This window comes from Paenibacillus sp. 1_12 (assembly GCF_900114475.1).
Lineage (GTDB): Bacteria > Bacillota > Bacilli > Paenibacillales > NBRC-103111 > Paenibacillus_S.
Genome location: NZ_FOTE01000024.1, coordinates 22245 through 71732 on the forward strand (window position 1 = coordinate 22245; position 49488 = coordinate 71732).

At 44.0% G+C, this 49488-nt stretch carries 32 protein-coding genes and 2 pseudogenes; 2 read left to right on the forward strand and 32 right to left on the reverse strand.

Features of this window, described 5'->3' with window-relative positions:
* Positions 1–185, forward strand: a pseudogene (locus tag BM210_RS35100) (hypothetical protein); the annotation flags it as partial.
* A gap of 1 nt (position 186) precedes the next feature.
* The gene (locus BM210_RS29680) at positions 187–417 is read left to right on the forward strand and encodes an alpha-helical endospore appendage domain-containing protein (protein WP_256224141.1); all 231 of its coding nucleotides are present in this window, start codon (positions 187–189) and stop codon (positions 415–417) included.
* Positions 418–657: 240 nt separating this feature from the next.
* On the opposite strand, the gene BM210_RS36340 is transcribed toward BM210_RS29680, so the two are convergent.
* From BM210_RS36340 to BM210_RS29830, 32 genes and pseudogenes are all read right to left on the reverse strand, one after another.
* Positions 658–780, reverse strand: coding sequence for a hypothetical protein (locus BM210_RS36340; protein ID WP_177238079.1), 123 nt, complete (start codon positions 778–780; stop codon positions 658–660).
* Positions 781–846: 66 nt separating this feature from the next.
* Complete coding sequence (locus BM210_RS29685) at positions 847–2160, reverse strand: MFS transporter (RefSeq protein ID WP_091176148.1); 1314 nt, start codon at positions 2158–2160, stop codon at positions 847–849.
* A gap of 226 nt (positions 2161–2386) precedes the next feature.
* Entirely contained in the window at positions 2387–3067 is a 681-nt protein-coding gene (locus BM210_RS29690; protein WP_091176150.1) for an ArsR/SmtB family transcription factor, read from the reverse strand.
* A 314-nt stretch (positions 3068–3381) separates the two neighbouring features.
* The gene (locus BM210_RS29695) at positions 3382–4464 is read right to left on the reverse strand and encodes a sialidase family protein (protein WP_091176152.1); all 1083 of its coding nucleotides are present in this window, start codon (positions 4462–4464) and stop codon (positions 3382–3384) included.
* A gap of 34 nt (positions 4465–4498) precedes the next feature.
* A complete protein-coding gene (locus BM210_RS29700) occupies positions 4499–6010 on the reverse strand; it encodes an extracellular solute-binding protein (RefSeq protein ID WP_091176153.1) in 1512 nt (503 codons plus the stop codon).
* 56 nt (positions 6011–6066) lie between these two features.
* Complete coding sequence (locus BM210_RS29705; protein WP_177238080.1) at positions 6067–8238, reverse strand: MGH1-like glycoside hydrolase domain-containing protein; 2172 nt, start codon at positions 8236–8238, stop codon at positions 6067–6069.
* A gap of 52 nt (positions 8239–8290) precedes the next feature.
* Positions 8291–9373, reverse strand: a complete 1083-nt coding sequence (locus BM210_RS29710; RefSeq protein ID WP_218184991.1) for a sialidase family protein — start codon at positions 9371–9373, stop codon at positions 8291–8293.
* 42 nt (positions 9374–9415) lie between these two features.
* A complete protein-coding gene (locus tag BM210_RS29715) occupies positions 9416–10573 on the reverse strand; it encodes an iron-containing alcohol dehydrogenase (protein ID WP_091176155.1) in 1158 nt (385 codons plus the stop codon).
* Positions 10574–10633: 60 nt separating this feature from the next.
* Complete coding sequence (locus BM210_RS29720) at positions 10634–11509, reverse strand: carbohydrate ABC transporter permease (RefSeq protein ID WP_091176157.1); 876 nt, start codon at positions 11507–11509, stop codon at positions 10634–10636.
* A gap of 12 nt (positions 11510–11521) precedes the next feature.
* Complete coding sequence (locus tag BM210_RS29725; protein WP_091176159.1) at positions 11522–12475, reverse strand: ABC transporter permease; 954 nt, start codon at positions 12473–12475, stop codon at positions 11522–11524.
* A gap of 75 nt (positions 12476–12550) precedes the next feature.
* The gene (locus BM210_RS29730; RefSeq protein WP_091176160.1) at positions 12551–14146 is read right to left on the reverse strand and encodes a type 2 periplasmic-binding domain-containing protein; all 1596 of its coding nucleotides are present in this window, start codon (positions 14144–14146) and stop codon (positions 12551–12553) included.
* 78 nt (positions 14147–14224) lie between these two features.
* Positions 14225–15379, reverse strand: coding sequence for a sialidase family protein (locus BM210_RS29735; RefSeq protein ID WP_091176161.1), 1155 nt, complete (start codon positions 15377–15379; stop codon positions 14225–14227).
* Entirely contained in the window at positions 15376–16296 is a 921-nt protein-coding gene (gene dapA / locus BM210_RS29740) for a 4-hydroxy-tetrahydrodipicolinate synthase (protein ID WP_091176163.1), read from the reverse strand. The genes BM210_RS29735 and dapA overlap by 4 nt, the downstream gene beginning before the upstream one ends.
* A 287-nt stretch (positions 16297–16583) precedes the next feature.
* Entirely contained in the window at positions 16584–17270 is a 687-nt protein-coding gene (locus BM210_RS29745; protein ID WP_177238081.1) for a GntR family transcriptional regulator, read from the reverse strand.
* Between the two features lie 132 nt (positions 17271–17402).
* Positions 17403–18506: a GerAB/ArcD/ProY family transporter gene (locus BM210_RS29750; RefSeq protein WP_091176166.1), complete on the reverse strand. Its 1104-nt coding sequence runs from the start codon at positions 18504–18506 to the stop codon at positions 17403–17405.
* Positions 18507–18539: 33 nt separating this feature from the next.
* Positions 18540–19667 (reverse strand): Ger(x)C family spore germination protein, encoded by a 1128-nt coding sequence (locus BM210_RS29755; protein ID WP_091176167.1) that lies wholly within the window; start codon positions 19665–19667, stop codon positions 18540–18542.
* 32 nt (positions 19668–19699) lie between these two features.
* Complete coding sequence (locus BM210_RS29760; protein WP_091176168.1) at positions 19700–20815, reverse strand: Ger(x)C family spore germination protein; 1116 nt, start codon at positions 20813–20815, stop codon at positions 19700–19702.
* The gene (locus tag BM210_RS29765) at positions 20812–21912 is read right to left on the reverse strand and encodes a GerAB/ArcD/ProY family transporter (protein ID WP_091176170.1); all 1101 of its coding nucleotides are present in this window, start codon (positions 21910–21912) and stop codon (positions 20812–20814) included. The genes BM210_RS29760 and BM210_RS29765 overlap by 4 nt, the downstream gene beginning before the upstream one ends.
* Entirely contained in the window at positions 21909–23450 is a 1542-nt protein-coding gene (locus tag BM210_RS29770) for a spore germination protein (protein WP_091176171.1), read from the reverse strand. The genes BM210_RS29765 and BM210_RS29770 overlap by 4 nt, the downstream gene beginning before the upstream one ends.
* Positions 23451–23767: 317 nt before the next feature.
* On the reverse strand, positions 23768–24157 hold the full coding sequence (locus tag BM210_RS29775) for a hypothetical protein (RefSeq protein ID WP_091176173.1): 390 nt from the start codon (positions 24155–24157) through the stop codon (positions 23768–23770).
* A 191-nt stretch (positions 24158–24348) separates the two neighbouring features.
* Entirely contained in the window at positions 24349–25176 is an 828-nt protein-coding gene (locus BM210_RS29780) for a hypothetical protein (protein WP_091176174.1), read from the reverse strand.
* On the reverse strand, positions 25177–26700 hold the full coding sequence (locus BM210_RS29785; protein WP_091176176.1) for a hypothetical protein: 1524 nt from the start codon (positions 26698–26700) through the stop codon (positions 25177–25179). It lies immediately after the preceding gene.
* Between the two features lie 388 nt (positions 26701–27088).
* The gene (locus BM210_RS29790) at positions 27089–27286 is read right to left on the reverse strand and encodes a hypothetical protein (RefSeq protein ID WP_091176177.1); all 198 of its coding nucleotides are present in this window, start codon (positions 27284–27286) and stop codon (positions 27089–27091) included.
* 94 nt (positions 27287–27380) lie between these two features.
* The gene (locus tag BM210_RS29795) at positions 27381–34970 is read right to left on the reverse strand and encodes an NHL domain-containing protein (RefSeq protein ID WP_177238082.1); all 7590 of its coding nucleotides are present in this window, start codon (positions 34968–34970) and stop codon (positions 27381–27383) included.
* Positions 34971–35311: 341 nt separating this feature from the next.
* Positions 35312–36424 (reverse strand): response regulator, encoded by a 1113-nt coding sequence (locus BM210_RS29800; protein WP_256224145.1) that lies wholly within the window; start codon positions 36422–36424, stop codon positions 35312–35314.
* Entirely contained in the window at positions 36421–39519 is a 3099-nt protein-coding gene (locus BM210_RS29805; protein ID WP_143101124.1) for an ATP-binding protein, read from the reverse strand. Before BM210_RS29805 ends, BM210_RS29800 begins: the two co-directional genes overlap by 4 nt.
* A 424-nt stretch (positions 39520–39943) precedes the next feature.
* On the reverse strand, positions 39944–41056 hold the full coding sequence (locus BM210_RS29810) for a response regulator (protein WP_091176182.1): 1113 nt from the start codon (positions 41054–41056) through the stop codon (positions 39944–39946).
* Positions 41056–42786, reverse strand: coding sequence for a sensor histidine kinase (locus BM210_RS29815; RefSeq protein ID WP_091176184.1), 1731 nt, complete (start codon positions 42784–42786; stop codon positions 41056–41058). Before BM210_RS29815 ends, BM210_RS29810 begins: the two co-directional genes overlap by 1 nt.
* Positions 42787–43460: 674 nt before the next feature.
* Positions 43461–43547: pseudogene (locus BM210_RS35460) on the reverse strand (polar amino acid ABC transporter ATP-binding protein); the annotation flags it as partial.
* 8 nt (positions 43548–43555) lie between these two features.
* Positions 43556–45892, reverse strand: a complete 2337-nt coding sequence (locus BM210_RS29820) for an S-layer homology domain-containing protein (protein ID WP_091176186.1) — start codon at positions 45890–45892, stop codon at positions 43556–43558.
* Positions 45893–47587: 1695 nt separating this feature from the next.
* On the reverse strand, positions 47588–48838 hold the full coding sequence (fliD, locus tag BM210_RS29825; RefSeq protein ID WP_091176187.1) for a flagellar filament capping protein FliD: 1251 nt from the start codon (positions 48836–48838) through the stop codon (positions 47588–47590).
* 77 nt (positions 48839–48915) lie between these two features.
* Positions 48916–49344: a hypothetical protein gene (locus tag BM210_RS29830; protein WP_091176189.1), complete on the reverse strand. Its 429-nt coding sequence runs from the start codon at positions 49342–49344 to the stop codon at positions 48916–48918.
* Between the last annotated feature and the right edge of the window lie 144 nt (positions 49345–49488).

Genomic DNA, 49488 nt, shown 5'->3' on the forward strand with positions numbered 1-49488 from the left:
TCCACGAGTACTACCAGCACTTCGACAAGTACGACGAGTACGTCCACGAGTACTACCAGCACCTCAACGAGTACTACGGAAACAACGACGAGTACTACGAGCACCTCAACGACGACTTCAATCACAACTACAAGTACTACAAGTACAGCGTCTACAACAACTACGGACCGACAAGGCGTAATTAATTTGCTTCTTGCTTCTATTGCGGCTGAAGAAACAGCCTTGGCTCTAATTCTGACTGCAGAAGGCGAGAAAATTCAATCAATCATTGGGACACTGCCTGGGCAAACGCTTAACAATCCTACCTTAACTGAATTGTTGGAAATAAACGCTAGTGTCAATAAAACAATTAACAATGTTATAAAAAAAGAAATGCTTCTTCTTTTTAAGCTGTGTGATGTCATTAAGATTATTTGATTATCATTTGTGGGAGAGGCTCGTGTCTTCTCCCCTTTAGAGGAGAAGTAGTGACTCTTACGTTAATAGGTTACGTTCGTTCAGACGGTTGTGGAAAACTAAGTGGGAATCTGGCACGAATTCTGATAGGCATTGTTCGTCAAGAACAAACTTACATTCTTGAGAAAGTTGTTACTGCTGCATCCGTAACTTGAGCAAAATATGCTTAATCAATAACGAAAATTAGCTTGTTAGCAGGATTTAGGACAAAGAAAGCACCTGAGTACTGAATTTCATTCCATCTTGTAGAACAAGAACTTGATCGGACTCACCCTGATGCCAGATAATCCCTTTTAGTGTTCTCGTTTTTATAGCTTCCTTCATTCTGGCCTTGCTACCTCATATAAACCTGTTCCGGCTCCCTTTTGCCACTTCTTCATTCAGGAATGTTTAGTTCAATGAGATACCGTCTGATGCCACTACCTTTTGTTTTTTATGGGACCATATAACTACTGGTATAAGTAAAAGTGCGAGACCACCGCCAGCAAATGAGAGCGTTGTGTAACTGGAATGAGCTACAACCATGCCTGAAAGCGCTCCACCCGATGCTCCAGCTAAAGCAATTAACACATCAATCTTTCCTTGAGTTTTTGCTCGGGTCGCTGGTTCAGTCGCATCTACGATAAGAGCAGTCCCACTTATTAAGCCAAAGTTCCAGCCAAGACCCAACAATGCGAGAGCAATTATTAGAACCAACATGGAATCTGAAGGCGCCAAAGCTGCAACAATAGCAGCAGTCAGTAGAACTCCCCCAGAAGCAATCGACATAGCTGTGCGACCGATCTTGTCAATCAGTACACCTGTTATGAGGGAAGGGAAGTACATCGAGCCTACATGTATACCTATTACTAATCCTACATCACCCAAACTATATCCGTGGTGCATCATATGAATGGGTGTCATTGTCATAATTGCGATCATCACGATTTGAGTTAAAATCATAATTGTAGTGCCAACAATTAAACCCCTGTTGTTAATTTTTTGTAGATTCGTTGGCATGTCTTTTAGGGTGCTCTGACGTAATTGCACTTGGGTAATAGCTTTTGAGACAACGAGTGGGTCAGGGCGGAGGAAAATCAAAAATACCAACCCTGCAAGGATGAAAGCCACAGCTGATAATATGAAGGGTCCTGCTAGCGCCGGGACACCGAGTGACATAGCAAATCGGCCCATAACATCTACCAAATTAGGAACAGCAACAGCACCGAAAGTAGTCGAAACCATTGCAATACTTACTGCTGTTGCCCTCTGTGTAGGCTTTGCTAAATCTGTCCCTGCATAACGTGCTTGTAAGTTAGTAGCTGTGCCTGCACCGTAGATAAAGAGAGATACAAACAGAAGTACTATACTATGACTTACTGCCGCCAATACTACCCCTATTGCACCGATGCCTCCTGCCAAGAATCCCGATGCAAGCCCCAATCGGCGCCCGGAACGCTGTGAAAGACTACCAACGAGCAGCGCCGCCATAGCAGATCCAAGAGTGAATAACGCGGCAGGAACACCCGCAAAACTTTCCGTTCCCAACATATCCTGAGCAAGGAGTGCTCCGACTGTGACGCCTGCAGCAAGTCCTGCACCACCAAAAATTTGTGATATAACTACAATGAGTAAGGAACGCTTATACAACTTTCTCTGCATATCAGGGGATTCGACGTATCCTTGGATAAGACTGTCTGTTTTACTATGGGGTTCATGCGTCATCGCTTAGAACCACCTTTCTGTTTGTATATAATGACTCCTTTAAAAAGTCAGCACTTTGTCGCTCTTCATACACATTAAACTTTTGATCACGTATTCTTTCGCATTCTACGGCATCTCCAATTAGGAATAATTTTACAGAGTGCTGCCGTTTTAGCGAAGTATTGGCGAAACAACAGGCATTCCATGCTTTTTCAGGTTTGTTTTTAAAATGATACCAATTTTCATACTAAGCATCTCCTTGAAGTGGAAAATTAGAATGTTCTACATAATGTTTCCATTCATGTACACCTTCTTCCAAACGAGAGGCTTTTATGCCTTTGCTTTTCATAATTTCAACCGCTTGTGCAGACATTAGACAATATGGACCTCGGCAATATGCCACAATTTCCTTATTGACCGGTAAAGACGCTAGATGGTTCTCTAGTTCCTCAATTGGTATAGAAATAGCACCTGGGATATGGCCCATTTCATATTCATCCTCTGGTCGCACATCTAACAACAAAACTTCTCCTTTTTCCATCCGCTCCATAAGCTCATCCAAAGCTATGGGTTCCATACTCACGTGATGTTGCAAAATTTCTGACTTAAGCCGCTGAATCTCCACTAATTGCTTTTCACTAAGACGATGTAAGGACACCATAAAATCAGCGACACATAATTCAGCAATTTCATAAATCACATAGTTACCCTTTTTAGTGAATCGAACCAATCGTGATTCATGCAAAGTTTGTAAATGCTGCGATACGTTTGCAACACTCATTCCGGTAATTTTAGCAAGTTGATCCACAGATTTGGGGCCTTGAGCAAGTAAGTCAATTAGCTCCAAACGTTTAGGACTAGACAAGCACTTACCAATGCGAGCAAACTCCTGATAAAGTTGATTCTTCCATTTTCGCTCTAAGTTCACAAGAAAACACCTCAACTATTCAATTTATTTCTTGAATAGATATAGAATAAACTTACCAATGCTTAGTGTCAAGGAAGATCATTCAAATTCCCTTATGGATTTCAATGACCTACAATTTATTTACAAAAAAAAAGCCATCGAGAATTTCTCGACAGCATTGGCATCATTGACCACATCACATCTTGAAATTGACTGGCACATTTTCATTAGCACTTGCTTCCAGTCCAGATTGGTGAAGAAGGACTACGTACCGAGTATAGTTGTTCTATCTCTGAGGGGTCTGTTTTCGCAGCGCCTCTTTGCTGTCATGATGTTTAGTTCATCTTATCTAATGAATTCTTACTATTCTCGCGAACCCAGTCCTCGTCCACACGCACATACCGCAAGCCTTTACGCAAATAAGTATAGGTCACATGGAGCTTACCGTCGCGGGTTTGAATGATGGATGGATATGAATAGCCGATTTCGTTCTCCTTATATTCGTCGTCAGCTTCCTGGATATTCACGGTATAAGGCCATGTCTTCCCTTCGTCCTCTGAAATGGATAAGGTCAGCGGCGTCCGTAAGGCTTTGCGGTTTACTTGGCCATTTTTGTTTACCATACGATACTGGCCTCTTTCAAGACTGGCATCATTGTAAATCAAAGCAAGGTGACCGTTCTCCAGCTTGACGAACTGAGTAGAGGAGTTGTTGTTCGGAAGCTCGCTCGGCTGCGGCTCCATCCAGGTGCGGCCCTGGTCAGTCGAGACGCTCGTATAAATCCGATCCGCAAGTCGGCTGCGGAACATGGCTAACAAGCTGCCGTCGCTCAGCTCGACAACGTTCATTTGTACCCCTTTATCACTGGCGGGAACGGCATGATCAGTCCAAGTAAGACCTTCATCGTCGGACAATTTGACTGCGCTGTGTTCCCCGTTGTCCTTACAGTAATATACCGGAAGCACCCAGATACCCGCGCTTGTTATCACGATAGGATGCCTAAAGAATATACCTTTTTCGTCAAACCAGATTTCCGGCTCCCCCCAGGTGATTCCCCTATCCTCGGAAATGCGGCGCACCGCTCGTGAGGTTTGTTGATTATGCGGCTCGTTCGATGTATGCATCAGCCACACCTGACCGTTGGGGGCCTGGAACAAAACCGGATTTTGCTCTGATCGTTCCGGATCATGGGACAACTCGATCGGTATGCTCCACTCCGAGCCACCAAGCGGCAGCCTCGACATAACAATATTGGTGTCCGGATTTCCTTCCCCGCTGCCGGAGAACCACACGCACAGCAGGTCTCCGTTATCGAGCTCCAGCAAATTAGCAGCGTGGCTCGTTTCGTAAAGATTAGGAAGATAGGCATCCTTCCTACCAGGTGCTGTAGTCTCAATCTTGCCGTTAAAGCGTTCCATATCGGTCACCTCATCTTCTATAAGTTTGGACTCTTTATTTTTGCCCTGCCTTGGCGTATGCCGCTTTATATTCTTCCATCATTTTGTCGCCGCCGTTCTTTTTCCACTTTTCCACTTCCGCTTGCCATCCCGCTTCATCTATTTTGCCCATAATGAATTTGGTCTGAGCATCCATAATTTGAATCTCCAGTTCTTTTCCTCGTTCCGTGTAAGTAGAAGACAATAAAGTCAGTGCTGGGTTAGCCACCACATATTTTTCGTTTTCCTTGGACACCTGCTGATTTTTGACACTTAAAGGCTCATCCTTTGTAGGCTTCACATTATATCCTTCACGATACGGTAGGTTATCCCGGTATGGCTTAACTTCCTTCTGGTTCGCTTCGCGGTCCAAAGGCTCCGTATATTCCCCTTTATCTACAAAATGCCGCCCTTCGATTCCACGCATCAAAAGTGTCGCCATAGGCGGGTCCATCAGCTTATCGACAAAGGAAAGCACCTGCTTCAGTTCGGCTTCGGTTTTGATTGATGTTTTGGAAAAAGCCAGAAATCCATTATTTCCGCTTTCCCCCGGAACATGTATCCCGTTTGGCCCTTGTAATGGAGCGGCATCGACTACGGCGGTCGGCACACTTTTCACAAGCAGGTCCTGCCAGTTTTGGGCGTTCCCTCCTGAAAATTTAATCCCCGCGCGTCCGGCGTTATAGATCTTCTCTGTTTCGGTCGGGTCCAGCACCGTAAAGTCCTGATTGATCAGCTTATCCGCGTACATCCGCTTCACCATCTTCATTGCGTCCATAAATTGAGGGGTCATAAATTCGGGCGTGAAGCTGCCATTCTCGACTTTCCATTTGTTCGGTCCGCCGATGCTGACAGAAAACCGAGTGAGCATGGATTCCGCGCCTTCATTATATTTTTTATCGAAAATCATGCCGTAGGTGTCGTCTTTGCCGTTTTTGTCTGGATCTTTGGTCGTGAACGCCTTGGCGAGATTATACCAATCATCCATGGTTTTGGGAAGCGGCAGCCCGAGCGCATCCGTCCAGTCTTTACGGTAGTGAATGACAGCACGACCCAAATCGCGGAACAGCGGAATCCCGTAGACTTTGCCTTCGACAGCAATATTATCGTAATGCTGCTTATTTTGAGCCGATAAGTTTTTGTAATCTTTCAAGTACGGTCCAATCTCCCAAAAAATGCCCGATTGGATCGTACTAATAATCGTAGGCACATATTTTACCCTGACGATCTTAGGCAGTTCGCCAGCCGCCAGCATGACATTGATTTTGTCGTCATAGGCGGAGCCTGGAATCCATTGAATCATCACATTGGAATTGGTGTACTTCTCAATGGCGGTTATGATATCGTTGCCTTTGGCTGGAACCTCCCCCACCTGAGAAAGAACGATCGAAATATCGGCAGGATTGCCCGTGTTCGCACTGCTATCGGAGGCAGCGGGCTGTTTGGCAGCCTCTCCCCCGCATCCGGCTAATGCTCCAGTTAGCACGACCACTGCGCTAAATGAAGTCAATGCTTTTAGTTTATTCATCTGCGTTATCCTCCTAAATTTATTTTTACTATGATATAAGTCGAATTATTGATCAACTATAACTGTGGGTGGTTCAAGTAGTAAACCATTCTTGACAGACGTTCGCTTTCCAAAGCAAGCTGTCCATCGACATAAAGACGATATCCAACCGCAATATCTGTATTCGCGCCATCTCCCCGGTTATAAGTGATAGTCAATTCATATCCAGCTGCATAAATACGGTCCAAGCGGAAATAGGACAATCCAATATCAATGGGGTCCAGCACAAACTGGTTTTCCTCGACGTTCAGACCGGCAATATGCTTGATCGTCAGATCGATATAATACGAATGGTTGTAGTCGACTTCGTCGCTCAGCGGCTCTCCGCTTTGGCTGCTATAATGCTCCACTAAATAAGGATCTGTTACATCACGATTTCTGAAATGCAGCAGGGAATACTCGCGGAACAGAAGGCCGAAATCACTATCCCACCTATGTTCGTTCTTTTTGCTCTCCAAAGCCATGGCATCCAGCACGATACTGTTCGTGTAAGGCCATGTCGGCCCGTCCCAGACACAGCCGTTTCGTCCTTTAAAAAAATTGCCCTGCCAGCTGCCCTCCGACTGGTATACAGGGCAATCGGCGGATACGGATGGAAACGGACTCGGCGTCCTAAACTCCTTTTCATTAAGCGCATGAAGTACCCCTTCGGTATGGCCTTCATCCGTCAACTGGGCCCAGTAAGGATAAAATCCCACCACATTTTTTACCCATGCTTTATCGTCTGTCAGATGATGAAGATCATAGAAAAACTGTGTTTCCTTATCCCACATTTTGTCGAGAATATCCTGTTGAATCTGCTCTGCCTGCTTTTTCAAACCTTCCGCATCCGGATCTCCCACCATTTGACACAGTCGTGCCACGCCAACGCAGTTCAAATAATGATAAACGGAACGATCCACTCTTTTCAGAGGGGTGAACGTCGTCGGGTCTTTGCAGTTCTTTGGAAAATCATGAAAATACCAATAGCTCGGCTGATATTCCTTGCCCGTTCGGTTATGCGTATATTCGATCAGTAAGGCGTCGGTCGGACTACCTAACTTGGCAGATTCACCCCTAATTTGCTCCTTAAGAGAAGGCAGCATCTCCTTAAGCATTTCTGCATCGCGATGAACCAAATAATCCTGATAAGCTGCCCACCCCATAAAATTAGCGTAAGAATGAAGCGTACTGTTAACAAACAGGCACTTGTAAAAGCCCTCCTCATCCTGGCTCGCTTTCATGCTGCGCATCGCACCCCGGGAATAAACGGGATCCCTGTACCAGCGGGCTTCAAGCATATGCATGGGAACGGTTAGCGGGATCATTTTGCTGAATTCCCAGCCTTTTGGATCGAGTGGAGTTTTGCTCATTTTATGGGATCGACCTTCATAGAAAAGCGGATGCTGCAGATGGCCGTATTTGGGTTCGGCCAATGTATGGCGCATGATAAACCAGCGGTACAACCAAGTGTTATCGAGCAGAGGTTCGCTGCTCACAAAGGTCGGAGCATGATCGAACCAGCCTTGGTAGGTCTTCACCTGCGCGGTAAGCAGCTCTTCGCCGCTCATGGCCGGGTTGATCACTTTCTCAAGCCGCTGCTCCAGGACAGCGGGTTCTTCCGTCTCGAGCAGGCCGAGCGCCACCGCGGTAATCAGTTCAGCTGATTCACCCGGCTTCAGCGCCAGTCCTGTGAACAGCTCGGGTCGGTTGGTGCGAAGCGCAGCCTGCAGCGTGAACTCGTATCGCGGTACTTTATAGTGTCCAACCAGACCCGCATGCTGCGGCTTGCCTTGAAACAACAGCGGCTCCGCAACGAGCCGCAGCACGATGTCCTTGTCGCCTGTATTCGTCCAGGTCTGGAATGAAACGGCGCAGTCCTCCCATGTTATGTATTTCATTTCTTTGAGCCCTACTGTCCCGTTGGTATGCTGCATGGATAAATGGCTTGGAAACCAATCGATCTTAGACGGCTCATAGCTTGTTACGGCATCGCATTCAACCGTAAACAAAGAGGGAATGTTCAGTTTATGAATAAAATCAATGGCTCCGGCAAAGCCGGGCTGTGGCCAGAGAAAGTCGGCCCACAGCCGGGCCCCCGTAGGGCCAAGCAAGCATGATTTCGGCAGCGTCCGCAGGCTGCGTTTGCCGCCTCCCAGCGCTTGATCGATTTCTGTTTGCGCTATTGGGCTACTCATGATTTGCCTCATCAGGTCAAGCCTCCCTTATAAGTTGCAGATTCGCCATGCGATGATATGCAGATCAAAGCTTCAAGATCGTGCCCGCAATATGACGGACCCCGCCGCCATTCATTTGAATCGGATCATCCTTGCTGTTGAAGTAGTAGGTGGCCAAAACCTCACCTTTACGAACTTCCGTGGCTCGAGGATAACCGAGATCCCGGCATCCGCCATCATCCCGCAGCACCAACTCGGGTCCCCACGTACGGCCACCGTCCTCACTGATTTTGGCGCGGATGCCATAGGCTGGTATACGATAGCCGTAGACAGCGAATATGCGGCCATCCTCCAGCAGCGTCAGATGCACGGTGTCGCCATGCTCATTGATCCGTGAGCGCAGCTGCCACGTAAGCCCACCATCTTCGGAAGCGTATACTTCGCCCCAAGCCGCTTCCATCGAGGATTTGCAACGAACGCCAACGACAATCGTGCCGTCCTTCAGTATGACCGGGGAAGGACAAATAACGCGATACTCCTGGCTATCCGGCATGTAAGACAGCAATGTCCAATGGGCGCCACCATCGTACGAGCCGTATACGACTGGCCGATCATAATTGTTATGCAGAGGCTTAGCTGTCAAGAAAAGCAGAATCACCCCATCAGGACGAACCACGTAAGAGGATCTTCCCTGGAATCGTGGAATGTTGCAGAAAGGCAGCAGTACGGCAGGGCCCCAGCTTCGTCCGGCATCGTTCGATAGCTTTACCCAAGCCTTGGCATCGGGAGCGCCGGAGTTCGGCGTCGTCCAGCAGCAGAGCAGCGTATTGGGGTCGGTAAAATCATAGGATTCGATATGGGGTACCGTACCGAACTGCAGTTCTTCATTAACCTGCAAGTTATCGGCCACAGTTTCCGCGGCCCCCCAGGTGCGGCCTCCGTCGATCGAGCGGACTGCGGCAATCCTTCCAAAAAACTCTATACGACGATGCGTCAAATGCTTGGGATTCGTATAATCACAAGGCATATTCATAAATCCGACAAGGATATTGTTATCTGAGATTTTCCACATTCCCGCATTAAATGGCCAGGAGCTGAACTCGTTATCATTTTTATACAGTACGACATGTTCCATATCCTTGGGTGTTACTTGACTTTGTCTGCTCATGGGTCTCTCTCCTTATTTTGTGCATATTGACTTACCGAATTCTTAAACAAGCAGTTTACGGTATATATGTTGGATATCTTCAAGCCCCAAAGGCTTCGGATTATTGTTCAACAAACGCGTTACCTTGGAGGCAGCAACTGCCAGCGATTCGATATCTTTCTCTTCGACCCCATAAGTCCCCAAATTCTGAGGGATTTGCAGATTACGCGTCCACGTGGTGATTCGGTTTATAACAGCTTCCCCCGCACGTGCCGTACCGGCTTCAGGAAGCTGCATTGCCACCGCCACATTGGACAGCCGGTCAGAAATGGCATCGAAATTGTATTCCATCACATGCGCAAGCAGCATTGAATTTGCGACCCCATGGGAAATATGGTATTTCCCGCCCAGCGGATAGGCCAAAGCGTGCACGGCCGCAGTTCCCGAGCTGGATAGCGCCATCCCGCCGTACATGGAGCCCAGGAGCATTCGCTCTCTAGCTTCAATGACCCCGCCGTTATGATAGACCTCTTCCAAGCTACCGGAAATAAGCCGGATAGCTTCCAAAGCAAACATGTCGCTGATTGGATTCGCTTTGTTGGATATGTAGGATTCCAGTGCATGGGTGTACGCATCCATCCCGGTCGCTGCCGTGATCGCCGGTGGCAAGCTCAAGGTCAGGATAGGGTCCAGAATAACAAGTTGTGGAACTAAATACGGACTAACTACCGCCAGCTTCAGCTCCTCATCGGGCAGTGTAACAATCGCGTTGGGCGTTACCTCCGAGCCTGTACCCGAGGTTGTCGGGATCAGAAGCGTTGGGATGCCAGGCTTAGCCACCAGTCCTGTTCCAAGCATATCCCTGATGCTGGCTTTATTCGTTGCCATCACCGCCAGCAGCTTCACGGCATCCAGTACGCTGCCCCCGCCGATACCTATCATCACATCAAAGGTATCTCCAGCGATAAGCTTATGCAGCTCAGTCAGTTGGGACTCAGTCGGCTCGGGCTGAATCTCGGTGATGACTCGACAGCGGATGCCTACTCTTTGTAGCTCCCCGGATAGACGATCCAGAAACCCCGACCTTTGAATCGAAGGCTGTGACACGATAAGCGCGAAACGTACAGGCCCCAGAACGGAACGAAGATGCTCCGTCGTATTCTCTGCTTCATAACGGCCCATGATGATATGTTCAGCCGTCTTAAATTGAAACGATGTCATGTTGTTGATCCAATCCTTCCCTATTGCTGAATGTAAATTCCCTGTCGTTCCCCAACTTATCTATCCTTTCAATGAGCCAAGGAGCATTCCTTTGGTAAAATATTTTTGTGCAAACGGATAGACGAACAAAATCGGAAAGATAGCCAAAAAAATCGTCGCCGCTTCAATATTGTTAGGCAAAATCTGGTGGCCGTTAACCGTTAAATTTTCGAAGGAGGTACCTCCATCCGGCTTGATAATCAATCTGTACAAAATCAATTGAATGGGATGGAGCGTGCGGTCCTGCAAATAAATTAGCGGTACCATAAAAGCGTTCCATATGTGGACTGCATAGAAAACACCGATAGTCGCCAGCACCGGCGTAGACAGTGGAAAGAAAACTCGTGACAGCATCTGAAGCTCGTTAGCCCCGTCGATAAAGGCCGATTCCTCCAATTCGGCAGGAATGGCATCCAGAAATGAACGGGTAATAATTAATAAAAATGTGCTGATGGCCCCAGGCAAAATCATAATCCAACGCGAGTTAACCAAGCCAAGCGCGTTATTGAAAAAATAATTCGGAATCAAACCCGCCTCGAAAATCCAAGTAAACAAAAAAAGCAGCATAATAAAATAGCGACCCTTCATCCTTTTGCGCGATAACGCATACGCGGTAACAAACGTCAGCAGTACCGCCACCAGCGTTCCTGATACCGTATAAAAGATCGAATTGAACAGCCCCAGCGAAATCCCCAACCGGGAGTTGCCGAGAACATACTTATAGGTCTCTATATTGAATCCGACTGGCCAAAAATAAACTTTACCTGTAATGACCGCCAATCCGTCGCTTACCGATACCGACAATATGTTTAGGAAGGGATACACGCAAACGATAGCCAACAAAATCAGCAAAGTGTTATTCGCTGCTTCAAACATGTCAATTTTTTGTTTCCGCATGTTGTACCCCTCCTAAAACAATCTGGATTCGGAATATTTTTTAGAAATTCTATTCGCGCTAACAACGAGCAGCATCGCCACTATCGATTGAAAAAGTCCAACTGCCGCTCCGAAGCTATAATTCGGAAAGCCCTGCGATGCGAACGCTTGACGGTATACGAAGCTTTGAATTACATCAGCTGTTTCATACACGCTCGGATTGTACATCAGCAGCACCTTGTCTAGATCGACCGACAAGAAGGAGCCGATATTGAGAATAAACATGGTTACGATGATATTGGACAACGACGGAAGCGTGATATACAACATTTTTTTCCACCTGCTGGCCCCATCTATCTCTGCCGCTTCGTATTGATGGGGATCAATGCCTGCTATAGCCGCCAAATAAATTATGGAGCCGTAGCCGAAGGAATGCCATACGTTCAAGCTAACATACAAGCTGCGAAACCACCCCGGCTCAGCCATAAAAAACACAGACTCTAACCCGATCCAATCCAGCAAGCGGTTCACCAAGCCGGTTTGCGGAGACAAGAACGTATACACAATACTGATCGTAACCGCTGAGGAAATAAAATAAGGAAAGAAGCTGAGCGACTGCGTGAACCGTTTGACCAACACGCTGCGCACTTCGTTTAAAAACAAAGCGAAAATAATAGGTACGGGAAACCCGAAAACCAGGTTGTAGATGGCAAGCAGCAATGTGTTTTTCAGCAGCACCAAAAAATAGCGATCCTGGACAAAGAGCTTAAAATTTTCAAATCCAACCCATGAGCTTCCCATAATTCCCTGAAACGTATTGTAGTCCTGGAATGCAATAACCAGCCCAAACAGCGGTGCCAGCTTGAAAATAAGCAGATGCAGCAAGCCTGGCAGCAGCAGCAGATAAAGTAATTTAGTATTCCACAGCTGCCTTAGCTGGCGTTGGCGAGCTGTATAAACAACGGTTTGGGATTGTTTGATTTCCATAGAATTTTCCCCTGTTTATTTTGATTTCGGAGTGATTTATCTTGATTAGAATGTTTCCATAGCCAAATGAGCCTGCTATTTTTTCATCATAGCGTCATAGGCTTTTTGATCAATTTCTACAACTTTTGAATAGCCAAGGGCATCCATTTCTTTCAGGAACGCATCCCATTCGGTGATCGGCCGTTTTCCGGTTACAAACTTAACCAGATTGGCTTTTAACGCTTCATTCACTTTGGCAACCAGATTGCTTCTTTCCTTCAATTCGTCAGTGGAGTACTTAATGATCGGGAAGGTTTCGGCATATTTACTGAAGTATTCGTTGGCATAGGATCTAGTGAGGCTGTGATTAAATTCGTAAAATGCTTCATTATTTACTGGAATCGGGAACGTCAGGCGATCCTGGAAGAAAGTCCATGCCGGAGTGCCAAGCGGTTTGGTCGATTCTTCGTCGAACTTGATCGTAAATTCGTTTTTTCCGTTCGAATTTTTCTTGAATGTCGTCCCTTCGACACCCCATCCTACCAGCGTCTGTCCTTTGTCGGAGTACAGGTAATCAAGGAATTTGATAATGGCTGGGGCCTTATCGGCAGACTTGGCATTAATGACGAAGGCACGATCTACACGATACTCAGGAACGGTAGGGAATTTCGACTGCTTTCCAGCCTCGTTGAGAAACGCTGGCATCACTTTCATCGAGAAGTTCGTATCTGTTTTGGTCCCGCCATTGATCAAAAACCAAGATGGACGGGTATAAAAATCGTGGCCAACCGCTACATTGCCATTGAGCACCTTCGTTTGCCATGCTTCCTCCGTTGACAAACCGCTCACCCATTCCGGGTCAATTAGCTTGTCATTGTATAGACCGATATACCACTCTATCAATTTCCTAAACCCGGCTGCCTTAATATCGTAGCTCTGCCCGCTATTGTAAATACCGTGAATTTTGCCTTGAGCATCGATCAAATCGTTTGCACTGAAGGCGGATTGAAATTTCACGAAGTCTTCTCGGCCGCCAAAGGGATAAAAATTTTTATTGTCTTTATAGGTGTCTTTCAGCTTGCGAAGAACCTCGGTAAATTCTTGGATCGTTTTCGGTTCGGTGGTAATCCCCGCTTTTTTGAACATATCATCACGATAAAAGGTAGCATTCGAAATTTTGGGATACTGGGGTATGAGAGAGTAGACTTTCCCATTGCTGCTTGTCAACAGCTTTACAAAATCAGGGTGGGCATCCATATACTTTTTGATGTTGGGACCGTACTGGTTGATCACCGGAAGCAGGTCTACAAATGCGCCTTTGGAGCCGTATACCTCGGCTTGGCTGAGCTGTACAATACCTGCATCGGAGAAATCGCCGGAGCCGACCTTGAGGTCGATATTTTTATAATAAGGGTCCCCATCACCTCCATTGACAAAATCAATCGTGGCCCCCGTTTCCTTCAACAGCACTGGAATCCAGTTCATATCCTTCATCCAATTCACAAATTTCCCTGGAAGCGTGTAAGTAAACTTAGCCTGTGCCACTTGATCTGCTGCTGTTTGATCAACAGCTTTGCTTTCTCCCGGCTTATTCTCCGCCGAGCTGCATGCGGTAGCACTGAGCATAGCTCCAGCTATGGCTACATACATCATTTTTCTTGAACCGCTTTTCCAATTCGTATTTGAACGCATTTGTTTATCCTCCTCAGTTTTCTTATAGGAACCAACCTGTCTCAGGAAGCGTTTTCATTTACTTTCCGAAAAATGTTCTTATGAGGTTCCTTTAACCCATGCTTCTGTAAATACCACATGCTTTATGCCTTCACGTCCACCGTAAGCGAATGAAGCGTGCAGCAACCCCTCCTTGGTCTCTGTAATCCATGGATACTCGTACCGTCGATTCAATGGTTCGTTCAGTTCCCCAGTGAATCCATCTCCCATCTCTATGATTCGGCGGTAGGGCCATGTCTTGCCGTCATCCTCGGAAAGTGCAACCGTCACAGGATATCTGACTTTAGGCCAGACAGTGAGTTGGGGATCATCAGAAGCGCTTGCATGATTATATATAACAGCTAACCGTTTGCTTTGAAGACGAATAGCTCGAATAGATGCATTATTATTCGGTAATACCGTGCGTTCCGGCTCAGTCCATGTGCAGCCAAAATCAGAAGAGCGGCTTATGTAAATCCGATCGGCCGACCGACTTCGGAATATGGCCAACATGTCGGCCCCTTTCCCGGAGATCAGCGATGCGTGAACACGGCCTCTGCTGTTAGGGATCGGAATTTCCTGCCAAGTCTCTCCTTGATCCATAGAGCGCTGAATGACACTGTAATCACTGCCATATTCGGTTTTACCGTCTTCCCTGCTGTACCACATAGGAAACAGCCAGCTTCCATCTTCAGCAATATGAATGGGTGCCCTGCAAAATGAACCCGAAGTTTCAAACATCGTTCGCGCCGGCCCCCAGGTCCAGCCTCCATCAAACGATTCACGGCAGCGGATGACAGCCGTTTCCTGACGGGTGAACGTCCTGTCCGGGTACAGCTGCTTAAACTCATCGCGGCTCATTGCAACAGCTTCCTGAGCGGTGTACATGAGAAGCAGCCGACCATCTGGCGCCAAAAACAGCACCGGATTTTGCTCCGATTTGGTATCATCATCGGATACTTTTACCGGCTCGCTCCATTGAATATCCCCTGCCTTCAACCGAGACATGACGATTTCTATGTCGCTTCGGCCTTCCTCCGTATGCCCGGCAAACCATACCGCAAGCAGATCCCCATTACCAAGCTCCGTCATACTGGGCGCATGATTGACACGGTATGCAGTAGGAATATATGCTTCAGCCCCGCCATTATATCGGGGACGAAGCGTACCGTCTTTGTCCACCCCTTGATTCACGAGCTCCCCTCTCAATGTCACACGTTTTCCTCCTCATATGTAGGGTAAGTTAAAAAACCTTGCTTTTGATAGTTTTCCATTAAATGAGTAAGCTCAATTCGCTTCTCTGCGCTTAACCGATTAACCGGCAAACGGCAAGGTCCTGCGGGTAATCCCGCCCAATTCATAGCTTCTTTTAAAACCGAAGGCAGTGTACCCCACTGAAATGCACTGCGAATTTGGCGAAGTCCTCGCTGCATGGCTTCTGCTTCCTCCGTCTTGCCTTGTTTCCACAGATTATAGATCTCTACAACCAACTCAGGAAATAGATTAGCCGTAGCTGCAATTGCACCTTTTCCACCCGACATAAGCGTCGATAAAATCAAAGAGTCCGTTCCTGCTAACACGGAGAAAGTGTCGTCAGTCTCCATTAAATAGTTCAGAATAGTATCGAAGCTGCCGCTGCTATCCTTGATACCCACAATGTTTGGAATCCGTGCCAGCTCGCCAACCGTCTTTGGATGCAGCGCATTGCCCGTTCGCGCCGGAATGTTATACAAAAGAATAGGAAGTGACGTTTCATTAGCTAAGGCACGGTAATAATCAGCCAGTTCCTTTTGACTGAAGGTAAGAAAATAAGGCGTAATAACAGACAGAGCATCGACCCCAATGCTTTCCATCTCTCGTGCAAGGCGAATCGTTTCCGCTGTGCTTATACAGCCTGTGCCAGCATAAACAGGAATTTGTCCCCTGGTCTCCTCAACGATAATCTCGACGATTCTCCGCTTTTCCTCAAAGCTCAAACTGAAAAACTCTCCATTAGTGCCTAAGCAAAATAACCCATGAACACCCGCTTTAATCAAGCGCTGAACAAGTGCTCGCAAGGCTTCTTCATTAATTTCCTGATGATCGTTAAACGGCGTAATCATTGCCGGTATAATGCCTTCCGCTTTAAACATCGAACTGCCCCTTTCCATTTATATACGTACAAAATGACGTTTTATGTTATATGTTGTATACATGTTATTGCAAAAAAAGGTAATCATTTTATATAAAATGAACTATTTATCTACCTATCATCTTATATGGGTTAAGCCTTTGCGCAGTCGGAATATGGTTCCAATCGCTGTTGCCCCGGATTTAGTGATGTGTTTAGCGGTAGGAAGCCGGAGACAAAGGGGACCGCTATCTCTTCTCCAGAATCATTCCGCCCGCTCCTCTACTTTTGTTGTTTTTAGTTACCTTGTCAAACCATTCCGCCATTATCTCGTATGGCTCGTAGGAGCCTTTCCTTAGAATCTTCCAAGTGTAATCGAATGACCTGCTTTATATCACTAGTTTGGCCACCTTTAAGTGCATCGACAATTTGTTTGTGTTGATCTTGCGCCACCTTCACCATTTCACCGGTTACTATGGAAGACTTCATTGTAATATACCGATAATTCATCGTTCTCAAATATATATCAATGTTGTTTTTATTTTGACCAAGCTCCATAAATTCCAAATGAAACTCCAAATTAAAATCGGCCTTTAGGTAATCGTCCAACGGATTTGAAATCACCTTTTCGGCGGATAACCTTAATATTTCCTCCATTCTAAAAAGCCCTTGCTTTAGGGTGTCTTTATTAAGATCATTGAGTTTATCGATGACCCATAATTCCAGCATCAAACGCGTATCCATAATCTTCAATACATCCTGATCATTTATCGCTACCACGAATGTGCCGACCTTAGAAATTGTTTTGACTAAGCCTTCCATTTCGAGACGATTTAATGCATCCCTTACCGGAGTCCTGCTTACACCCAATTGATCTGAAAGTTCAGGAATAGAAAGCTTCTGGTTTGGGTCAAATTTTCGGCGAATGATACTTTCCTTCAGGAGTGTATATGTCTTATCCCACAAATTGGACGTATCTATTTTTGGTAAACTCATTGTCTTGCCACCTTTATTTCTTTGTTGTATACAACATATAATATATAATAAACACCTTTTATTCATACGTCAATGATATTATTTCCAATTTTTCTGGAACCTTTTTGTACAATTTAATCGATAGGCTCCAGATCATTTCTCTGAAGACAGCTTTATCTTTTTCTTGCGAAACCAGATATACATCAGCAAACTTACAGGGGCTGTATATTCAACCCCGATAGCGAATTTTGCAAGCCATCCTTCCATGATGCCATTCTGATTAAAGGTAGGCATGATTAGAAAGGTGCCAAAGGCCAGAAGGAAACAGAGCACACGCAAAGAATTGCGATGATCCTCCATGTTAAGCAGCCAACTTGTGCAAAATGCGAATGTATAAAACGTGGGAATCCAAGACAACGAGAACATGAATATATAAAAGGATATAAAAACAACTTCGATCCGTTCAATGAATTTAAATTCAATGTTTTTAAGAACGGAAACTACGGGTTCGTTATATTCCTTAATTTCGTTTGGGTTGAAATAAACGAAACAGATAAGGGTGATCAGGAGAAACACGAGCATCGACATTGTATTAGAGATTGCAACACCGACCGCAGCTTGCCGCTTATGCAGCAGAAATGGATATAAGATCAATGTAATTCCTGTCCCGCTAAAAGAGAGGAGGGTTGCTTCCGCTGCATTGAATACAGGCAACCAACCTTCTTTGAGTACAGGCAGCAGATAGAGCCACTGAGCGTCTTTAAGCGTTAACAAATAAGCGAACGGTATCCACATGGAAATAAAAAAAACAAGCTCAGCGTATCGCCCTATGATGCGAAATCCATTAAGAGCAATGGTATAAGTGGGAATCAGCAGCAAGCACATAATCTTAAATGCAGAGGTTTGTTGAAGGAGCCACTGTTTGATGTAGAGAATCGTTCTCGTAATTCCGACGTAGCCATATAAAAAGAAGTAAAGGGCGAGAATCACAGCTCCGGTTCTCCCGGCCCAAGGGCCACAATAATGGGCTAAAAGATCCAAGATGGTGCCATCCGGATATTTCTTCATCACCTGTACGACGATTAAATTTGCCGCCACATTGATCATCCAAACGATGAAAAGGCCGATCCAGCCATCCGTTCCGGCACGCTGTGCCAGAAGCTGAGGAAGGGCTAGCAAGCCTACGCTCATTTGAGCACCGGAAAGGATACAAATGAATTGCATAAGGGTTATCTCATTATGAGCATATTTTTTCAATTCATATCCCCCTTCAACTTCTTCCCATCAGACTTACTTGACGGGTCCCATTGCATCAATCGTTACTTTTAGCTTAACACGAATGTCCGCAGTAGAAAGGGCTTTGCCCCAATTGCTTTTCGCCTTCTTATATTCGTCATATTCGAAGGCTCTGGCATTCAGGCCAAGTCCGATCGGATCAATAGCATGCTGTTGTATTTTCTTGATCAGGTTATCGAATTGCTTTAGCATTTGTTTGCTAATTTTTTGCTCAAGCTCTGGAGCGTTTTTCTCTACATCGTGGGGAAAAAGCATTTCGTATAGGCTGATTTTCATTCTTATATGGATATCGAAACGGAATTTACCTTCTTTGGAGGAGGTTAGTGCTTTCGTTTCAGTTTTTGTTTTATCGGTTGAAAAGCTGATTTTGTCGGTATGGAACGGGCCTCTCTTGGACTCCCCGGGAATGGTAACTGTTATACTGGCTGATTTTTCAACCTTATTTTGCAAGATCCGGAGGAGAACTGTTTCCGCAGCATCTAAGGAAGCGACATATTTTCCTTTATGATTCAAAAGCGCCGTTCCGTCCAGTTTAATATTTTTGCTGGCGTCCAGACTAACCTCTGATATGGCAGGGGTTATTCCTTTCTCGTACATCTGTCGGTGCAATTCCTGTACACTCGTTTTTACTGTTTCTGCTTTACTACTCTTTGTATCCACCATTCCGCGCAGTAGAATAGGAAGAAGCGGTTGATCCTTGGGATTCAAGTAGATGATCTCCTCAAGAGGGCCGTCATATACGAGGACTCGATCCGAAACTGTGTTTTTGGAATCACGGAATAAGACATCCATCATCTGAAACCAGTCCTCCTGCATAAGCATACGTTTACCGATCAGAAAGACTTGATAGTTCCTGCCTGAAAAAACACCTGCCGAATGTGCATCTTGTTCGGATCTTGACTTACGAAAAGAAGGTGCGTGCACCTCCGTTTCCTGCGTCTTCTTCTTTACATTTTTGTCGAACACCGGAAATGTCGAGTACATGATCGGCTCATTGTCTTGCCCAAGATCCAAACCGAGTGTCAAGGGAATCGAGGCATTTTCCATATCCAACCGATCATTGCAGCCTGGGAGAATGGTCAATAAGGCGAAGAGCAGGACATACTGCGGCAGTTTGTTCATAGACCATCCCCCGTTTCCATGGTTACTGATCGTCACTTTACAACACCCATACTTTCTATACGCACTTTGACAGTTACGTTAATGACCGCCTGCGATAGCGCTTGTCCCCACTGATCTTCAACTTTTTTGTAAGGCTTGTAAGCGAACGCTTGCGCATAAATGCCTAGTCCGATCGGATCAATGTGATGGGATTGAAATTTGCTGATGAGGCGCTCAATTTGCTTTTTTAACTGCTCGGCAATTGCCTTCTCCAGTTCAGCAGAATTATTTTTCACATCGTAGGGAAACAATCGTTCTGTCAATACAACAGAGAATTGGATAGCCAAATCGAATCGAAACCTATCATCGTGAAAGTAGGTTTTAATTTGGGCATTTGTCTTATTGGTGTTAAAACTTAATTTGTTAGTATTGAGCGGACCTCGTTTGGGATGCCCAGGAATTGTAAGTGACAGGCTGACCGGCTTGTTGGCTTTATTTTGCAAAATTTGCATCAGAATGGTCTCTTGCGCATTCAGGGAATCGGTATATTTACCCTGATGATCCAGTAGGGCTGACCCGCTTAATCTAATTTCATGATCCAACTGAACTTCAGCGATAGCGGGTGTTTTCCCTTTTTCAAATCGCAACCGATGCATATCTTGAAATGTTGTTTTTACGGTTTCAGATCTTTCGCTCTTCGTATCCACCATACCCCGAAGCAGCAAAGGGAGGAACGGTTCATCCTTTTGATTCAGATAAATGATTTCGGACAGCGGGCCATCGTACATGATTAGTCTGCAGGTTAGGGGGTTTTTCGCATCTCGGGAAAAAACGTCTAGTATCCTAAACCAGTCATCATGCTCCACAAGACGCTTACTGACAAGCATCACAAGTACCTTTCTGCCTTGAAAAACGGCAGGCCAATGGGCGTCCGATTGTTGTCTTGTCTGTCCCAGCGTTTGAGCGGTGACGTCAAGCTTATAGGTTTTCTTCTGGGCACTACTGCTGAATACAGGGAGCGCAACATAGGTGTGCAAGTTGTTCTTCTCGTCGAGATCAAAACCGGCCAGAAGCGGGAACGCGGCATCCTCGAGATCCAATCGATCATTGCATCCTGAAGTGCTTATCATGACGGCAATAATCAGGAGATGTATCCAGTGTTTGTTCATGCTTTCTTCCTCTGAGAGAAACGGTCAAGCAGCCAGATACACATGAGCAAGATGATGGGAAAGACATATTCAACGCCGATGCCGACTCGGAGGAATAGACGCTCCATATTTTCATTTTGATGTAAGCTAGGCATGAAAAAGCAGGAACCTACAGCGAGCATAAGCCATAGGGCACGGAAGTGATTACGCTCACTCTGCATTCCTGTCAGCCAATTAGTACAGTATGCGCACATATACAGGGCAGGAATCCAACCCAGTGAAAATATTAACAAATAGAACGCAATATAGATGACCTCAATCCGTTCTACAAATTTGAATTCAATGATTCTTAATACATTGATCGCAGGTTCATTGTATGTATCAATTTCGTCAGGACTGAAATATACGTAGCAAACCATCGTCACAAACAGATGTAAGAGCAGCGTCAGTGTATTAGAGATTGTCATGGCTTTAGAAGCTTGCCGCTTATTCTGTATAAATGGGTACAAAATAAATGTCGTAACAAAGCCCAGAAAGCAATAGAGCCCAAACGGAACACCTGCGCTTATAGGTCGCCATCCTTCCCCCGCTATGGGAAGCAAATGAAGCCAGTGAGCCTCTTTCAGCGGAAGTAAATAAACAAATGGAATCCATAACGAAAGGAGATAAGTAATCTCTGCATATCTGCCTATGATTCTTATCCCCGAAATAGCGATTACATACGTGGGGATCAGCAGCATCAGGATAATTAAATAGGCAGACGTTTGCGGTAAAAGCCATTCTTTCGTAATTAGTGTCGTTTGAATAAGGCAGCTGTATGCAAAATAAAGGAGATAAAGAAAAAGCACGATCGCAGCCGCTCTCCCTGCCCACTTGCCCCCATACCTCGTTAACAGATCCAGCAAAGTACCGTCTGGTTGTCGACTCATCACCTTAATAACAGCCAAGCTTGCAATCACGGTAATAAACCATCCGATGATCAGCGAGATCCATCCGTCCGTGCCTGCATGTTCGAATAATATTCGCGGCAGCGCGAGAAAAAAGACGCTCACTTGCAGGCCTGAATTTATCAGGATATATTGCAGGCTGGTAATCTTATTGTTCGCAAATCCACTCATTCCCCATCACCTTTTGGACGATTATTTCCCTGCCTAATGGTTTGTATCGCTTTGGTTGACACTGGGCGTTTGCGCATGAGCCAAACCGGCAATCGCACGAATGCATCCTTCCATTCAACAAAGCGAATCGGTGCGAGCGGAGTACTATAAGGGGTTCCGAGCGACTCAAGTGAAATGAGATGTCCAATCATGGTCATCATGCCAATAATGATGCCTACAAACCCGAACATGGCAGCCGCAATCATCATGGCAAAGCGGATGAGGCGAATAGCTGCGACCATGTCATAATTGGGAAGGATGAAAGAAGCAATAGCGGTAAAAGAAACGACAATTACCATGATATTGTTGATGAGTCCCGCTTGTACAATCGCTTGTCCGATGACAATGCCGCCAACGATCCCAACAGTTTGCCCGACTGGAGCAGGTAAGCGTATGCCTGCTTCACGCATCATTTCCAGGGTAATCTCCATAATGACCGCCTCTACGAATGGAGGAAACGGAACCCGTCCTCTGAACTCCCCAATGGTGAGCAGCAGCTTCACGGGTATGATCTCAAAATGATAGGAAATAACGGCAATATAGAACGCCGGTAAAAACACAGCAATGAAAAAGGCGAACATTCTTAATAGACGAATAAAAGTAGCAATCGACCAGCGTGTGCTGTAGTCGTCGACGCTTTGGAAGAAGGAAGTGAAGGTTGCAGGACCAACGATTACACTAGGAGAGCGATCCACGACGACAACAATTCTTCCTTGCAAAATTTGTGAAGCGGCTGCATCCGGTCGTTCTGTCAATATAAATTGGGGAAAAGGTGAGTAGGGATTATCCTCAATATATTCCGCCAGTTCACCGGTATTGATGACGGTATCGACATCTAATCTAGCAATCCGGTCTTCTAACTCCTGAAGAACCTCTGGATGTGCGACATCCGCCAGGTAGAGAACGGATAAGATGGAATTGGATCTTCGTCCTACGGTGAATTCCTTTATTTTCAATTCCCTGTTGGAAATATAGCGCCTGATTAAGGCGATATTTTGAGAACCAGTCTCGACAAAGCCTTGATGCGCGCCTTTTATTGAAGCTTCGATGGAGGGATCTTCGATGGCACGCTGCGGCCAACCTTGCGTATCCAAGGCATAGGTCTCCAAACGCCCATTCACAAAAAGCACGCTGCGCCCTTGCAAGATCGAGTTCTCGATCTGCCCCCATGCGTTCAATTTTTGAATTTGACCAATCGATAACCGGAAACTGCCGTCGGGGTTGGTTATTTCGGAATCGTATTCAAGTGGACGTAACACATTATTGTTAATCGAGCTTTTATCGACAAGTCCCTGCAGATAAACGAGCGCTGCTTGCTCCTCTGTATGTTTGATCGTAAGTTCTCGTACAACGAGATCAGGAGTCAGCGTGAAAATTTTGTTCAGATCCGCTAAGTTCTGTGATAAAGACAGCCCAATGAAATCGTTAGAATAATTCTGAGGTTTTGCTTGCGGAACTGTGCGGTACTTTTTCATTAAGAACCAATTCGAGTATCGCATCGTGGATGACTCCGTTCTCCATAATTATTTATACATATTGTGTTCTGAGTTGGTAAAATTATTCAAACTCTTTCCTAATACAGGTTTATCGTTGAATACTAAGGTTACTCAGCAGGATAGGATGGTAGTGGATTTCGATTCGGTTAGAAATCATTTGAAACCAAACATCGGTTTTGTGATTTTTTTTATGAATCGACGATCTTGCTTTAACTTGTGCCAATCAACAAATGCAAAAAAAACAGCGTTTAACTTATCCAAAGTTAAATACTGTTCTTACTTTTATGTATCGGAGGCCTTTCCAATTTCTAACTGCAATTTCAGCTAGATTTGAAAATTAATATGAGAATTGATAATTCCACTTGAATCCGCCGTAACAACTGATAGCTTGTTAACCCCCTTTTTCCACAGCTTTTATTGTTAATAAGAGCCTGCAAAGGAACGACTTTCTCATTTAGATAAATAGTTGCATCCGTCTCAAGTTGGATACGACGATATTTATTCACTTTCCCTTCAGGATTATGAATGAATATTTCCATAGCCCGAGGGAGTGTCGCGGGCTGACGAATAACAAGGGTAGTGCCAAGATCTTGAGAGGTTAATCCCGTATATTGACTACTATATTCTTTAATTAATTGAGGTGCTCTTAAGACTAAATCGGCCAAAATTTGTGCCCAGGCGAAGTAACGAATAGCCAACCGGTTAATCATATTAAAAATACTTTCAAATTCGAATACTCTTAGAGCTTGAACAATTCCTACTATAATTTTGCTGAACGGTAAAGAAATATGACCAAGATTAATATTATATTTTTTACCAAGGAGACTAATACTAAATTTAAGCGGGAAACCGAGACTACCACTTAGTTTTTTTAATAAATGATTGGTAAGACTATCAAGCGTTAATTGTAAAACTGCGTTAAATTATGCTCTTTGAAAGAGTCCAATAAGATTTTCGCATCCAACTTCCACGAGCCCAGGGCTCTGTTTATCTCAGATAAGTTATTACTTTCAAGAGAACTACGAATACGATTTAGCGCAGTACGAATGTTCCCCTCTAACTTACCTACAAGCATATCTTTCACCTTTCTAGGCGAACTCCTATATACTGGATCCTGATTTAATAATCTTTTTGCTTCATTAACGAATAGTCCTACGAGCGTTTGTAGTGATATGTTGTTCGAAAGATTAATCAAATCATCTCTCATACCTTTGACCAAACCTTGTATCTGCACAAGAAAACTTGCGACTTGTTTTTTAATAAAATCAAGTACAGAAGCTATAATTTCACGTATCATTGTAGAACCAAAGTTAAGCATTGGATCTAACATGTGTTTTGCAATATTTTTTGTAAGATTAACTACCTCGTTTTCTTGCGGTATCCACAACGGATTATTAAGGTTTGTCATATATTGTTCCGTTCTACCCGCTCCTATCGGCGTAAATATTTTTTTCGCACTGCCGTATATATCTTTTGAGATAACCGGCCTTCTTAGTATTTGACCTATCGCTTTTAATGCCACTTTAAGGGAACGAAAGTAAATATCACCAAAAATAACAGTTCCATTTAACCACGTAGTAAGCTGATTTTCGGATAATTGTTCAGCAGCTTGAATGAGTTTGTTTGGAATTTGTTCTTGAACAACTGTCAAAATCGCCTCACTAAGATAAATTAATGGTCTTCCTATTAGTGGAAGTAATGCTGACGATACTCCTTCCATCAAAACCATTCACTGATCTTCATTCGAAATATTCCCATTTATTAAAGAGGTCAAAACATGGTCGGTTACAATAGTAGTCATTGGAAACAGAGCCGATTGTATCAATATCGATATTTCTTGCTGTCCAGTAAAACGTTGTCCAATCCTATTTTTTAGATTCGCGCTAAGTTGCCTTTCCAAAATTAACGATAGATCCGAGCGGATATATTCTATATAAATATCCTCTGGTGAGATTGACTCCGGAAGGTAGTTGAGCAGCAAACGTACACGTTCAGTTGGTGATTCACTGAAAAAAAATTTAGTATATAGTTGTTCAAGGAAATACGGTACGTCAGTTTCTCGGTCCAGTAGCGACGATAACGGTTCTCCTAGTAGATAATTTTTCAAATCATTTAGTGTAAGTTCTTCACTCTCAGGTTTCTGTAGCTGTGTGTAAATCCATGATCTAACTCTTTCCGGAATCGGAGAAGTCACCTTCGGCTCTCCATAAAAAAAAGAAGTACCATCGGCAAAACTTCGTGACAACACCTCTAGTAAAGTTAAACATGCCCACAGTGCAGAGATGTTTTGCAACCAACTGTTGATTATATTGGCATGTATACGAGGTGTAATTTGATTTGCATTTTGCACAAATTTCTGAGTATATGATCTCAACTCTTTTGCTTCCATTGGTGTCGTCTCGATTAATCGTAATAATGATAAGACATCTCCTGAGGACCTCAAATTACTATTATTAAGTAGATTTTGTATAAACGTACCTGTAGATTGAGAAATTCTCCGTAAAATCCACCACTGTCCTTCTCCGATAAATATTTCTATAACTGACCTTCGTATTTCATAAGCCGGATCGGATGAATTATCATAATGTTTTAACCTAAACCCTAGTTCATAGGAGAGTCGAAAAACGTTTCGAAACATAAATTCAAGTTGGAAAAAGCTGTCTCTCGATAAGCCAAGTTTCTTAACTTCGCGTAAAACCTCATATATAAAAATGTCGGAGAGACGTTGTACTACTCTTCGGAGGGAGTCTATATTTGCCTTTAAGTAACAGCGATAACCTCCTCCAACAATGAATCCATATCCCGCATCACACACCAATTCAAATCCTTCCGCTCCAAAAATATCAAATGTCGCGATTAAATCAGCATACGCCATTACTGCAACTGCTAATTGCCCATACAGTACGCCTTCTATTTGTATCTCATCCATGATTGTTTTAAATAATTGTCCCGCTGGACCGCTCATTTCCGGCCTTTGTGTTACACGGTTGATAATTTGTCCGACCGTTAAATCTGATTCAAGTCCAATAGCAACAGCAGCCTTTAGAACGGCATGGACCCTTGTAGCTAAACCAATCTCTTCAAAAAAATTTAACGGTGTCTGCAATTGAACGATAAGACTACCCTCTAATGTACCTTTAATAAAAAAGTCAAGTTTTGCCCATTTATTTAATGTTAGGCTTATTCTTTCCCCTACAGCTCCCACGACTTCAATGCCTTCGTTTATACCACGCCTATGGATAGAACGTGCCAATAAAAATCATCTCGTTAGGATTTATCGGCATACAAATTTTTATCTCCTTCCTACATAAATCCAGGTTATTTACTATGGTAGGGACAAAATGAAGGCCGTTATTATTTTGAACACATCTCCTATATATGAATGATCCAATTAATAATGACCGAGTCCAGATTAGATAACTCCTGTTCCTGCAAGAGAGGAGGGTACGTGACGGATCCATCTTTTTTGACTCCACGATCTAGAGCACACACAGCTGATGTTTGCGATTGAAATAGATGACGCGGCCATGTTGTTAGGCACAGCCGCTATGTTCACTTGTATCATCTTACACATTCCACTTTCTTTTTGAATTTAAATATTAAGCAACGACTATTACATTAATTACGATATTCCAATGCTGCTATCGATCAACTTGGCATTGTCCAGCCCTGAGCTGTTGGTTATTCCTAAGCGAAGCCGTTCTGAATATGATCGTGATCGCAAGTGCCTGATTAACCAGAATTCCTCGAAATTCAACATGATCACCTATAAAAGCCGCGTCTATCTCTTTATCGCCGCCATATCCTTGTCCCCTCTCCATCGCAATATATTCTATCAAATCGTTCTCCCAATATTCTCTCAAACTTCGCCAATTTCTGTCGAAAAATAGAAAAGCAGAGAGAATGTCTTCTCCCTGCCAAACTTTTTTGTTGCTACTTCATATTGGTCTGGACATAATTTCTTAAAATCTTCATGATCATCGTGACACCCTCTGCTCTTGTAATATCTTTTGAGCCTTTAAAAGTTCCGTCAGGATATCCTACTAATATACCATTTGTAACAAGTTTGTTTACAGCATTTACTGCCCAAGTAGAGATAATGGATTTGTCATCGAAGTTATTTTGAGCATTTGACTGATGCAGAACATTTGAGTAAGCATTAGACATCAAAACAGCTGCTTCCTCTCTTGTTAAATACCTAGTAGCTTTTGCATAATATAGGCCATTGTCTGATTCGCCAGCCATGATTCCATTCGCAAATGCAGAAGCTATATAGCTTTGTGACCAGACCGGGATCGAATCCCAATCTGTAAAATAAGCCTTTGCCTTAATCATTTCATCCTCAGTTGCAGAAGCTAATCCCAGATTCCTAACCAATATAGCTATGAATTCCATACGGCTGGTCGATTGGTCAGGCGCCATTGTAGTAGTGGAAACTCCATTTACTAACCCCAATTCAACAGCAGCAGCTAGATCGTTTTTTGCCCAGCTCTCTTGAACATCAACAAATTTTTGTAACGTTCGGTCTACTTCGCTTGGCGTCATAGGTTTTTCAAGAATTTGCTGTTGGTATTGTGTCAAAACGGGTGCTAAAGAAGTTGCCGTAGGGGTAGGAGGTGTTGTTGATGGAGTTGTGTTGTTGCTTCCCCCATTGCTACCACCATCACTACTGTTACCATTACTGCCAGCACTAGTGTTAACATTGCTATTACTATCTCTTCTTGGATTTACAGCAATTCTAGCTACTCTTGTATCTTTACTGTTATTTGTTCCGATCGAATCCATTGCAACACTATAATAGTAGGATATATCCGCAAAAACTGTAATTGGAGTATATGTGGAAAGGTTTGTTCCCACTTTCTCATCTACCGAAACATCTATAAGTCCAGTTGTATTTTTGTACCATTGGTACGATAGAGTGCCACCATTCGTAGAAGCTGATTCGACAAATAGATCCGTTGGGATTGCTCCTTGTGTGTAAGTTGCATCTTGTGGTTCGGCTGAGATCGTCGGCGGCGTTGGAACATTTACCGAAACGATGGCAACATTTGAAGCTGTTGTGTTTGTTTTCAAACCGGCTACACCACTGTTTGTATTGGTTACAACGCTGTAGTAGTAATATGTGCCTGTTTGATTAACGCTTGGCGTATAAGTTGAATTTGTTTCACCTGTTAAAATAGTACCACCGGTGTTTGAGTTTGCAGTATTGGCATACCACTGATAAGACAATTTGCCCCCATCAGTTGTATTGGCTAGTACTGTTAGTACGGCTACGTTACCCCCTAGCTTGTATGATGTATCTTGAGGTTGAGCTATGATACTTGGTTTCTCGGCATTTTTATTAATGGTTAAAACCAGCACATTTGATGTCGCTGTTGCCGTATTTGTTGGTAAGATAAGGTTGTTTGTCACTTTGCTATAGTAATAATAAGTTCCGGCATTCGATGTATCTGGTACATACGATTTACTGTTTGTTCCCACTTGTTTATCAGTATCAGAATTAGGAGTTGAAGATAACGCCTCATACCATTGATAAGACAATGTTCCCCCATCGATTACATTGGCTGTTACCATTAATGGTTTGCTCGTCAAATCATCGAATTGGTTAACCGTACGAGTAGAAGGGGATACACTTACAGTAGGAGTTGATGCAAGTCCCACTACTTGAATTTTAGCTAAACTGGATTCTGTGCTTGTTAAATTGTATGGCGATAGGGTATTCGTCACCACAACATAGTAGTAGTAGATACCTGAAGTTCTGGTATCCGGTGTGATCTCTGCTGAAGTAGCAAGAAGTGTATCTTTTACAATATCAACAGTACCGGTTGTGTTTTTATACCATTGGTAAGACAAATTACCACTATCGGTTGGATGATTTACTACAATCGTCAAATTTGCAGGATCAGCATTTAAGCTATAAATTGCCCCCTGTGGCTGTGTTGTAATCGTTGGAGCCTGTGCAGGATTGGGTCCGGTCAGAGAGATCGGCTCTACTGGTACAAAGCTTGGTGTAATGGTTGTTGCATTTGAAGGCATTGTAAATGTTGTACTTGGGGATATGCTATCTGCAAATGTTCCGTCATTGGATGAGCTCCAACCCGAAAACGCATATCCTGGCGCCGGTATAGCAACCAGATTTACGATATCATCAATCTTGTAATTACCGGCTATACGGTTAGAAACAGAACCTCCGGTAGCTTGAGTGATGGTGAGCGCTTTTGATCCATCGACTACAACCACATTTACAGTGGCAACATAACTACCGTCGTAAGTGGTAGCCGTGATTTGAGTGGTTCCGACTCCTTGTGCCGTTATATTTCCGCTATCATCTACATCCGCTACATCCACATTGACTGCTTTCCATTTAACCGCCGGAATTGTTGCATTAGCAGGTGTAACAACTGCTTGTAGCGTAGCGTTGTTATGACTTGAATCGTTAATATTAAGCGTTAAAGTGCCCGATGTTGGACCCGATCCTACAAAATCGGAACTTGCAGATGTGACCGATACACCGGTCACATATACATGACTGAGAGTTTGTATGGGATCTGCCGTATTCGGTGTAGGAATTACATCCGGATAAAAGGTTACAACATCCTGCGTTTCCTGATTTAAATTCGACTCTGTTGTTGAAATCGTAAAATAATAAGATTTAGCGTTGCTGCTTCCAAAACGAACATTTTTTAAATCAAATGTGTAATTATAGGAAGCGTCAGCTGTATGGCCAACCGTGCCCAGATTTTTAGTATCTAACACTTTTCCTGTAGGACTATCTTCAGTTACTGTAAGCGTAACATGAGCCGGTGTTTTGGAATAATTGGAAACCCTTGCTATCACATCGACCAAATTGTTGTTTTTGTACATAGTTAATGCGAGTCCTACATCAGGTACTCCAAGAGTGATCGTTTGCGCGTTGTCCGAAAGTTCAGTTTCGCCGGTTTGAGTTGCTGTTACGGTAATGGTTGCCTGACCCGTTATGGACGAAATATCCAGTGTGTCGTCAAATGTGCTGGTCGCACCCGGTGCAATATTACAAGTTACCTCTTTGTTAATAAGGGTTTTACTGCCATTGGTCGCAGTTAAGCGGAAACTGGTCAAAACATTCTCCCCATTGTTGGTTATGGTATACCTAACAGGCAGTGAATTAGCGGTTGCATAAACATTTGTAAAGACATTCGCATACAAATAGTCCATGGAGATGTTTTTTATAGGTGGAATATTTGCAAATCCAATCGAATTTGTGGTTGTGTCCGAAGCATCATCATATTGACTCAGATTCGCCACAAAATTCCAAGTGCCATCGTCCATAAGCGCGACATCCATGAACCGAATAGCATTAGAGCCCGTACTCGTATACAGCTTTATAGGGTTACTTGCTGTACCGTCAGCGTTGATTATGGACTCATATACGGTTGTTGTTTTGTCGCTGTTTGCTCTCATCCAAACAATCGCCGTTTTGCTGGCATTGGAAACAAGCCTATACGATGAGTTAAATGCGTTGTTTGCTCCCGGCTGCAGTGTTGTCAGATTTCCTCTTGCTACATCGTATCTGTAAACGTAATTGTCGGAAGACCAGTAAACAGCACCGTTGTAAAATTTAACATCTGAAGCGATATCACCCGCGTTGGAAATCGCACTTGCATGGCCGTCTTGAATCAGATAAATATTTGGAGTGCCTTCAGGCGCTTGTGTCGAATAGGCAACGTCCAGGTGACCATCCACATATCCCGCCGCTATATCTGTAATATAGTCCTTGGTTGTATATACAGAAGCAGCCACAGACCATGTGTCATTTTGTTGCGTTCTCTTGAATATGTTGTAGCTGCCAGATGCACCAGTAGCATCATTGGCATCGTTGTTAACCCAAACAACAACTACGTTTCCTTTACTATCTGAAGTTAGCGTTGGATACATATCCAAAAGACTATTATTTGTTAAAAACTGTTGATTTTCAAATACACCGGTTGTTTTGTTAAATTGAGCAAAAGCAATTTCGCTATTTTGTACGGATTGTGTTAAAAGCGCATTGGGATCCGTTCCGGTTGCCCGAAATCTGGATTTTTGCCAAGTTACATATAATTCGCCATTGATAACAGACGCTTTTGCAAAGAAATCGGATGTTTGACCTTGCCATACAGGGCGTGGTTCACTCCAAGTACCGTTATCATAAATCGAATAGTTCAACACAACGTTATTACCGGTCGTTTTTGTGGCATCGTCTGCTTGGAACAGCATGACAAGTTTGTTGTCCAGTTTAACGATTTGCGAAGTGGTAGACGGCATAACAGAGCTTTGCAATGTTTGCATCGGATCAGATGAGCCTCTCAACAAGGAAGGTACGGCTTTTCCACCGCCGTTCCAGGCACTGGTTTTCTTGGTGTAATCCCGAGACATCAGCGATAATTCTTTGGCAATGTCAGGGTCTTGTGATCCCGGAGCCATCAAAAGACTTCTCGCAGCGGGTCCATTATTCCACAGTGTTGCTCTGTAATTGGCAAAGCTCCATTTCCAATCGAAAAAGAATAGCAAATACAAATGAACATAGGCTTCTGCGTTAAACACACCATTGTTCGAGAGATTGGAGTTGACGGTAATCACCAAACTGGCATCTCCGCCAACGCCAACGCTGGCCAGACCTTTAACCCCAGCTCCGCCTTCTGCATCAAGACTAAATGTAATACCCAAAGTACCGTTGTATATTCTTTTCTCCGCAATGTCATCGTATGTTGTACCTATTGCGGTATTCAGGTGTAGACCCGCTGTTATGGAGAAATAGCAGGGAACAGGACCTACGCCAAAAACAAAGGTTTTATTCGCTACAGCATTAACGTCTACGATGATACCACCGCTGCTAGACAATTGTTTTCCAAATACATCGTATTTGACTTCAAAATATCCGAACGTAGTAGCCGTAGTTTTGAAAGATTTTTGTGTTTCAAAAGCTCCTTTGCTTAGAACATATTTATCCTTATATTTTTGATTTACCCATGCTGAACCTGCCTTGCTTGATTTAGCTAAAGCAAAATCTTGTTTAAGCTGCTGCCATGCAGACGGCATGCCTGGAGGAGGACTCTTTTCTAACAAATCGGTTATAGAAAGTCCTATCACTCCTCTGTATGTCACATCTCCATTTGGATCTATCTCCTTCACGGATTGTACAGATACAGGTCCTGCAGAAACGTCAAAGTTAGGAGGATAGAACTTGGATGACTTTCCGGACGAACTTCCGCTGGCAGGCGGAGCAGGTGCAAACCTGCGTTGTTTTTCTAAAGATGAGGTGTAGGGACGGATAAAAACTTTGATGTTAAGCAAAATCGGTGTAGACTCTGTGCCATCACTTGATACAAGTTTTAAATATACCGGCTCTCCTCCGGTTAAAGTTGAATTAAGCGTTGAAGGCGCAAAATTAAAGTTGCCATCATTGCTAACGATTCGTTTTCCTGATGTGCGCGGGTTAGCAGATGCATCGCCTTGCTGATATAAAACATAAGCCCCCGTACTTGCAGGAGTACGGCTTTGCCAATTTGCGCGTACGGTAAGCTTGAGCATATCACTTCCGGGATAACTATAATTTGCTACCACACTTCTTAGATCCTGGTATTTCACCATATCATCAGCCATTTTAACATAGGGTTTGCCATCACCGGCATCCGTAGTTAAAAAGAATACACTTTGACCGGAGATCAATACATTGGTATGCTGCTCAAGTTTCCGATATCCGGAACTGGTTATAGCAATATCTTTAATACCAAAACCTTTGTCCCCATAATATTTGAGTACATTGCTGCCATTTAAGTTATACGTATTGCCTTCAAACTGAATAGAGGCGTTTGTTAGTATATTGCCGGTAGTTGCGTCTTTTACAATCATATTCGTGGCTAATTTGTCCAATAATTGGCTGCTAATGCTGCTAATTGATGAATACTTCACCGTAAACGGATCAAAAGCAGCGCCAGGAAGATTGATACTATCACTGATTGTAGCCGTATAGGCTTTATTTTCTGTTAGAGGAGAGGTTGACACTACATAGGTAAAGCCGTTATCCGTAGTTTGAACATCGGTTACACTGGCGCTATTATCCAATTTAATACTTGATGCGCTAAGTCCCGTTACCCGTGCACTAAGTTTTACGACAAAAAAGCTTTGTGTAACACCTTGAAGCGTTGCAGGTATATGAACCGGAGGTCCGCTTGAAATTTTGCGAATAACGTTATTATTAGTATCTGCTATGTATACATTCCCAGCGCTGTCAACAGCCACACCATAAGGAGAATAGAGCTCTGCCGTTGCTGGAGGTCCGTAATCGCCACTGTAACCAGGCGTACCCGTTCCGGTAATGGTGGAAATGTTTCCGCCACTTATTTTGCGTATACGGGAGGATTTATTAAATGCTTCTGCAGTATAGATATCACCGGAACTGACAATAGCTAGATCATCAGTCCAAACCCATTGTTTTCCTAATGCAGGTCCATCGGGATTACGTTTGGCATCCAAAGCTGTTTGCTCTTGTTGGATGTTTCCAGCAATTGTGGAAACATATCCGTTGCTTAATTTGCGTAAACAGCCTTTTCTTCCATCCCCTATATATACACTACCGGCACTGTCAACACCTACAGAAACAGGCCCAAGGAACCCTGCTTTAGTTAGCGCATCTATTGGCCCTCTATCATCACAATCTCCATTATTGTAATTTGCGTAGTCACCCGTTCCGGCAATGGTGGAAATTTTTCCGGCACTTACTTTGCGTATACGGTTGTTTTCGGTATCCGCTATATATATATTACTGGCACTGTCAACAGCAAGACCACTAGGTAAGTTAAGTTGTGCCGATATTGCAGGTCCATTATCGCCGCTAAATCCTGCTGTACCCGTTCCGGCAATGGTGGCTATATTTCCGTTTTTATCTACTTTGCGTATACGGTTGTTGCCACGATCTGCAAAATATACAATACCAGCACTGTCAACGGCAATACCATAAGGTCCATTGAGCTGTGCCGATGTTGCAAGTCCGTTATCGCCGCTGTATCCTGCTGTTCCCGTTCCGGCAAAGGTTGAAATGTTACCGTTTTTATCTATTTTGCGTATACTGGCACTTTCTGTTATGTATACACTACCTGCACTGTCAACAGCTAAACGACGAGGTTTATCAAGCTGCGCCAATGTTGCAAGGCCGCCGTCGCCGCTATATCCTGCTATACCCGTTCCGGCAAAGGTTGAAATGAAGGGTAGATTTGCAGCAAGTGGTTGAATCGAGAGGGCTCTATAGGTATTTGCACTGACATCGCTATTGGTTGTTGCACTGACCACTAGATTAGGACCCTTCAATTGGGGCGCATTCGAATCATTGACGCTAAATAGCTGAGTGGTATTTTCAGTCTGTTGTGCTAAGATCTCATTGATTGAAGCAACAACAGATTGAGTAGGATCGTCGTTGCTAAAACCCACAGCTAAAACTGGTTCAGCTATAAGCGTAGTTAATATTGTTATAGTAGTAATAAGACTTAAAATTCGTTTATAAAACATATTAACCTCCATCACACTTTAATAGTCTTCATACCGATTGGAATCGGAATAGATATTAGTAAAATCAAGTAACACCAGAGATGTAGCTTATCCTACCGGATGCAAACATCAGACTCCGCGATTTTCCATTGAACGCATTCTCTTTCCTCCCTCGTATCGTTCTATCCTGTTAAAATCCATTCTTGCTTCAAATAATCGAAGACGAATTCACTGACTAGTAAGATTCTACCAAACCGTTCTCTCAAATTTCTCACAAAACCGCGAACCCTGTCGAAACAACAAAAAAAGCAGAGAGAATATCGTCTCTCTGCTAGACATTTTTCATATGACTCTTCCCCGCATCATGCCAAATAAGACACAATCCGGCTTTTCATCTCCTGCGATGGCTCCATTCCCATTTCCAATCGAATGGCAGCTTCGTACTTCGCATAATGCTTGGCTATTTTCTCCTTGTTCACGAATCTCCAATAAAGGTCCAGCAGTATCTGATTCATTTCCTCATGCAGCGGATACAAAGATAGATAAGCTTCTAGCCTATACTCTGACTTTTTCCATTCTTCTCTGACTAGATCCAATTGAATCAAGCTGCGCGTAAGCACTGTATACTGTTTGCAAAATCCTTCCTCCAACGGTGCTTTCCATAAATAATCCTTGCCCTCCAGCAGCGGACCTTTGTAGAGTGACCATAACTGTTCCAATTTCGAAGTATCCTGCGATCGTTCCGCGAGGGAAAAGTCGTATCTCCCATATTCCAGCACATCATACAAATGATCTGCCGGTTCCAGCATATACCCCTCATGTGTTTTCTGAATGTCTATATCGATCTCTTGTTCTTTCAGAAGTTTCTTCAAGCGATAGATCGTGTTATGCAAATTATGCGATGCCCGATCCTCAATCATTTCCATCCATAGCACATCTGCTAAACGCCACTTGCTCAAATCTTGACCGGGATGACAGAGAAAAAAAGCGAATAATTCCTCCGTCTTGCGTGTTGGAAAGCGCACCAGCCCTCCTTCCCGATTTCGAACCTCGAATCCTCCAAAGCATCGAATAGAAGCTGCGCCGGTCTGCCGTTCATCAGGAGTTCGATGCAGCTTGATCAACCTGTTTGCGATCCGATCGATCGCGACTGGCATCACGGGCTTTAAGATGTAATCGAAGGCATACACCTTAAATGCTTCTAGCGCATAATGTTTAAAAGCCGTCGTGAAGATAATTTTCGTATGTTCGGACACTTCACAGATCTTTTCTGCTAGCTCTAGCCCGTTCATCCTTGGCATTTCCACATCGAGGAAAGCGACATCTGGCTGAAGCTCCGTTAGGCAGGATAACGCTTCAAGTGAACTTGTAAAAGTGCCTATAATCGTAAAATGTCGGTTTTGACCAATGACATATTTCATTAAATTCAAAATGGGTGTTTCATCCTCAACAATGATCGCCGTATACAATCTCATCCCTCCTCCGTTTTATTCCTGTAGCTTTTTACGGGCAAATACATCGTTATTTGGGTTCCATGTCCCATTTCCGAGCTAATTGTCAACGATGTCCCGGGCAAAGCATCCAGACGTTTGCGTATATTATAAATTCCGATGCCGAAGTCCCTCCGCTCTCCCTGGGACAAGTGGTGCAGCCGATCGACCGGTATACCAATGCCATCATCTTCGACTACCACTCGGATGTAATCATCCACCTCGTTGATCGACAGTGTCACCTTGCCTTGCCCTTCCTTTTCGAACAAACCATGCCGGATCGCGTTCTCCACAAGCGGCTGAATGCATAACGAAGGAATTTCTACATACTCTATACCTTCATCGCAATAAAAGTCATACTCAAATCGTTCTCCGAAACGGGCTTTCTCGATCTCTACATACGCCTGGATCAACTCCATTTCCCTGTATAGTGGGACGAAAATCGTGGAACGATCCATATCCAGTATATAACGCAGATATTGACTGAGCATGGATAATAAATATGCCGCTTTTTCTCCATCCGTATAGCAGAACGAAATAACGCTACTCAAGGCGTTATAGAGAAAATGCGGTTTGATCTGCGCTTGATAGAATGCCTGCTCATGGCGGATCGCATCCTGGAGCGATGTTTTTACCGCGATCAAGGTATGGATTCTTGCAAGGAGAGTCTCTGCATCGAATGGCTTGGTCAAATAATCGTTGGCTCCAGCCCTGAAGCCAAGCGCAATGTCCTGTGGGGTATCCTTGACCGTTGCAAACAAAATGGGCAGGTCGATAATAGAATGGTTGCTTCGTAGTCGTTGGCACAGCTCGATGCCTGAGATGCCGGGCATCATGACATCCAGAATAACCAGATCAATTTGAGGATACGCTTCTATTTTGTCCAATGCTTCTTTGGCAGAGAATGCGGTGATGACATTGTACGGCTGCCGTTCCAAAATGTTCAACAATGTATGGATATTGGAAGCTTCATCATCGACGATCATCACCGTATTATCGTGCCCCTGCCAAATATCCAGTTTCTGATCGTTACTGTCATTTCGCTGCTGTTCTTCCAAGGTATGCGCAGTTTCACGGTTAGTCGGCGCTTGAACTGCTGCTGGCAACGTAAACGACATGCGCGTACCCTGACCGACCTCCGACCAATCGACCCAAATTTCTCCACCCATCTGCTCAACTAACTTTCGGCTAATGTATAAACCGACGCCCATACCTGTATACCCATCCTTCGGCAATGGCTCGTCGAGCTGCTCGTAATATTCAAAAATGACGGCGTGCTTATCCTTGGGAATCCCCGTTCCAGTATCCATCACAGAAATGGTTACGGTATTTAGTTCGACGCTCGACATCACTTTGATCGATCCTTTATCCGTATGCTTGATGGCATTGCTAATCAGATTGTACACAATTTGCCGCAACCGGTTTTCGTCAGCTTGCACCCAGACATCAGGACAGACTTGATTATCCAGCTTCACGGACTTGCCCAAAAGTTCAAAGCGCTGCACATCGAATACAATTTGCGCTACCACCTTGACATCTACAACTGTTGGGTGCAAGAGCAGCTCGCCATGCTTCAATCGCGAAACATCAAGCAAATCATGAATCAGCATAGATAGTTTAATAGACGTATCCTTGATCAGCCAAAGATTTTGCTTTTGCTTTGATGTTAAATGGTTCTCCTCGTCATCCAGCAGGTGAGATGCCAAATTCAAAATGCCATGTAGGGGAGTCTTGAGCTCGTGAGACGTGTGCAATAAAAACTCATCCTTGCGTTCATTGGCAACCGCCAACTGCTTCGTCAGTATCTCCGCCTTTTCATAAGCATTCGAGAATCGTATGGCGAGTAAAATATTCATGAAAATGATGAAACCAATTACCCCGATTTTCCCAGCCAGATCGGTTGGAACTGCATTCTCCGAATAAAGACTTCCGTCCACTAGAAAGATCATCAACGAAATGCTTCCCCCAATAAAAAGCATCAGTTCCTTCCGATCAGATGAACCGCCTTGGCTTCGGACGCACAAATATACCATTCTAGCGATAATGTAAAGGATAACGAAGAATAAGTATAGAAAAAAAACATATTTTATATTGATATGTATACGATAAGGAAGCGCAATAACCCCTGTAATATAAAGGGCTAGCGGAGCCAGTATCCACTTCATTGTCCGAACCGACATGAGGCGGGCTTCGACGGAACAAAAAAATAGGATAATTACCACTGCGCTAATAAATTCACTTAAATCCAGTAGCTTGTAGGCAATAAAAAAAGAAAGGTCTGGCAGCAATCTTTGTAAAAGTTTCTCGCCGTATAGCGCTTTTTCCAACATGAGCAAGAGCAGATACGTCCCGCTGAGCAAATATGTTTTCTCTCCACGTCCAAGGAGATAGAAGCAAAGATGATACGCTCCGAACATGCCCAAAAGAAATATAATTCCTAAATCAGCACCAAGCTGTATGCCATCCAGCTTCGTCATATCTCGATCCAATCCGAACGGTATCGAGTTAACGATACCTCCGGTGACAAATTCGTAATTAGACACTTGAATCACAATTTCGACTTCTTTGGCATCCGCGTGAAAAGACGCAATGTAAGGCGAATTGCCGGGCTTATTCGCCTCTTCAACAGTTGCAGGACGTCCACTCTCGCCTACAAGCTTGCCATTAATATACAAACGATTAGAAATACGGATGCTTTTTATTTTTAAACCTAAAACTTCATCCGTATCTTTGACTAACACTTTCAAACGGTAAGTTCCGTACCCTTTACGGTACATACCGCCACTTGCTGTTTTTCCTTTCCACGTGCCGGGGACTGATAAATACGAAACCTCCGCAAGCGTTCTATCTCGAAAATCCGTAGGCTCTAGCAATTCCCCTTCATAAAATTCCCACTGTCCATTTAGGCTAACCCATCCCTGTTTGTGCAAATCCCAATTCGACAAATCTAGCATACCCTTCTTCACTAGCGGCGCGTTCCAGCCCGGCATCGTTTGGGAATAAATACCTGCAAGTAGAATGATGAAGAATGAAAATATTAAACCAATACCGATGGCCTTACGGTAGTAACTCCTTTTCAATACTTAATCTCCTTCACTCGGATTTCAACACTACTTTGTCATTCTATCATTTTCTACTCACAAAAAACTCACAAGATTGACATCTTGTAAGGTAGACCTAACCCCACCCTTCCTTCGGTTTAATGAATAAAATTAGCTTTACTATTAAGGGGAGTTTAACTTTTTATGAGAAAACCGAAGAAATCCCGTACCATCAAGGTACGGGCCACCCAACATTTATGTTCTAATTCAACGATACCATATCGGAGTCCCTGCCATGCAAATTTATTTCCACGCCTTTTAAGCAGTTCTCCACCAAAAAGCATGCCGTTACATATGTTACGGTTCCCCGTATATTCTTCAGAGGAACTGGAAGACATCAATCGGGCGCTGGATGTGCTTCAATCCATAAAAATACCCCCTCTAAAAAACGAGGAGGCGATCACTAATATTGTTCATATAGCCCTTGAATGAGCGGCGAAGGCTTCAGGCCGAGTTCTTGAAGCAGCAATTGCGTATAGCGCTCATAATAGTGATCAAGGGACTGACGGTCTCCCATAGCCCCTAAGATATTCAGGAGCAGAAGGTTGGACTCTTCTTCGAATTCATTGCGGGATACCATTTTTCTCGCAATGTGCGCTGCTTCTCGATATCGCTGCTGAGCTAACAGCCAGCTTGCCAGACGCTTGGCAAAGGAATCGTACATAATCGCCAACCGCTCACGCTCCACAGTTACCCACCCAAAAGATTTATCCTCAAACAGCTCACCTGTAAACTGTTTCTCCAGATCTATTGCCATAGCTTCATTCGCTGAATTAATTTCGGATAATTCCTCTATCCCCTGCTCAAATTGAATAAAATCAACATCTGCTTGATCCAAGTCTAAACGATACTGTTCTTGTGATGAAATAACTATCGCCTTGAACCCATGCATCGTCAACGCTTTCCTAAGTTGATAAACCGCCGTATTGAGGTATGTCTCTGCATTTTTATGAGGCATATCCGGGAAAATATCCTCCAAAATTCGGATTTTGGCTGCATTTCGGCCTCGTTTAACGAGCAAGTAAGCGAGTAGCTCCATACTTTTTTTGGAAATCCATTTCACTGCACCCGCTTGCTTGCTGCTGGCCTCGAAGCAACCCATTCCACGAACCGTCAGCCGATTATGTGTGAGGCCGCCAACATCAGAAGAAGAAACGCTGCGTCTGCCAGACGCTCTAGTAATAGTCTCGGCTAGGCGCCTTCTGGAAATCGGCTTCACCATATAGTCGAGTGGATATACATCGTAGGCTTGAATCGCATATTCTGCATGAGAAGTTGTAAACACGATGTCAAGATCGGGGCGTAGCAAACGCAAGCTGTGGGCCAACTCTAATCCATCGTCCGCAGCAATCTGGATATCCAGGAATGCGAGATCCACCTCCCTTTCCCGTACAAATTCCAGCACCTCTACGGCATTCTGGAAGCTTCCAACAAGCTCCACGCCTTCCATTTTCGACAGCAGCCTCTTCATAGCCAACAACATTGCAGGCTCATCGTCAACTAGGAGAACCTTCATCACTTTGTTCCGCCTCTCATGGTGAAGTGAATTACACTTCCTTGCCCCGCTTGGCTTTCCACCCACATACTTCCACCGCTTAGTTGTACAAACTGTCGGCTTACGAGCAGCCCAAGTCCCGCTCCCTTCTCTCCCAAGGTGCCTGCTAATGAGTTGAGCTGCTTCTCATCAAACAGCTGACGAACCTGCTCCTCTTCCATCCCCACCCCATTATCGCGTACAGAAACAATAACCATTTCTCCCGACAACTGGGCATACACATGGACTGAACCACCCAATCCGGTAAATTTAATAGCGTTGGATAACAAATTACGGATAATTAATCCAATCGCTTCACGGTCAGCATAAACACGAGTGCCTAAGGCAATCGTATTATTCACACTTATATGTTTGTCCACACTTTTAATATGCATCATATGACGACAATCCTCCACAACCTCAAACAAATCCAATGACTGTGGACGAAGAGACATATCTTCCCGCTGGCTTCGAAACCACTCCAACAAATTATTTGCCATTCCGAGTGTATTCCGAATCTGGTCCCCTAGCTTTTCAACGATCTCCCGATGATCCGTATCGAAGCTGTCTCTATCTTCTTCTAGCAATTCGACTAGTTGAAACTGCAGCGCCAGTGGACTGCGAATATCATGCGACACGATCGTAAACAGTTGATCCTTCAACCTTCCCAGCTGTGCAATCTGCTCCAGATGCCGTTGCTTCTCCGTAATATCAAAGATAAGGGAAATGTTGCCCTGCCCCTGCTTACGCAGTGCATGCAACGGATATACGTTCACACTGTATACTTTCCTTTCTTCATTCAGCCAAGCGCTAATCTCTACACTGCCCTGTTGCATAGACTTGCACAACTGATGCCATTCCGGCCAAGTTGCCAAAAGCTCCGACATATTTCGACCGGAAATCGATGCAACTCCCATCTCTGAAAACCACTGGGAAGCCCGTTTATTGCTATCGATGATCTTTCCTGAAGCATTCGCAATCAAAATACTCTCCTGAAGTGTATCGAACACAATATTCCTGGCAAAAGGTACGATAGAGAAAAACTTGATCCGCAGTGTTATCACTAGCATTAACATACCTGTAAATCCGCAGTAAACCGACAACGGAAGCAGCCAAGACGACCATGCGGGATTCACTGATTTCACAATCTCAAGAATAAGCGGAAATGAGGCCAGAAACAGAACCCACATTCCCGGCTTACGAAAATCGTTACGGATATTCCGTACATACTGAAATAGAAAATAAATACATACAGCCACAATACTGTAACAAATTATAGAAAACGTGATTGAATACACGGTCCTCGTCGTTACTAAATGGTCGTTGTAGAGCTCAATCGTGCGATATGTCAAATGAAGTATGGGATCGAGCCACATAAGAAGGGACCAGAGTGAGAATAACACAAACAGCATGATCTCCCATCGTAGCTTTAATAACTTGTCGCGACCGATCAAATGCAGTACGAACATGATGGTGAAAGGTACTACAAAATTATTCGCCGTTTGATGAACATTTCGAAAAACCAGCTTCTCCATTAATAAATAACTGCTTTTCTCCAGAATGACAGCGCTCGAGTAAATAATCCGGCACATGATCAAGCCGATAAGATAGTTGACTCCTCGTTCTCTTCTAAACCCATATATAAAGAATAATATTATGCCTGTCATGATCACTGAAGCAATCATAAAAACAAGCTCTACGGTGGAATTCATGAGGTAGGCCCTTTTATTTTTGACGTAAAATAAAATTTGCTATATTTTCCTTTCTTTTAATATAGTAGTACATGAAAACATAGAGTGCAAGGTATAAAAGAGTCATTCCCTATAAGACGGAGATGTGCCACCGGCCTCCTTCAGATTCCACCTCATGGTGGACACTAAGCTAAGATTACTATCGTCTTCGTCATTCGTAAACTTAAGCCCTAGAGTCCGGGTCATAATAAACGCGCATGACATTGCCCTTTGAGGATGCTGCTTCATACACAATCCCTCCGACCCTATACGTTTCGCCAAAATCACGTAATTCCACCGTTTTACCATTCGCCTCGACCATCACTTTAAACTCAATAAGCAAGACTCGGGAATCGAGTAGAACTGTTTCAACAATAATATGTTGGATGATCGCGGAATGGCCCGTCTTTTACTTACTATATTGATGCCCTTCGTGCAAAATCCGGGTTGCTTTCATCGCCCTACATTGACTGTTTGAGTTTATATCTATGGTGGAGCCTAGGGGGATCGAACCCCTAAGCGCATCGCTGCCAGCGATACGCTCTTCCACTTGGGTTGGTTTCACTACCCCAACCGTACCGCGCGTACTTACCCGGATTACCAACTCGATAAGATTGACATAAAGGCACCTGCGATCTGCAGGTGCCCCAGTTAGTAGACATGCCTTCCAACGCTAATTTCGGGATAACCTCCAGTACTTCGTCCACAAGCACCGGATCGAGTGCCAAAGTCGGTTCGTCAAAACATCATCTTACTCATTGATCAGGTTTGCTGTTTGCAGCATTCTTCTCAGAATAGCAGCAGATTGTGCACGAGTAACGTTATCATTTGGAGAAAGTTTTCCCTCAGCACCTTGTAATATATTGTTTTTCACTGCAACTGCAAGATCATTTTTGGCCCAAGCTGGAACCATCGGTCCATCTGTAAAAAACTCTAATTGCCTAGTTATTTCCTCTGCGGCCAATCCATTATTCAGCTTGGAAATTGTCAATGCACGTGCAACGATAGCCGCTGCTTCTCTTCTTGTAATCATCTGGTTCGGGTGGAAGGTTCCGTCCTCGTAGCCGCTGATTAATTTGTAAGAAACTCCTGTGGTGACCACACCGGCATACCAGTCGGATGCTTGAACATCTTTTGGCATTTCGGATCCCACATCCGCCTTCAAGCCAAGTGCTCTAACCATAATAGCTATAAACTCTGCACGAGTGATCGCTACGTCGGGTTGGAATACTTGATCTGTTACTCCTTGGACAACTTGCCTGGATGCCATATCTACAACATCTTGCTTGCTCCAGTGAGTTTCAACATCAGCAAATGTTTTTGGACTTAATACGACTGCATAGCTGCTGTTCGTTAAGCTATTGATAATTGCAGTCATTTTGCCATCTATTGTTAATATCTTAGTAGGCACATGAGTTAGCGTACCGTCTGCATTCCATACCACACCCGTAGTTACTTGAGAAGTATTAGTTCCCACTGGAAGAATGATTTGGCGCCCAACGTAGCTTTTGAATTGGTTAGCATTTACCGTTTTCCCTCCCCATGTAGCTGCAACCTCAAAAGTAATAGGCGCACCTACAAGAGTGATCTTTCCATCTATAGTCGATTGGTTGATGAGTGCAGCAGTCGTCGGCACTGCCAAGCCAATTTTGATGCTGATCTGAATGTCTTCAAGCTTCACATCACTGCCTAGCTGTGCTGAAATATTATCGATATTAATTTCCGAAGCAGGAAGTATAAGGGTTCCACGATCTGATTTAACTTCAATCGAAGTAGCCTTACCTTCCATTACTTTCACTAGCTTGCCATTTAATACATCAACTACTACATCCGAGTTGCCTGGAACATAAATGGTTAATACCTTTTTAGATTCTTGTTCTAGCTTGGCAATCACTTTATCGTTATCTACAGTAGCAATCGTGAAAGTTTGATCACCGATCGTATCATTCATTGCTGTTGCTGATTGCTCCTGTACAACACCATCTAAAAGAACTTGCACATCCGGTTGTATAGACGTTACCGAACCGCCACCGCCACCACCACCATCAGATGGTTGATTAGCACGCTTAAAAGGAACTAAGGTTATCGACACCGTAGCAGGATTAGAATCGACCATGCCATCATTCACTATGAATGTAAAGTTGTCACTGCCTATAGCTCCTGCTATCGGGGTGTATACAAAAGAATTTCCGCCATATACAGCACCGTATACAGATATTGAAACTGTCCCTTTATTGGGTGGAGAAGCTATCCGATAGGTTAATGCATCTGAATCTGCATCTGTTGCACTCAAATTGCCTGTCAATGCTGTGTTATTCATCACGCTATATTCTGCCGCTGTAGCTATAGGTGCTTCATTAGGATATAATTTGCCGGCGACTGCAAAGATAGCCGATCTTCCCTTCGCAGAAGTTTTCTTAAATGTTAGGCTCTTTACATTTTTACCTTTATCGGCCTTTGGAACTATAACTAGCCTATCGTATAATCTTGGATTACTGCTACTGGCTTTTATTTGATTATCACTTCTTGAAACTCTCCCAATTCCCACGATCGCCGCAATGTCTCCACTAAACCAATCGGGAACACCGATACTGCTGACTTCGTAAGAAGTCCCATCTTCGAAATTTAAAGTAACACCAAGTTCAGAGGAACCTTCAGAACTCGTAGTCAAGATGGACAGACTATCATAACCACCAGACGGGGTTTCAAGTGTTAATGTTCCTATTTCATTTTGATTAACTAACAGCAGGGCATTATTTCCATTATAATTTGCTAACGTATATGTAACTCCAGAACTTTCACTAGTAATAATACCATCTGAAGGAAGACCGTAACCATAGATGGGATCAAAATCTTTAGAGTACATCACATACCCACTGCTATCAAAAGCAGCAGTCGTAGAAGTCTTTGCCAACCCTGCCCCATTAGCAATCAGATCCTGGTTAAAGCCAGTCACAGTAAGTCCATGGAAAGTTTCATCTGCGTGAACAATATTAGCAAGTGGTACAGTTGCCAATAAAGCCGTTGTCAAAAAAAGAGCCCCGCTTAGAAAAAGAGTCACCGTACGTTTTAACATGTTTGAATACATGGTTGCAATTCTTCCTCTCCATTTTTCAAAATTTTACTCTTGCCAGTTCATAACTCATTCGACATGCAGGACGTCTTTAGGCCAATCTATGACGAAACTTTCGCCAAGCAAAATGACATCAATCAATTATTTGACCAATTAACAAATCTCGACACTTCCTTCCTTTAATTTGTATTATTTTTGTAAGTATAGCAGGACCCTATGAAAGAATTCTGAAAGAATTAACTTTAAACAAGACAGGATCTGGAGTTCACCAGGGAAGGCAGGCAAATATGGAAGCTTGTTCCTTGAGAGATGTATGAATCTTTACAGTGAAAGACTAAAAAGGAGCTGCAACGACAGCTCCTTGGTACGTGTTTTAGAGGTTGCTTTTCTTGAAATATCAGAATGTTCAGCTCCGCTAATAACTTAAAAATTCTGATATAATAGTAGAGTAAGACGAGGGATTCTCCCCCGTACTTCTCATCAAACCGTGCATTCGGATTTCCCGCACACGGCGTTCCTTCGTCAGTTCTTCATCTTCAGGAGTAAGTTATCTTCATCCGTCGCCGAATTGCCTATTTCACAACTGAATTAGAAACGTGTGGTTCGATTTAGTTTTCTCACGAAGCCTTCAAGGTTAAGGAAAAACGCCTTGGTCCTACCTTTAGGCTCTTCCAATCCACCAGGTACCCGCTGTTGTGCTTTTAGTGGGTGGTGGTTTCCGGTGGCTGGCTCCATCTCTATATCTTAATTTTTTAGATAAATGAATTGTTATTGCTAGAATAACGTTGATCAAAACCTTGCCTAAAGCAGATTTATCGATTTCGGAAATGGCCTGCTTCGCCACTTGTCACTCATGTACATAGGATGCAGAAGCGCTCAGTCCAGCCAGTTCGTGTACGTACTATCTGGCGTACTTGTTTTATCATTATTCCCACGCATAACACACATACTCGCTTTCCCAGCCATATAAGAGGTGTACTTACCAGCCGGATGTCGATACCCTTCACGATGCATCCAAGCGTGATGGAGCGAGCCTGCGATAAATACTGTACTACCATGAAAGAACAGATTAACTTTCACACTCTGTGGTGTAGAGCAAGAGATGCATGGATGAACGGGCAGATTAGTTGAAGATCAATCGAGGTGAACCATACCATAAATGACGGCTAATTTTTTTGGCGGCCGCAGGGCTTCTCGCGCAGGGTGTCCGCCAGCAGGCCTTTGAGTGAGGTCAGGTCGTAGAATCATTCATTCTGTATACCTCCAAATTTAAATTTCTGGTAGAGAAGGGCGAAGTGCTCGAAGATGCTTTCGCCCTTCCTCAAATGAATCAACTCCTCTAAGGAAGTCTTCCTTGTTATCAATGTTTATACGTTCAAATGTAAATATTGTATCGTTTGAAATTGGTCTGTAAGCAGGAACGAGAGAGATTAATTCTTGTAATTTTGATTCAATTAAAGTCGTCTTAACCTTCGAAATAAAAAAATAAAACCCCCTTATTATCAAGGAGTTTTGGCGTTTTAAGTATGGTGGGCCTTAGCGGGATCGAACCGCTGAGCGCTTCGCTGCCAGCGAAGCACTCTACCGCATGAATCGGTTTCACTACCAACAACATGGACAAACCCGCCTGAATAGATTTTTATCTACTCAAGCGGGTTTTGAACTATTATATCCTTTATCTGTAAATCGTTGTTCATTGTCTGTATCGAGTTAATAAAGCGAATTCAAGACCCACCCGCTTGCCTGTGTCGGCATAGCCATTTGCATCGATGACTGGTACATCGCGAATTGCTGCACCTGGCGAGCCTTCGAGTTCAGCAAGCTGCTTGCCGGGACTTCATTGTATCTTTCCGCTGCTGATGATAGACGGTCAGCTAGGCCATAGTTGCCGCTAATCGCTTTCGTTGTTTGTTCGAAATTTGAGGTTAAGCTCTTCTTAAGCTGCTCTTCATCCAGCTTGAGAGTACCATCGCCGTTACGGTGAATGCCGATTCGCTCATAGGTAGATGAGCTGAATAACGATTCAATGTTTTTACGGACTGATGAATTCATAACTCCACCGGCTTCTTTCAACCGATTATGCATCGTATTGTAACTCAACACCAGATCTTTAACCTGCGCGATGACTTTGTCTTCGTCCGGTTTGATTTGAATTTTCACAGCTTCCATCGATGGGGCCATTAGTGTCGCCGTAGCTTTGCCCTTCTCCAGATCAATCGTGTTCGACTGCGAAGTTTGAGTTGCACCGCCGTTCACGCTGTAGGACGCATTGGACGCTAGTTTCGTAGCATTCTGAACGCCAGTTGCCATCATCGCGTTACCGGTAATATCTTCAGCCTCGAACGCCTGATCTGTTCCTGTCTTGTCGCTGCTTAACTCAAGCTTCTTATTGCCTGTTTTATCATCCGTTACAATACTGGCGGTTACGCCCGTCTTCGCTGCATTGACCGCATCTTTCAGCTTGGTCAGCGCTTGATCGTTCGTATCGTTATCGGAGATAAAAGCTGATATCTTCGTAGTCTTGCCGCCTATCGTAATGTTGAACTGATTGGTGCCTTTGCTTACAACGGACGGGTCTGCTTTAGACAAAAATGTTCCATTGTTCGTTTGGGAAGTCGCGATCGCATTCACTTTAACTTCATAAGTTTTGCTCGCAGCTCCGGCCGATGCAGTTGCAGTAACCTTCTTGCTGTCCGATGATTCCGCCGTCCTTGCTTGGAAAGATGAATTATCCTTCTGCATTAATTTTTGCGCCGATGCTTGCATATCCTGCGCAGATTTCAAAAAATTAATAATCCCGGTTGCTGCTGTCTTGATATATTGCTCATAAGGCTTGCTCCTCGAAACGAACTTTGAGAATAAAGATGGGTTCGCACCCAGACTATTGGAAGATTGGGAACTCAAAGACGTCGTTCTGCTAATCGGATTCATCAAGTTATACGAGTTAATCGATATCGTCATCCGTTTACCCCTCCATACTGTCGCACAATATATAATGTTAATTTCTGCTTCAACATAAATTTGCTATGGTTTCATCATCATAATTTACGGGGGGCGTATCCATCTGACCTCAGTGAGGCATACTTGCTCGATCGCACGAACTCGCGATGGGCTTCCTGAATCGCGTTCGAGCGCATCAGCAGCTCCTCGGAACCACCATGCTTCAGTTGCCCGGCAATCTGCATCAGCTTGAACGTGTTGTAATAGTTCGCATCCGCTTTGCTACGGCTATGCTGTAGTGCGTCCTCATACGCTTGGCGTTCCATCGAGAGGCTCATTGCTTGATCATGTAGATTGGGATCATGTTGCTGTAAGTAGTCCATTTCGTCGGTGCGTAACTTCTTGCCCAGCATGAGCATATTTCGAATAGATGCTAAACTCGACTGATCCTTCGTCGCGCGTGCGTCCTTGCATTGCTGCATCGCTTTGAAATAATCACTGACCGGCTGCACGGATTTTACATTCACGCCATTCCCCCCTAATTACAAATATCGTCACATGCAACGATGCCTTGGTCCAAGTATCTGGTTGTATATACCATCTCCCATGACAGCTAGCTTTTCTTCGTCAAAAACCTACAAATATTACTTCTAATTTATCATGGTAGATTG

Coding starts and splice junctions, on each gene's coding strand:
- BM210_RS36340 (WP_177238079.1), bottom strand. CDS start 780: ATGAAGGAAGCTATAAAAACGAGAACACTAAAAGGGATTATCTGGCAT.
- BM210_RS29685 (WP_091176148.1), bottom strand. CDS start 2,160: ATGACGCATGAACCCCATAGTAAAACAGACAGTCTTATCCAAGGATAC.
- BM210_RS29695 (WP_091176152.1), bottom strand. CDS start 4,464: ATGGAACGCTTTAACGGCAAGATTGAGACTACAGCACCTGGTAGGAAG.
- BM210_RS29700 (WP_091176153.1), bottom strand. CDS start 6,010: ATGAATAAACTAAAAGCATTGACTTCATTTAGCGCAGTGGTCGTGCTA.
- BM210_RS29705 (WP_177238080.1), bottom strand. CDS start 8,238: ATGAGGCAAATCATGAGTAGCCCAATAGCGCAAACAGAAATCGATCAA.
- BM210_RS29710 (WP_218184991.1), bottom strand. CDS start 9,373: ATGAGCAGACAAAGTCAAGTAACACCCAAGGATATGGAACATGTCGTA.
- BM210_RS29715 (WP_091176155.1), bottom strand. CDS start 10,573: ATGACATCGTTTCAATTTAAGACGGCTGAACATATCATCATGGGCCGT.
- BM210_RS29720 (WP_091176157.1), bottom strand. CDS start 11,509: ATGCGGAAACAAAAAATTGACATGTTTGAAGCAGCGAATAACACTTTG.
- BM210_RS29725 (WP_091176159.1), bottom strand. CDS start 12,475: ATGGAAATCAAACAATCCCAAACCGTTGTTTATACAGCTCGCCAACGC.
- BM210_RS29730 (WP_091176160.1), bottom strand. CDS start 14,146: ATGCGTTCAAATACGAATTGGAAAAGCGGTTCAAGAAAAATGATGTAT.
- dapA (WP_091176163.1), bottom strand. CDS start 16,296: ATGTTTAAAGCGGAAGGCATTATACCGGCAATGATTACGCCGTTTAAC.
- BM210_RS29745 (WP_177238081.1), bottom strand. CDS start 17,270: ATGAGTTTACCAAAAATAGATACGTCCAATTTGTGGGATAAGACATAT.
- BM210_RS29755 (WP_091176167.1), bottom strand. CDS start 19,667: ATGAACAAACTGCCGCAGTATGTCCTGCTCTTCGCCTTATTGACCATT.
- BM210_RS29760 (WP_091176168.1), bottom strand. CDS start 20,815: ATGAACAAACACTGGATACATCTCCTGATTATTGCCGTCATGATAAGC.
- BM210_RS29765 (WP_091176170.1), bottom strand. CDS start 21,912: ATGAGTGGATTTGCGAACAATAAGATTACCAGCCTGCAATATATCCTG.
- BM210_RS29770 (WP_091176171.1), bottom strand. CDS start 23,450: ATGCGATACTCGAATTGGTTCTTAATGAAAAAGTACCGCACAGTTCCG.
- BM210_RS29775 (WP_091176173.1), bottom strand. CDS start 24,157: ATGATTAACCGGTTGGCTATTCGTTACTTCGCCTGGGCACAAATTTTG.
- BM210_RS29780 (WP_091176174.1), bottom strand. CDS start 25,176: ATGGTTTTGATGGAAGGAGTATCGTCAGCATTACTTCCACTAATAGGA.
- BM210_RS29795 (WP_177238082.1), bottom strand. CDS start 34,970: ATGTTTTATAAACGAATTTTAAGTCTTATTACTACTATAACAATATTA.
- BM210_RS29800 (WP_256224145.1), bottom strand. CDS start 36,424: ATGAGATTGTATACGGCGATCATTGTTGAGGATGAAACACCCATTTTG.
- BM210_RS29810 (WP_091176182.1), bottom strand. CDS start 41,056: ATGAAGGTTCTCCTAGTTGACGATGAGCCTGCAATGTTGTTGGCTATG.
- BM210_RS29815 (WP_091176184.1), bottom strand. CDS start 42,786: ATGAATTCCACCGTAGAGCTTGTTTTTATGATTGCTTCAGTGATCATG.
- BM210_RS29820 (WP_091176186.1), bottom strand. CDS start 45,892: ATGTATTCAAACATGTTAAAACGTACGGTGACTCTTTTTCTAAGCGGG.
- fliD (WP_091176187.1), bottom strand. CDS start 48,838: ATGACGATATCGATTAACTCGTATAACTTGATGAATCCGATTAGCAGA.